This is a genomic window from Chromobacterium subtsugae (genome assembly GCF_001676875.1).
Lineage (GTDB): Bacteria > Pseudomonadota > Gammaproteobacteria > Burkholderiales > Chromobacteriaceae > Chromobacterium > Chromobacterium subtsugae.
This window is the reverse complement of record NZ_JYKA01000001.1, coordinates 166,928-223,514: the sequence shown is the minus strand read 5'-3', so window position 1 is coordinate 223,514 and position 56,587 is coordinate 166,928. Positions and strand designations below refer to the sequence as shown.

Annotated in this window: 49 protein-coding genes (2 of these 49 cut by a window edge); 29 read left to right on the top strand and 20 right to left on the bottom strand. The window is 65.3% G+C overall.

The window, feature by feature from the left end; all coding sequences use genetic code 11:
* Positions 1-1,043, bottom strand: the 5' portion of a protein-coding gene (aceB, locus tag MY55_RS01060; protein WP_043574533.1) for a malate synthase A. It extends 553 nt beyond the left edge of the window; the window shows 1,043 of its 1,596 coding nt (coding positions 1-1,043); its start codon is at positions 1,041-1,043; its stop codon lies beyond the left edge, outside the window.
* 125 nt (positions 1,044-1,168) lie between these two features.
* On the opposite strand from aceB, the gene MY55_RS01055 reads away from it, so the two are divergent.
* The 8 genes from MY55_RS01055 (at position 1,169) to bcaP (ending at position 10,801) form a co-directional block, all read left to right on the top strand.
* Positions 1,169-2,065 (top strand): LysR family transcriptional regulator, encoded by an 897-nt coding sequence (locus MY55_RS01055; protein ID WP_043574535.1) that lies wholly within the window; start codon positions 1,169-1,171, stop codon positions 2,063-2,065.
* Positions 2,066-2,121: 56 nt separating this feature from the next.
* The gene (treR, locus tag MY55_RS01050) at positions 2,122-2,826 is read left to right on the top strand and encodes a trehalose operon repressor (protein WP_065201853.1); all 705 of its coding nucleotides are present in this window, start codon (positions 2,122-2,124) and stop codon (positions 2,824-2,826) included.
* Positions 2,827-3,174: 348 nt separating this feature from the next.
* The gene (locus tag MY55_RS23225) at positions 3,175-3,594 is read left to right on the top strand and encodes a hypothetical protein (RefSeq protein WP_155419495.1); all 420 of its coding nucleotides are present in this window, start codon (positions 3,175-3,177) and stop codon (positions 3,592-3,594) included.
* Between the two features lie 509 nt (positions 3,595-4,103).
* A complete protein-coding gene (treP, locus tag MY55_RS01045) occupies positions 4,104-5,558 on the top strand; it encodes a PTS system trehalose-specific EIIBC component (protein WP_047243464.1) in 1,455 nt (484 codons plus the stop codon).
* Positions 5,551-7,200, top strand: a complete 1,650-nt coding sequence (gene treC / locus MY55_RS01040; protein ID WP_047243465.1) for an alpha,alpha-phosphotrehalase — start codon at positions 5,551-5,553, stop codon at positions 7,198-7,200. The genes treP and treC overlap by 8 nt, the downstream gene beginning before the upstream one ends.
* Positions 7,201-7,303: 103 nt before the next feature.
* Positions 7,304-8,572: a carbohydrate porin gene (locus tag MY55_RS01035; protein ID WP_052941633.1), complete on the top strand. Its 1,269-nt coding sequence runs from the start codon at positions 7,304-7,306 to the stop codon at positions 8,570-8,572.
* A gap of 111 nt (positions 8,573-8,683) precedes the next feature.
* Positions 8,684-9,133: a hypothetical protein gene (locus MY55_RS01030; protein ID WP_065201852.1), complete on the top strand. Its 450-nt coding sequence runs from the start codon at positions 8,684-8,686 to the stop codon at positions 9,131-9,133.
* Between the two features lie 270 nt (positions 9,134-9,403).
* Positions 9,404-10,801, top strand: a complete 1,398-nt coding sequence (gene bcaP, locus MY55_RS01025) for a branched-chain amino acid transporter BcaP (protein WP_043574553.1) — start codon at positions 9,404-9,406, stop codon at positions 10,799-10,801.
* An 85-nt stretch (positions 10,802-10,886) separates the two neighbouring features.
* On the opposite strand, the gene MY55_RS01020 is transcribed toward bcaP, so the two are convergent.
* The 6 genes from MY55_RS01020 to MY55_RS00995 form a co-directional block, all read right to left on the bottom strand.
* On the bottom strand, positions 10,887-11,399 hold the full coding sequence (locus tag MY55_RS01020; RefSeq protein ID WP_047238387.1) for a CcdC protein domain-containing protein: 513 nt from the start codon (positions 11,397-11,399) through the stop codon (positions 10,887-10,889).
* Between the two features lie 145 nt (positions 11,400-11,544).
* The gene (locus MY55_RS01015; protein WP_047238386.1) at positions 11,545-12,072 is read right to left on the bottom strand and encodes a hypothetical protein; all 528 of its coding nucleotides are present in this window, start codon (positions 12,070-12,072) and stop codon (positions 11,545-11,547) included.
* 153 nt (positions 12,073-12,225) lie between these two features.
* Positions 12,226-13,686 (bottom strand): DegQ family serine endoprotease, encoded by a 1,461-nt coding sequence (locus tag MY55_RS01010; RefSeq protein WP_080770209.1) that lies wholly within the window; start codon positions 13,684-13,686, stop codon positions 12,226-12,228.
* A gap of 128 nt (positions 13,687-13,814) precedes the next feature.
* Positions 13,815-14,447 (bottom strand): endonuclease III, encoded by a 633-nt coding sequence (gene nth / locus MY55_RS01005; RefSeq protein WP_043574559.1) that lies wholly within the window; start codon positions 14,445-14,447, stop codon positions 13,815-13,817.
* Complete coding sequence (gene rsxB, locus MY55_RS01000; RefSeq protein WP_065201851.1) at positions 14,444-15,217, bottom strand: electron transport complex subunit RsxB; 774 nt, start codon at positions 15,215-15,217, stop codon at positions 14,444-14,446. The genes nth and rsxB overlap by 4 nt, the downstream gene beginning before the upstream one ends.
* A 25-nt stretch (positions 15,218-15,242) precedes the next feature.
* Positions 15,243-16,139: a LysR substrate-binding domain-containing protein gene (locus tag MY55_RS00995; RefSeq protein ID WP_065201850.1), complete on the bottom strand. Its 897-nt coding sequence runs from the start codon at positions 16,137-16,139 to the stop codon at positions 15,243-15,245.
* A gap of 105 nt (positions 16,140-16,244) precedes the next feature.
* Here MY55_RS00995 and MY55_RS00990 point away from each other — a divergent pair, with 105 nt between their 5' ends.
* Genes MY55_RS00990 through MY55_RS00980 form a run of 3 tightly spaced genes read left to right on the top strand, consistent with a single transcriptional unit; the run spans position 16,245 to position 17,531 of the window.
* Positions 16,245-16,559: a carboxymuconolactone decarboxylase family protein gene (locus MY55_RS00990; protein WP_065201849.1), complete on the top strand. Its 315-nt coding sequence runs from the start codon at positions 16,245-16,247 to the stop codon at positions 16,557-16,559.
* A gap of 10 nt (positions 16,560-16,569) precedes the next feature.
* Complete coding sequence (locus MY55_RS00985; protein ID WP_065201848.1) at positions 16,570-16,974, top strand: tautomerase family protein; 405 nt, start codon at positions 16,570-16,572, stop codon at positions 16,972-16,974.
* Positions 16,971-17,531 carry a DUF4865 family protein gene (locus MY55_RS00980; RefSeq protein WP_065201847.1) on the top strand — a complete coding sequence of 187 codons (561 nt, stop codon included), beginning with the start codon at positions 16,971-16,973 and terminating at the stop codon, positions 17,529-17,531. Before MY55_RS00985 ends, MY55_RS00980 begins: the two co-directional genes overlap by 4 nt.
* Positions 17,532-17,559: 28 nt before the next feature.
* Here the strand turns inward: MY55_RS00980 and MY55_RS00975 are convergent, their stop codons facing one another.
* The 4 genes from MY55_RS00975 to MY55_RS00960 form a co-directional block, all read right to left on the bottom strand.
* Positions 17,560-18,537 carry a SphA family protein gene (locus MY55_RS00975; RefSeq protein WP_080509339.1) on the bottom strand — a complete coding sequence of 326 codons (978 nt, stop codon included), beginning with the start codon at positions 18,535-18,537 and terminating at the stop codon, positions 17,560-17,562.
* Between the two features lie 166 nt (positions 18,538-18,703).
* A complete protein-coding gene (gene acs, locus MY55_RS00970) occupies positions 18,704-20,668 on the bottom strand; it encodes an acetate--CoA ligase (RefSeq protein WP_043574578.1) in 1,965 nt (654 codons plus the stop codon).
* 73 nt (positions 20,669-20,741) lie between these two features.
* Positions 20,742-22,421: a cation acetate symporter gene (locus MY55_RS00965; RefSeq protein WP_047244522.1), complete on the bottom strand. Its 1,680-nt coding sequence runs from the start codon at positions 22,419-22,421 to the stop codon at positions 20,742-20,744.
* Positions 22,421-22,729 carry a DUF485 domain-containing protein gene (locus tag MY55_RS00960; protein WP_043574582.1) on the bottom strand — a complete coding sequence of 103 codons (309 nt, stop codon included), beginning with the start codon at positions 22,727-22,729 and terminating at the stop codon, positions 22,421-22,423. The genes MY55_RS00965 and MY55_RS00960 overlap by 1 nt, the downstream gene beginning before the upstream one ends.
* 273 nt (positions 22,730-23,002) lie before the next feature.
* Here MY55_RS00960 and MY55_RS00955 point away from each other — a divergent pair, with 273 nt between their 5' ends.
* A complete protein-coding gene (locus MY55_RS00955; protein ID WP_043574584.1) occupies positions 23,003-23,758 on the top strand; it encodes a class I SAM-dependent methyltransferase in 756 nt (251 codons plus the stop codon).
* On the opposite strand, the gene MY55_RS00950 is transcribed toward MY55_RS00955, so the two are convergent.
* On the bottom strand, positions 23,731-23,931 hold the full coding sequence (locus MY55_RS00950) for a hypothetical protein (protein WP_047244521.1): 201 nt from the start codon (positions 23,929-23,931) through the stop codon (positions 23,731-23,733). The genes MY55_RS00955 and MY55_RS00950 overlap by 28 nt on opposite strands.
* Positions 23,932-24,216: 285 nt before the next feature.
* Between MY55_RS00950 and MY55_RS00945 the strand changes: the two genes are divergently transcribed.
* From MY55_RS00945 to vioE, 9 genes are all read left to right on the top strand, one after another.
* Positions 24,217-24,759, top strand: a complete 543-nt coding sequence (locus tag MY55_RS00945) for a cytochrome b (RefSeq protein WP_043574798.1) — start codon at positions 24,217-24,219, stop codon at positions 24,757-24,759.
* 23 nt (positions 24,760-24,782) lie between these two features.
* The gene (locus tag MY55_RS00940; protein ID WP_043574589.1) at positions 24,783-25,346 is read left to right on the top strand and encodes a YceI family protein; all 564 of its coding nucleotides are present in this window, start codon (positions 24,783-24,785) and stop codon (positions 25,344-25,346) included.
* Between the two features lie 30 nt (positions 25,347-25,376).
* Positions 25,377-25,955: a YceI family protein gene (locus MY55_RS00935; RefSeq protein WP_047238808.1), complete on the top strand. Its 579-nt coding sequence runs from the start codon at positions 25,377-25,379 to the stop codon at positions 25,953-25,955.
* A 531-nt stretch (positions 25,956-26,486) separates the two neighbouring features.
* A complete protein-coding gene (sph, locus tag MY55_RS00930; protein WP_157889250.1) occupies positions 26,487-28,079 on the top strand; it encodes a sphingomyelin phosphodiesterase in 1,593 nt (530 codons plus the stop codon).
* A 269-nt stretch (positions 28,080-28,348) separates the two neighbouring features.
* Entirely contained in the window at positions 28,349-29,608 is a 1,260-nt protein-coding gene (vioA, locus tag MY55_RS00925; RefSeq protein WP_047258238.1) for a flavin-dependent violacein biosynthesis tryptophan-2 monooxygenase VioA, read from the top strand.
* Positions 29,609-29,657: 49 nt separating this feature from the next.
* Positions 29,658-32,654 (top strand): iminophenyl-pyruvate dimer synthase VioB, encoded by a 2,997-nt coding sequence (gene vioB, locus MY55_RS00920; protein ID WP_047237238.1) that lies wholly within the window; start codon positions 29,658-29,660, stop codon positions 32,652-32,654.
* A 1-nt stretch (position 32,655) separates the two neighbouring features.
* Positions 32,656-33,945, top strand: coding sequence for an NADP-dependent violacein biosynthesis oxygenase VioC (gene vioC, locus MY55_RS00915; RefSeq protein ID WP_043574606.1), 1,290 nt, complete (start codon positions 32,656-32,658; stop codon positions 33,943-33,945).
* Positions 33,945-35,069, top strand: a complete 1,125-nt coding sequence (vioD, locus tag MY55_RS00910) for a flavin-dependent violacein biosynthesis monooxygenase VioD (RefSeq protein WP_043574609.1) — start codon at positions 33,945-33,947, stop codon at positions 35,067-35,069. The genes vioC and vioD overlap by 1 nt, the downstream gene beginning before the upstream one ends.
* 10 nt (positions 35,070-35,079) lie before the next feature.
* Positions 35,080-35,670 (top strand): violacein biosynthesis enzyme VioE, encoded by a 591-nt coding sequence (vioE, locus tag MY55_RS00905; RefSeq protein WP_047237244.1) that lies wholly within the window; start codon positions 35,080-35,082, stop codon positions 35,668-35,670.
* 85 nt (positions 35,671-35,755) lie between these two features.
* Here the strand turns inward: vioE and MY55_RS00900 are convergent, their stop codons facing one another.
* A complete protein-coding gene (locus tag MY55_RS00900) occupies positions 35,756-36,595 on the bottom strand; it encodes a heme-binding protein (RefSeq protein ID WP_047237237.1) in 840 nt (279 codons plus the stop codon).
* Positions 36,596-37,152: 557 nt separating this feature from the next.
* Here MY55_RS00900 and MY55_RS00895 point away from each other — a divergent pair.
* The 6 genes from MY55_RS00895 to MY55_RS00870 are packed head-to-tail and all read left to right on the top strand — an operon-like array spanning position 37,153 to position 43,269.
* Positions 37,153-38,142 carry an iron-containing redox enzyme family protein gene (locus MY55_RS00895; RefSeq protein WP_197465955.1) on the top strand — a complete coding sequence of 330 codons (990 nt, stop codon included), beginning with the start codon at positions 37,153-37,155 and terminating at the stop codon, positions 38,140-38,142.
* A 15-nt stretch (positions 38,143-38,157) separates the two neighbouring features.
* Complete coding sequence (locus MY55_RS00890; RefSeq protein ID WP_047237236.1) at positions 38,158-39,159, top strand: heme oxygenase-like domain-containing protein; 1,002 nt, start codon at positions 38,158-38,160, stop codon at positions 39,157-39,159.
* 25 nt (positions 39,160-39,184) lie between these two features.
* Positions 39,185-40,681 carry an iron-containing redox enzyme family protein gene (locus MY55_RS00885; RefSeq protein ID WP_065201846.1) on the top strand — a complete coding sequence of 499 codons (1,497 nt, stop codon included), beginning with the start codon at positions 39,185-39,187 and terminating at the stop codon, positions 40,679-40,681.
* Positions 40,668-41,915: an aspartate aminotransferase family protein gene (locus MY55_RS00880; protein WP_157889249.1), complete on the top strand. Its 1,248-nt coding sequence runs from the start codon at positions 40,668-40,670 to the stop codon at positions 41,913-41,915. Before MY55_RS00885 ends, MY55_RS00880 begins: the two co-directional genes overlap by 14 nt.
* Positions 41,912-42,835, top strand: coding sequence for an EamA family transporter (locus MY55_RS00875; RefSeq protein ID WP_047237232.1), 924 nt, complete (start codon positions 41,912-41,914; stop codon positions 42,833-42,835). The genes MY55_RS00880 and MY55_RS00875 overlap by 4 nt, the downstream gene beginning before the upstream one ends.
* Positions 42,832-43,269 (top strand): GNAT family N-acetyltransferase, encoded by a 438-nt coding sequence (locus MY55_RS00870; RefSeq protein WP_043574618.1) that lies wholly within the window; start codon positions 42,832-42,834, stop codon positions 43,267-43,269. The genes MY55_RS00875 and MY55_RS00870 overlap by 4 nt, the downstream gene beginning before the upstream one ends.
* Positions 43,270-43,339: 70 nt before the next feature.
* Here the strand turns inward: MY55_RS00870 and MY55_RS00865 are convergent, their stop codons facing one another.
* The 5 genes from MY55_RS00865 to MY55_RS00845 form a co-directional block, all read right to left on the bottom strand.
* Positions 43,340-43,543: a cold-shock protein gene (locus MY55_RS00865; RefSeq protein ID WP_043574620.1), complete on the bottom strand. Its 204-nt coding sequence runs from the start codon at positions 43,541-43,543 to the stop codon at positions 43,340-43,342.
* 303 nt (positions 43,544-43,846) lie between these two features.
* Entirely contained in the window at positions 43,847-46,285 is a 2,439-nt protein-coding gene (locus MY55_RS00860; protein ID WP_065201845.1) for a two-component system response regulator, read from the bottom strand.
* Complete coding sequence (locus MY55_RS00855; protein WP_052258018.1) at positions 46,285-47,712, bottom strand: sensor histidine kinase; 1,428 nt, start codon at positions 47,710-47,712, stop codon at positions 46,285-46,287. Before MY55_RS00855 ends, MY55_RS00860 begins: the two co-directional genes overlap by 1 nt.
* Before the next feature lie 88 nt (positions 47,713-47,800).
* The gene (locus tag MY55_RS00850; RefSeq protein ID WP_230623352.1) at positions 47,801-48,619 is read right to left on the bottom strand and encodes an AraC family transcriptional regulator; all 819 of its coding nucleotides are present in this window, start codon (positions 48,617-48,619) and stop codon (positions 47,801-47,803) included.
* A 172-nt stretch (positions 48,620-48,791) separates the two neighbouring features.
* Positions 48,792-51,041: a M9 family metallopeptidase gene (locus MY55_RS00845; protein WP_065201905.1), complete on the bottom strand. Its 2,250-nt coding sequence runs from the start codon at positions 51,039-51,041 to the stop codon at positions 48,792-48,794.
* 421 nt (positions 51,042-51,462) lie between these two features.
* Between MY55_RS00845 and MY55_RS00840 the strand changes: the two genes are divergently transcribed.
* On the top strand, positions 51,463-52,458 hold the full coding sequence (locus tag MY55_RS00840; protein WP_047237229.1) for a hypothetical protein: 996 nt from the start codon (positions 51,463-51,465) through the stop codon (positions 52,456-52,458).
* A 19-nt stretch (positions 52,459-52,477) separates the two neighbouring features.
* On the opposite strand, the gene MY55_RS00835 is transcribed toward MY55_RS00840, so the two are convergent.
* Together MY55_RS00835 and MY55_RS00830 are read right to left on the bottom strand one after the other, a co-directional pair.
* Positions 52,478-54,199, bottom strand: coding sequence for a diguanylate cyclase (locus MY55_RS00835; RefSeq protein WP_043574629.1), 1,722 nt, complete (start codon positions 54,197-54,199; stop codon positions 52,478-52,480).
* Between the two features lie 111 nt (positions 54,200-54,310).
* Entirely contained in the window at positions 54,311-55,498 is a 1,188-nt protein-coding gene (locus MY55_RS00830) for a citrate synthase family protein (RefSeq protein ID WP_065201904.1), read from the bottom strand.
* 100 nt (positions 55,499-55,598) lie between these two features.
* On the opposite strand from MY55_RS00830, the gene MY55_RS00825 reads away from it, so the two are divergent.
* Positions 55,599-56,587, top strand: partial view of a CoA transferase gene (locus MY55_RS00825; protein WP_047237228.1) — the 5' portion only. It continues 418 nt past the right edge of the window; 989 of the gene's 1,407 nt are visible here — the first part of the coding sequence; it begins with the start codon at positions 55,599-55,601; its stop codon lies beyond the right edge, outside the window.

The window sequence follows — 56,587 nt, the reverse complement described above, 5'->3', positions numbered from 1 at the left end:
ACGCCGGCCAGCGCCTTTTCGTTGGCGGCGGCGTCGTTCTTGATCGGGATCAGCGCCGCCATGCCGCCGATGGCCGGCGCGTGGCGCTGGTGGCAGGTTTTCAGCAGCAGCAGCGCGTAGGCGCGCATGAAGGGCACCGTCATGGTGATTTGCGCGCGGTTGGCCAGGCAGAAGTCGCGGTTCTGCCTGAATTTCTTGATGCAGCTGAAAATGTAGTCCCAGCGGCCGGCGTTGAGGCCGGCGGAATGCTCGCGCAATTCGTACAGGATTTCATCCATTTCGAAGGCGGCGAGGATGGTCTCGATCAGCACCGTCGCCTTGATGGTGCCTTGCGGGATGTTCAATTCGTTCTGGGCGAACACGAACACCTCGTTCCACAGCCGCGCTTCCAGATGGCTCTCCATCTTCGGCAGGTAGTAATAAGTGGCGCTGCCGTGTTCGCGCAGGTGGCGGATGTTGTGGAAGAACGACAGACCGAAGTCGAACAGGCTGCCGGACACGATCTCGCCGTCTACCTTGACGTGCTTCTCCATCAAATGCCAGCCGCGCGGGCGCAGCAGCAGAGTGGCGATGGTGTCGTTCAATTTGTATTGCTTGCCCTCGGGGCTCGCGTAGGAAATGGTTTTGCGGTAGGCGTCGCGGACGTTGATCTGGCCGGCGATCTGGTTGTCCCAGCTCGGGCAGTTGGAGTCCTCGAAGTCGGCCATGAAGCTTTTGGCGCCGGAGTTCAGCGCGTTGATCATCATCTTGCGCTCCACCGGGCCGGTGATTTCCACGCGGCGGTCCAGCAGGTCCTGCGGCAGCGGCGCGATTTTCCAGTTGCTTGCGCGCACGGCGGCGGTTTCTGGCAGGAAGTCCGGCAGCTTGCCAGCGTCCAGCTCGGCCTGGCGCGCGGCGCGGGCGGCGATGCGCTCGCGGCGCGTCGGCTCGAAGCGGCGATGCAGCTTGGCGACGAAGGCCAGCGCCTCGGGAGTGAGGATTTCGGCGTAGGCCGGGGTGATGTCGGCGAAGATTTCCACGCCCTGCGGAAGGTTGACTGCCATGCGCGCGCTCCTGAGTAGAGAAGATGACATGATGATGCTGCAATGCAATGTTTGACAGTCTATTCGCCAGCCAAGTAAAAAGAAATGGCATGAATTGCACAACATTTTTTACTTTTAGGTAGCGAATGAGCGAGCTGAAACAGCTGGAGACCTTTGTCGCGGTGGTGGGGCTGGGCAGCCTGTCGGCCGCGGCGCGGCAGTTGGGCGTGGTGCCGGCGATGGTGGGGCGGCGTTTGGACGCGCTGGAAGAGCGGCTGGGCGTGCGCCTGCTGGCGCGCAGCACCCGCCGCGTGGCGCCGACGCAGGAGGGCGAAGCGTTTTATGAAGACTGCCAACGAATACTGGCCGATCTGACAGAGGCGGAGGCTGCAGCGGCATCCGGCAGCGGCAAGGCGCGCGGCCATCTGCGGCTATCGGCGCCGGCCGGTTTCGGCCGCCGCCACGTGGCGCCGCATGTCGCCGATTTCCAGCGCCTGCATCCGGAAGTGAAAGTGACGCTCGACCTGTCCGATCGGCTGGTGGATTTGCAGCGCGACCGCATCGACTGCGCGATCCGCATCTCCGACCTGGCCGATTCCGGCCTGGTGGCGATCCGGCTGGCGGAGAACCGCCGCGTGGTGGTGGCAGCGCCGGCCTACCTGGCCGAGCATGGCGTACCGCGCGCCCCGGCCGATCTGCAGCATCACCAGTGCCTGTCGCTGGGAGAGAGCCAGAGCCGCGGCTGGAGCTTCGCCGTGGATGGCCGGCCGGTGAACCTTAAGGTGGCCGGCGCGCTGGAGTGCAATGACGGCGCGGTGCTGCACGACTGGGCGCTGCAAGGCCTGGGCCTGGCCTGGCGCTCGTTGTGGGAGGTGAAGGAGGACCTGTCCGAGGGGCGGCTGCTGACGGTGCTGGACGATTTCGCCTCGCCCGATTACCCGGTGTGCGCGGTGGTGCAGCAACGGCGGCTGCTGCCGGCGCGGGTGCGCCGCTTCGTCGATCATCTGCGCGCCGCCTACGCGGCGCCCGGATATTGGGATTGAGCGCGCCGCCGCCTCTTGCTAAGGTACGGGCTGCCCCGGGCTGGCCAAAGACAACAATGAACAAATACCATCAAATTTATTCCGAAATCATCGCCGATATCGATAATCAGCGCTTCGCGCAAGGCGACAAGATTCCCTCCGAATCCGAGCTGATGCGCAGCTACGAGGCCAGCCGCGGCACCGTGCGCAAGGCGGTGGACCTGCTGCAGGAACGCGGCTACGTGCAGAAGATCCACGGCAAGGGCGTGTTCGTGCTCAAGCCGGGCAATATCGAGTTCCAGCTCAGCGGCATCGTCAGCTTCCAGGAAATGAACGAGCGCATGGGGCGCAAAGTGGTATCGCGCGTGGCGGAACTGGCGCGCGCGCCGGCGGACGCCGCGCTGGTCCAGGCCACTGGCCTGGCGGAGGGCGAGGAAATCGTCAGGATCAAGAGGGTGCGCAATATCGACGGCGAAAACGTGATCCTGGACGTCAACCATTTTGTCGCTGAGTTGATCCCCGGCCTGACCGAAGACATCGCCGCCGGCTCCATCTACCGCTACATCGAGCAGGATCTGGGGCTGACCATCAGCTACGCGCAGCGCACCATCGAAGCCCAGCCCTGCAACGACGACGACCGCCGCTACCTGGACCTGAACGGCATGGACCACGTGATCGTGGTCAAAAACTTGACCCACCTCTACGACGGCCGGCTGTTTGAATACACCGAATCGCGCCATCGCTTGGATAAGTTCTATTTCACGGATATTGCGAGGCGGTAGCATTTTCCCTCTGTGTGACGGTGTGCGGAAACTGGCCACACTCAAGTTCATTTGGCTGAAATGATGGAAATTGTGGTCTGTTTCCTTTTTTCGGCGGGCGAAGACTAGAGAGTCGGCAGGAGTGACGGGTTATGCGTTATGCGCTTGGTGCATGTCGTCTTGAGCCACGCCACTTAAAGGAATGCAATCCCCCCTCAAGAGTCTTCTGCAGGCGCTGCATTGACTCGGGAGACACATCAACTTCTCCATAATGCCCATCGGACATGGTGACTTTTTCATAAACCGCTCACTCACACGTCCAGCTTAAGGACTACCACATGTGTGGCTAGCCAATAAATGGAGAACATCATGGTGCAAATTTATTGCAATCACTTTGTCGGTAAAAAACTCACCCCAGGATTTTACGAAGCAATACTCCAGCCCGATGGTGATCAAGAGCATCACATAGTTGAAAGGATAAATGAAGAAAATGCCCGTGCCGCACTAAGCAAGACAAAACCACCTCGTAACTATACGACGATCGGAACTAAAGAGATGTGGAACAACGTAATTGAGAATTATATCGAAACAAACAAACTGAATTTTACCATCTGCAATCCAATATTCATAAAATGCAATGAAACCGGTGGTTTACAGACCGCAACTATTACTCCACTAGGAGGGTTAACGTTGAGCAATGCTGGGCCATTGAATCTTTGCCTAACTTTTTACCAATCCAACGCAAGTCAAAAAGCTCCAATACTCAAGTGGTCATTTGACCATCGATAATAATCAAGTGCAAAAAGCCCGAGGCACTAACCCCGGGCTTTTTCATACACCGCGTACCCCAGACGCTGCCATGATTTCGGCGACCCGGCGGAACTCCCGGCCTGGCCGGGATTCCGCCCTACAGGAGGCGGTTCTGTACCACGTACCCCGGATATTACCATTGATGGTTGCAACCCGGCGGAACGCCCGGCTTGGCCGGTTCCGCCCTACGACAGGCGGTTTTGTAGGGTGGATGCCCCGCAGGGGCGATCCACCGCCGATGGCAGAATAGATTGAATGAGTCAGGCCCGGCGCGGAGTCATCCGCCCGGGCCTTCGTCTTTTCGCTGTTGCGAAATGGCGGCAGTCGTTTTGACTTTTCGCAAACTCGTATGTACGAGTGTTGACCAACTTGTATGTACGAGTTAACTTGACCGCGATTGTCATGCGGACAATCGCCACGAACAGGCGGATTTCCGGCATTGTGCCGGGAGCGAATCCACCGCCGCGACAAGGGACAGGGGAGAGACGATGAGTCACGACTACCAAGCGATCGCCGCGCAGATACTGCAAAACATCGGCGGCGCGGGCAATATCCGCCAGGCGGCGCACTGCCTCACCCGGCTGCGCATCGCCTTGCACGACGAGTCCAAGGTGCAGGGCGAGGCGCTGCGCCAGGTGGCGCTGGTGAAGGGCCACTTCAGCAATGCCGGCGTGTTTCAGATCGTCATCGGGGCCGGCGACGTGGACCGCGTCTACGCCGAAATGGTGAAGCAGGGCGGCGTGGCCCGCGCCACCATCGCCGATGTGAAAGCCAGCGGCGACGAAAAACAGAACCGGCTGCAGCAACTGGTCAAGGTGTTCTCCGACGTGTTCATGCCGATATTGCCGGCCATCGTCATCGCCGGCCTGTTGATGGGCGCCAACAATCTCTTGGGCGCCAAGGGCATGTTCATCGCGGACCAGAGCCTGCTGGACGCTTACCCGGGCTTGTCGGGGCTGTGGGGGCTGATCAATATGATGGCCAACACCTCTTTTGTCTTCCTGCCGGCGCTGGTGGGCTGGTCGGCCGCCAAGCGCTTTGGCGGCAGCGAGATTCTCGGCATCGTGCTGGGCCTGTTGCTGGTGCATCCGGACCTGCTCAACGCCTGGAACTACGGCAAGGCGGCGGCCGGGCTGGATGGCGCGTCGGTGCCGTACTTCGACCTGTTCGGCCTGCGTATCGAAAAAGTGGGCTACCAGGGCCAGATCCTGCCGATCCTGGCCGCCGCCTGGGTGATGTGCCGCGTCGAGCTGTGGCTGCGGCCCAGGGTGCCCAACGCGGTGCAGTTGCTGGTGGTGCCCATCGTCACCATCGCGGTCAGCGGCTTCCTGGCGCTGGCGGTGATCGGCCCCTTGGCCCGCCATCTGGGCATCGCCGTCACCGACGCGCTGGTCTATGTGTTCAACCTGGCGCCGTGGCTGGGCGCGGCCTTGTTCGGCGCGCTGTACGCGCCGCTGGTGTTGACCGGCATGCACCATATGTTCATCGCGGTGGATCTGCAGTTGATTTCCAGCCAGGGCGGCACCTTCATCTGGCCGATGATCGCGCTGTCCAACATCGCCCAGGGCAGCGCCGCGCTGGCGATGTTCTGGCTGGCCAGGAACGCCAACGACAAGAACATGGCGTCCACTTCCGCGGTATCGGCCTTCTTCGGCATCACCGAACCGGCGATGTTCGGCGTCAATCTGCGCCACAAGCTGCCTTTTTACGCGGCGCTGGCCGGCTCCGCCTGCGCGGCGGTGCTGATCAGCCTGGGCCACGTCAAGGCGTCGGCCATCGGCGTCGGCGGCCTGCCGGCTTTCATCTCCATCATTCCGCAGTACATCCCGCTGTTCCTGGCGGGCACGCTGGTGGCGCTGATCGTGCCCTTCGGCCTGACCTGGCTGCTGGCGCGCCGCCAACTGGCCGCGGCCGCCCAAGAGGAGGCCGCGCAGCATGCCTAAGGACATGAAACAGGCGGTGGTGTACCAGATTTACCCCAAGAGCTTCAGCAGCCACCGCAACCAAGCCACCGGCGATCTGCTGGGCGTGGCGGACCGGCTGGACTACCTGGCCTGGCTGGGCGTGGACTATCTGTGGCTGACGCCGTTCTACTGCTCGCCGCAGCATGACAACGGCTACGACGTCAGCGATTACTACAGCATCGATCCGGCCTACGGCAGCATGGAAGACTTCGAGCTGCTGCTGGCGGAGGCCAGTCGGCGCGGCATCGGCGTGATGCTGGACATCGTGGTCAACCACACGTCCACCGAGCACGCCTGGTTCCAGGAGGCGCGCAAGGGCAGGGACAACCCCTACCGCGACTTCTACATCTGGCGCGACGCGCCCAACAACTGGCAGTCCAAGTTCGGCGGCAATGCCTGGGAGAAGGACGAAGCCAGCGGCCAGTATTACCTGCACCTGTTCGACAAGACCCAGGCCGATCTGAACTGGGACAACCTGGCGCTGCGCCAGGCGGTGTTCGAGATGATGCGTTTCTGGCGCGACAAGGGCGTGGCCGGCTTCCGGCTGGACGTGATCAATCTGATCTCCAAGGACCCGGCCTTCTCCGAGGATGACAGCGACGGCCGCCACTTCTACACCGATGGTCCGCGCGTGCATGAGTACTTGCAGCAGATGCACCGCGAAGTGTTCGCCGGCCATGAGCTGATGACGGTGGGCGAGATGTCGTCCACCTCGCTGGAGCATTGCATCGCCTACAGCCGCCCGGACCGGCGCGAGCTGAGCATGACCTTCAACTTCCACCATCTGAAGGTGGATTATCCGGACGGCGAGAAGTGGCGGCCGGGCGAGGTGGATTTCATCGCGCTCAAGCGCATCCTGTCCGACTGGCAAAGCGGCATGCACGCCGGCGGCGGCTGGAACGCCTTGTTCTGGTGCAACCACGACCAGCCGCGCGCGTTGTCCCGTTTCGGCGACGACCGCCGCTACCGGACCGAGTCCGCCAAGATGCTGGCCACCGCGCTGCACGGCCTGCAGGGCACGCCCTACATCTACCAGGGCGAGGAAATCGCGATGGCCGACCCCGGCTTCGCCGATATCGGCCAGCTGCGCGACGTGGAAAGCCTCAACGCCTATCGCCAGCTGTTGGCGGAGGGCTATGCCGACGCCGAGGCGATGGCGGTGATCCGCCAGCGCTCGCGCGACAACGCCCGCACGCCGATGCAATGGGATGATGGCCCGCATGCCGGCTTCAGCGCGGCTGAGCCGTGGCTGGGCGTGGCGGCGGATGCGGCCGAGATCAACGTCGCCGCCGCCATCGGCGACAAGGACTCCACGCTGCACCACTATCGCAGGCTGATCCAGCTGCGCAAGCAGTACCGGGTGTTCGCCGACGGCGACTACCGCTGCCTGACGCCGAACCACCCCAGCTTGTGGGCCTACACCCGCCGCTGCGCCGATGAAATGCTGCTGGTGATCAACCACTTCGGCGCCGACAACCTCCATTACCAGCCGCCGCCGGACGCGGTGCCGGAGGGCTGGGTGCTGGAACTGCTGCTGTCCAACTACCCGCCGCAGGCCACCGGCCAGCTAAGGCCCTGGCATTCGCTGCTGTACCGGGCGACGCCGCCAGCCGCGCCGTAACCCTTACGCATTCCGATTTCCCGTCATGCCGGCCGCAAAGCTGGCAGGGCGGAGCTTTGCCCGCGCCCGGCGCGCGACCCGCTAATAAGACAAGGAGACGAGAATGAGGACGAAAACGATAAGCTGGCTGTGCATTCTGCTGCCGCTGGGGCATGGCCTGCCGGCCTGGGCGGAGGATGCGCCCGCCGCCGCGCCGGCGCCGCAGATCAGCGCCGAGCAGCTGAGCGGCGCAGTGAAAAAAGCGCTGGATGATATGGGCTTCCAGTTCGATGGCTATCTGCGCAGCGGCTTTTACGGCAGCTCCGCCGACAATCTGCCCAAGGGCCAGTACCAGCTGGGCGGCGATCTGCAGCACTTCCGCCTGGGCAACGAGGGCGACACCTATATCGAGTTCGGCGTCGGCAAGAAATGGACGCTGGGCAATGGCGTCAGCTGGGGCGCTTACGTGATGCCCACCATCTACAACGGCAAGACCGGCGCCTCGCAGGTCTATGGCTACATCAGCGGGCTGGAATTCGCGCCCAATCTGACGCTGTGGGCCGGCCAGCGCTACCATCGCATCCAGGACATCCACATCCTTGACAACTGGCTGATGCAGGACGGCGACAACTACGGCGCCGGCGTGGACGGCATCGCCGTCGGCAAGGCCAAGCTGAACCTGTCGGTATCCTCGTCCGGCAGTTACGCCAACAACAACGCCACCCCCAACAACGCGCGCCGCGCCAATTTTCAGCTGACCGGCATCGAGATTAACCCGGGCGGCAAGCTGACGCTGACCGGCGCGGCGATAGGCGGCGATTTCGCCATCGGCAAGCCCGGCGCGGCGCTGGGCTTGTTGCATAACCAGAAGGACTTCCTGGCCCAGGGCGTCAACAATTCGCTGTTCCTGCAGGCTTCCAGCGGCCACGCGTCCTTGTCCGGCGAATTCTACAATCTGGACAGCAACGGCGCGGCGCAGGCCGGCGCGCGGCAGAGCCGCATCGCCGAAGTGGTGGACTGGCAGCGCGGACGCTTCGGCGGCCAGGCGGTGCTGGGCTGGCAGAGCGTGGCGCCGGACAACGCCGCCAAATACCGCGACGCCACCCTGGGCGGCCGGCTGTCCTACGGCGTGGCGGCCAACGTCAAGCTGCTGACCGAGATCGGCCTGACCAGCCGCGATACCGACAATCAGCCCTTGCAACGGTTGAACAAGGCGACGCTGGCGCTGGCCTTTGCGCCGAATACCGATTTCTGGACTCGGCCGGAATTGCGGGTGTACGCCAGCCATTACAACTGGAACAACGCGGCGGCGCAGGCCAATCTGACCAGTTTCGCGGTGGGCGGCCGCACCCAGGCCACCACTTTCGGCGTGCAGATAGAGGCGTGGTGGTAGCGCGGGGCGGCGTTTTTTTGTAAAGAAAGTTTACCGTGTCGCGGTCTTTGCCGCGGCACTTTGCCGTCCGGCGCCGGTCTGTCGCTATAGGCGCAGGTGAAGGAGAAGGCGATGAAAGGCGTATGGATGGGCGGCTTGGCGGCCTTGTCGTTGCTGTCGGGCTGGAGCAGGGCGGAGGATGGCGCCGCCGCGGCATCGGCGCCGCGCGTGCAGCTGGAATGTTTGCCGGCCGCCGATGCCGCCGGCGGCTGGCAGGACTGGCTGGCGACGCGTCTGTCCTTGCGCGGCCTGGAAATCGGCGCGCCGCCGCTCTGGCGGCTGTGCTTCACCGAGGAGGTGGAGCGGCAATGGGTGGAGCGGCCGGTGGACTGGCGCTACGACGGCTACTGGGGGCAGCCGCCGTATCGGCTGGAGAGTTGGCCGGCCTTGGCGCTGACGGTGAAGAACGCCGACGGCGCGGTGTTATGGCAGGGACGGGAGCGGCTGGGAGAGGGAGAAAACCGGCGGCAACAGTTGGAACAGGCGGCGCGCCGGCTGCTGGAGCGGATGCCGATGCCGTAAGAAGTTCTTGTTATGACTAATGAATTTTAGGTTGTAAGCCATTGCGGATTTCCCGTATTGTCGCCATGGCGTCCTGCTGTACTATCGGAAACCTTCGCTGACACGGCCTGCAAACGACAGGGCGGCGGCGCAGGGACAAATCAGATCACAACAGCCGAATCCGAGCATGAGGCGCCCGCCTGGACAGCGGGCGTCTCGTCGTTTCAGCCAGCCGCGGCCAAGCGCAGCGGCGGGCGGGCCGGTATCGGCGACATACGGGATATGTAGACAATGAGTTTGATGCGCAAGAAGAGCGTCCAGGGAATGCTGGAAACCGCTCAGACTTCGCGCGGGCTGCGAAAAGAGCTCTCCGCGTTCGACCTTACCATGCTGGGCATCGGCGCCATCATCGGCACCGGGATTTTCGTGCTCACCGGCACCGGCGCCACCATCGCCGGCCCCGGCCTGGTGCTTTCCTTCGTCATCAGCGCCTTCGCCTGCGGCTTCGCGGCGATGTGCTACGCCGAATTCGCCTCCATGCTGCCGATTTCCGGCTCCACCTACACCTACGCTTACGCCACCCTGGGCGAGCTGATCGCCTGGATCATAGGCTGGGACCTGTTGCTGGAATACCTGCTGGCCTCGTCGGCGGTGTCGGTCGGCTGGTCCGGCTACTTCCAGAGCCTGCTGTCCGGTTTCGGCGTCACGCTGCCGCAGGCGCTCACCGCCGCCGCCGGCTCGGTGCCGGGCAAGGAAACCCTGTTCAATCTGCCGGCCTTCTGCATCGCGATGATCATCACCGGGCTGTTGGCCTTCGGCATCAAGGAGTCCAAGCGCGTCAACAATATCGTGGTGCTGATCAAGGTGGCCGTGGTGCTGCTGTTCATCGCCATCGGCGTCTGGCACGTCAAGCCGGTCAACTGGCAGCCGGCGCTGCCGTTCGGCTTCTCCGGCGTGTTCCACGGCGCCGCCATCGTCTTCTTCAGCTTCATCGGCTTCGACGCGGTCACCTGCGCGGCGGAAGAAGTGAAGAACCCGGCCAAGGACATCCCGCGCGGCGTGATCTGGTCGCTGGCGGTGTGCTCCATCCTGTACGTGGTGGTGGCCGCCATCATGACCGGCATCGTGCCCTACATGCAGTTCGCCGGCGTCGACCATCCGGTGTCGCTGGCGCTGCAGGTGGCCAAGCTGGACTGGTTCGCCGGCTTTGTCGACCTGGGCGCGATCCTGGGCATGATGACTGTGATTCTGGTGATGACCTACGGCCAGACCCGCATCCTGTTCGCGATGAGCCGCGACGGCCTGCTGCCGAAGATCTTCTCCGATGTGAATCCGAAATACGGCACGCCGTACAAGGCCACCTGGCTGATCGGCACCATCATCGCGCTGCTGGCCGGCTTCGTGCCGCTGCACACGCTGGCCGAGCTGGTCAACATCGGCACGCTGGCGGCCTTCTCGCTGATCGCGCTGTCGGTGATCGTGCTGCGCAAGCGCGAACCGAACCTGCCGCGCAAGTTCGTCTGCCCGGCGGTGCCCACCATTCCGGCGCTGGCCATCCTGTGCTGCGGCTTCCTGATGACCCAGCTGTCGCTGCTGACCTGGACCTGCTTCGCCGCTTGGCTGGTGATCGGCTTGGTGGTGTACTTCGGCTACTCGCGGCGGAATTCGCTGCTGCACAATCCGGCGTGACGCGCATTCCGGTCCACGGCCGGATGACGAAAAAAGGCGAAACCGTCATCGGTTTCGCCTTTTTTGTTTCTTTGCGAGAGGCGGTTCAGGCGGTCGAGCGCGCCCAGCGCAGCAGGCCGATGGCGTAGGACACATAGTAGCCGGCCAGGATGGCGAAGATCAGCAAGGTGAGAGGATGGCCGATGAAGCCGGCCGGCGGCGCGGACAGCGAGCCGCCGGACAGGTAGAGCGAAACCAGGCGGTAGCCGATGCGGCCGATGAACAGCAGCGACAGCGCGATGCCCAAGTGCAGGCTGGGCGTGTAGAAGCGGCCCTGTTCGGTGGTTTCGAACTGGGTCAGCCGGATGCCGTAGCGGCCCAGCAGCGCGCCGATGACGGCGCCGGCCAGCAGCATCAGCAGCTTGTCGGGATGCGCATGTGACATTTGGGCGAGGCCGGCGAGGAGGAGCGGGAAGACGATCACGGTCAGCCAGGGGCGAATGGGTGACAGCCGTTGCCGGCCCACCATGCGGCGTATCCGCGAGTACAGGCGCCAGATCACCAGCGCGGCGATGCCCAGCGCGGGCAACAGGGAAGGGGGCAGGGCGATGGCGGTCATGTCAGCTAGCATTCCGGTGGGTTTTGTCGGGCGCTGCCTGGGCGGCAGCCGCGGCGCGCGGGCCGCCATGCGGCTTGCCTGCGCGTCCGGAAATTATATACATCCATGCTTTGTGATTGAGTATGGTTTTATGTAAATGTTTTTGTCATGTTGCTTGGTCGGTTGAAAACTGCGGGTAGCTGGCGCCCTCCAGCATGTCGGGCACGGAGTAGTCGGTGCCGGGCAACTGGTCCCAGCTGGGGTCGCCCGGGCGGGTTTGCCGCATATTGGCCCAATGCAGCGTCTGGCCGCCGCTAGCCGCGGCGGTCATCTGCATCTGGCATGCCCATTCGCCGTCCCATTGCAGCAGGCGGCCAAAGCCGGTGATCACCGAATCGCGCAGCGCGCCGTCGCGGACGAAGCTGATCTGGAGCGCGCCGTCGGCGGTGACGGTGCCGACCAGGCTGCGCAGCTGCGGCGTGCCGCCTTCTGCGCCGGGGTCGGTCAGCAGCGCCGAGCATACGCCCCAGAAATAGCCGTTCCGATAGCCGGAGATGTGCCAGACCGTCTGGTCCGACTGCCAGCTCAGCGCATTGTCGCCGGGATCGAAGCGCAAGGCCGGCAGGTCGGGCTGGGTCACGTACCAGTAAGTGTCGGCGAGGAAATTCCAGGTGGCGCGGTTGCTGTCGGACATGCGTGGCTCCTGTTCGCGGCTGGGGATGTCTCGCTGCAGTATGGCTCACTTTTTCCTGGCCGCATGCCATCGTGTTGGCTGAGGCGCGGCCGGCATGAAAAACGCCGCCCCTCCGGGTGGGAGGGGCGGCGTTTGGTTTGGCGCTATGCCGGCTCAGTCGGTGCGCAGCGCGATGAACAGCACCGATTCGCCGCGCTTGACCAGCAGCGCGGCATGGCCGCCGGCGCTGGACAGCGCTTTTTCGAAGGCGTTGATGCTGGTGATGTCGTTCTGGTTCAGGCCCATGATGATGTCGCCGGGCTGCAGGCCGGAACGCGCCGCCGGGCCCTGCGCCTTTTGGATCAAGAGGCCGCCGCGGATGCCGAGGTCGGCGCGCTGCTCCTGGGTCAGCTCGGACAACGTCAGGCCCAGTTTGCCGAACTGGTAGCCTTGCGGCACGGTGTCGTTGGCCGGCTTGGCCGGGCTGCCGGCGTCAGGCGCTTGTTCCACCAGTGTGGCTTCCAGCGTCTTTTCGAAGCCCTTGCGCCAGATCACCAGCTTGATCCGGGTGCCGGGGCCCAGCGCGCCCACCAGCATCGGCAGGTCTTTGGAGCTGTCTATCGCCTGGGTGTTGAGCTTGAGGATGATGTCGCCGGGCTGCAGGCCGGCCCTGGCCGCCGGGCCTTTCGGATCCACTCGCACCACCAGCGCGCCGGACGGCCGCTGCAGGCCGAACGATTGCGCCAGCTCCTGCGTCACTTCCTGGATGTTGATGCCCAGCTGGCCGCGGCTGACCTTGCCCTTGGTTTTCAGCTGGTCCACCACCTGCATCGCCAGGTCGATCGGAATGGCGAAGGAAATGCCCATGAAGCCGCCGGAGCGGCTGTAGATCTGCGAATTGATGCCGACCACTTCGCCGCGCAGGTTGAACAGTGGGCCGCCAGAGTTGCCCGGGTTGATCGCCACGTCGGTCTGGATGAAGGGCACCAGGGTTTCGTCCGGCAGGCTGCGGCCCTTGGCCGAGACGATGCCGGCGGTGACGGTGTTGTCGAAGCCGAACGGCGCGCCGATGGCGGCCACCCATTCGCCGACTTTCAAATCGGCCGGGTTGCCGATTTTGGCCACCGGCAGGTCGGCGGCCTCCACTTTCAACAGCGCCACGTCGCTGCGCTTGTCCAGGCCCACCAGTTTGGCGCGCAGCTCGCGCTTGTCGGTGAGCATCACGCGGATCTGGCCGCCGTCGGCCACCACGTGGGCGTTGGTCAGCACGTAGCCGTCGCTGCTGATGATGAAGCCCGAACCGTAGGAAATGCTTTCCTCCGGACTCTGGTCCGGCTGTTGCGGCTGATTGGGCATGAAGCGGCGGAAGAAGTCGTACAGCGGGTCGTCTTCCGGCACCGGGAACGGCATATTGCTGCTTTGTTGCGGCGCGGCGTTCTCGCGGGTGGTCTGGATATTGACCACCGCCGGGCCGTCGCGGCTGACCAGCTGGGTGAAGTCGGGCAGCAGCATGGCCACGCGGCCGTCCTGTTGCGCGGGAATGGCGACGGGGGCTGGCTGGCTGTTGCCTTTGACTAACTGCTCGATCCTGTCGCAGCCGGACAGTAACGACGCCGCGAGCAGGGCGCCGGCCATGATGCGAAGACTCGTTGTCACGGGCAATCCTTTTGGTAGCAAGCTGATTCTCAACGATAAATGGGGGCGGGGCGGCGCATTTTCAATGCGTTTGTTGTCATCGGCCTTGAGTTTCCGCTCCATTTTTATCATAACGGTTTTGCCGGATATTCGCAGAGGTCGGCGATGATGCAGCGTTCGCATTCCGGCTTGCGCGCCTTGCAGACATAGCGGCCGTGCAGGATCAGCCAATGGTGGGCGTCCACCTTGAATTCGGCGGGCACGAACTTTTCCAGCTTGTCCTCCACCTCGCGCACATCCTTGCCCGGCGCCAGCCGGGTGCGGTTGGCGACGCGGAAGATATGGGTGTCCACCGCGATGGTGGGATGGCCGAAGGCGGTGTTGAGCACCACGTTGGCGGTTTTGCGGCCGACGCCGGGCAGCGCCTCCAGCGCTTCGCGCGTTTGCGGCACCTCGCCGCCATGCTTTTCCAGCAACAGCCGGCAGGTGGCGATCACGTTCTTGGCCTTGGTCTTGTATAGGCCTATGGTCTTGATGAAGTCGGCCAGGCTTTCTTCGCCCAGCGCCAGTATCGCCGCCGGGGTGTTGGCTACCGGATACAGCCGGCGCGTCGCCTTGTTGACGCCGACATCGGTGGCCTGGGCAGACAGCAGCACCGAAATCAGCAGTTCGAACGGCGAGCTGTATTCCAGTTCGGTGGCCGGGTGCGGATTGGCGTCGCGCAGGCGCTGGAAAATCTCTTTGCGTTTGGCGGCGTTCACTTCTTGTCCTTATCGGCGGGGTCTTGCGCGGCGCGCATCGCGGCGGCGCGCTCCATGGCGGCGCGGATCAGCGCCATCTTGTCGTTGGCGGCGGTCGCCGGCGGCGCGCTGGCCGCCTGTTGCTGCGCCCGTTCCATCGCGCGGCGTATCAGCTCGTTCTTGTCGGCGGCTGCGCCGGCGGGCTGAGCGGCGGCCGGCGCGGGGGAGGGGCCGGCCGGGGCCGCCACGGCGGCGCGCTCGGCCAGGCGGCGGGCTTTGTCGGCCTGATCGCGCGCCTGGCGGGCCTGGCGCCGTTCGTAGCGCAGGCGCGCCTGGCCGGCGCGCGCCATCACTTGCGCGCGCTCGCCGTCGGCCGGGTCCGCCACCGGGATCATGTCGATGCAGTCCACCGGACAGGGCGCCAGGCACAGCTCGCAACCGGTGCATTCATCGGCGATCACCGTGTGCATCTGCTTGGCCGCGCCGACGATGGCATCCACCGGACAGGCCTGGATGCACAGCGTGCAGCCTATGCAGCTGTCTTCGCGGATCACCGCCAGCGCGCGCGGCTTCGGCTGCGGGCCAGCAGGGTCGAAAGGAATGGCCGGCTTGCCCAGCAATGCCGCCAGCGCCTGGATGCCGTCCTCGCCGCCCGGCGGGCAGCGGTTGAGCGGGTCTTGGCCCGTCGCCAGCGCCTCGGCGTACGGACGGCAGCCGGCATGGCCGCACTGACCGCACTGGGTCTGGGGCAGGAGGGCGTCGATCCGTTCGACGAGGCTGATCACGGGCATGCTTGGAATTCCGCTTCAAAAACCGTTAATTATCGATGTTAAGCGCTTCCGCTTCAACACCCGGAACGGTCAATTGCGCCAGCAGGATGTCGTGCAGCCGCTGCGCCGGCGCGGCGGGCCGGGCTTCGGCGCGGCACAGCAGCAGGTCGATGGCGGGCAGCGGCGGCAGGCGGTGCTGGGCCGGGTCCAGAATCCGCAGGCCGGGCGGCAGTTGAACGGCGGTGCGGGCGCTGATGCCCAGCCCGGCGCGCACCGCCGACCATAGCCCTGCCAGGCTGCTGCCGCTAGCGGCCATGCGCCAGGGGCGGCCGGCGCGGTCCAGCGCGCCGCAGGCCTGGGCGCGGATGACGCAGGGCGGGTCAAACAGCGCCAGCGGCAGCGGATCGGGAGGAAGCGGACCGCTGGCCGAGCCTATCCAGTGCACGGGGTAGCGGCCGATAGCCGCGCTGTGCGGCGCGCGCGGGCCGGAATCCCAGGCCAGCGCCAGATCCAGCTCCCCGGCCATCACCGATTGTTGCAATTCCTGGCTGCGGGCCACCCGCATTTCCACCCGCACCTCGGGGCAGGCGCGGGCGAAACGTCCCAGCGCCAGCGGCAGCACGCCTTCGCCGAAATCCTCGGCGAGGCCCAGGCGCACGCAGCCGGCCAATGAGGCGCCGCGCGTCGCCTCCACCGCCTCGTCGTTCAGCTCCAGCAGCCGGCGGGCGTAGGACAGCAGTACCTCGCCGGCTGGCGTCAGCTCCAGGCCGCGGCCGCTCTTGCGCAGAATGGCCACGCCGGCCTGCTCCTCCAGCTTTTTCATCTGGGCGCTGACGGCTGAGGTGGAACGGCCCAGCCTGTCGGCCGCGCGGGCGAAGCTGCCCAGCTCCACGCCGCTGGCCAGGCTGGCCAGCACGTCCAGATCCAATAAAGTTCGTCTCATGATAACCATCCTGAAATTTGGAACTATCTGTAAAAATATATCTGATTTTAAGGATGATGTGACGGGTTTACAGTGCAATGGCCATCCCAACCCAAGGAGTCAGAAATGTTTACCCACGCAGATGCCATGCCCAGGCTGGCCCCAAAGCTGGCGGAGTTGACCAGCCAAGTGTTGTTCGACGATGTCTGGCGGCGGCCGAGCTTGAGCCCGCGCGAACGCAGCCTGGCCACCATTGCCGCCCTGATCGGCCAGGCCCGGCCGCATGCGCTGGACTTTCACTTGCGCCGCGGTTTGGAGAACGGCCTGAGCGGCGAGTCGATGGGCGAATTGCTGACCCATCTGGCCTTTTACGCAGGCTGGCCATCCGCCACCGCCGCGCTTGAGCAACTGGACGCGGTTTTGACCTCGCAAACCAAATAAGGAGAACACCATGCCCTATGCCCGCATTTCCCTGCGCAAAGGCAAGCCGCCGCAGTATCTGCGCGCGCTGGCCGACGGCATCCATCAAGCGATGGTGGAATGCATCGCCGTGCCGCCCAAGGACCGTTTCCAGCTGATCCATCAGCACGAGGCCGAAGAGACGATCATCGATCCGGATTACGGCGGCGGCCCGCGCTCCGACGATTTCGTGCTGGTGACGCTGCATCTGGGGCGACCGCGGACCAAAGAAGCCAAGGCGGCGCTCTACGCCAGCATGGCTGAGCGCTTGAGCGTGTCGCCTGGCCTGGCGCCCGCCGACCTGATGGTGGTGCTGATCGACGGCGAGATGGATAACTGGTCGTTCAGCCATGGCCGCCAGGCCTCGACGCTGAGCGCCGAGGAGTTGCGGCCATGATGGCGATGCGCTACCGGATCGCGCTGCCGGCCGATTATCCGATGGAGATCATCGAGCGCCGCATCGCCGAGCGCGGCCACTTGACCGACGGCCTGCCGGGGCTGGGCCTCAAGGCTTATCTGTATTGCCGCGCGGGAGAGGACGGGGCAGCGGCGAACGCCTATGCGCCGTTCTATCTGTGGCGAACGACGGAAGGCATGCGCGACTTCCTGTCCGGCCCGGGCTTCGCCGCGCTGTGCGCATCGTTCGGCCGGCCGGTGGTGCAAAGCGCGGTGGCATGGTTCGGCGGGTGGCAGGACAATGCGGCGGCGGCGCGCCACGCGGTGATAGAGCGGCTGGCTTTGGCCGAGGGCGAGGATTTGGCCGCCCGGCGCGCGGCGGAGGATGGCTGGGGACGGACGCAGTTGCTGGATGGCGGCGCGCTGGCGGCGGCCAGCGCTTTCGATCCCGCGGCGTGGACGCTCACCCGCATCGCGCTGCTGCGCGAAGCGCCCGCCGCACAGGCGCCGGGGCGCGAACATTACCGCGTGGGACGCGTGTCGCCGGGCGCGGCGTGATGGCGCGGGCGTCCGATCCGGGGGCGGGTCAGATCGGCACGAACAGCGTCAGCCAGGCGTTCCAGCCGGCGGTGCGGTTCTTGGCGTCGAACTCGTCGTAGGCCTTCAGATTGGCGTACCACTTTTTCTTGCCCACCGGGAAGAAGTAGCCCAGCTGCGGGCCCAGGCCGGCGACGCGGGATTTCAGGTCTTTCCTGCCTATGCCGGGGGCGGTGTCGTTGCTTAGCTGGTGGTAGGCGTAGCCGACCAGCCCGATATGGAAGTCTTCGTTCAGGAACTGCGACAGCGAGACGTCGAGGTGGGCGTCGTTGCCGTTGCGGTACTGGGTGTCGGGATTGGTCTGGTTGAGGGTCAGTCCCAGCACGGCGGAAAACTCGGTGCCGGTTTGGGTGTTCAGATAGGTGTAGCCGCCGCCGGCGTCGTACGACCAGTGGTTGCTGCCCAGGTTGGCATCCCGGTCGACGTTGTAGGTGCCGACGGGCACGCCCAGCGCGGCATAAGCCAGGTAGTTGTGGTTGCCGCGATTCCACTTCAGCGTCGCCATCGGGTAGAGGTCGCCGAAGCCGTCGCGGGCGTCGTCGCTGCTTTGGCTGCGGGGCTTGCCGCGGGCGGTGGTGGTGTCGGCCTCGGTGTACACCTCGGTGCGGCCGTAGAGCCCGGTCAGCGATACCGCCGCCTGCGCGCCGGCGACCGGGGTGGCGAAGGTGTAGGTGGGGGAGACGAACAGCAGGTCGCTCGGGGTGCTCAGCAGCGTGCTGGTGGTGCGGCCGCGCAGGCTTTTGCGGGTTTTCGAGGTGTCGGCCTCGGCGTGGTAGGCGCTGAACGACCATGACAGTCCGGGGTCGTTCTGCACGGCGGCGAAGGTGCCGATCTGCCCGGGTTGCCAGTAGCTCATGCCGCCTTCGTCGGCGCGGGCGTGCGCGGCGGCCAGCAGGCAGGCGGCGGCGAGGCAGGCGTTCATCAGGGGAAGTTTCGCCAGCGGCGGGGTGGCCGGTGTTGTTTTCATTATGGTAACTCTCGGGTGGTCATATTCGCCATGCGGGCCGCGCGGGCGCCGCAAATTGATGCCGTTCGAGTTTCGCACAGTCTGGTTGCGGATAATAGCGACAAGCGGCGGCATGCCGCGGGCAAAAGAAAACCGGGGCCTGGCGGCCCCGGCTGGCGGCGGGAAATCACAGGGCTTGCTGCAACTGGCCCAGGATTTGCGGGTTTTCCAGCGTCGACACGTCCTGGGTAATTTCCTCTCCCTTGGCGATGGAACGCAGCAGGCGGCGCATGATCTTGCCGGAGCGGGTCTTGGGCAGGTTTTCGCCGAAGCGGATGTCGTCCGGCTGGGCGATCTTGCCGATCTCATGCGCTACCCAGTTCTTCAGTTCGGCGGCCACCGCTTTGGCGGCATCGCCCTCCGGCCGCGCGCCCTTCAGCACCACGAAGGCCACCACCGCTTCGCCCTTGACGTCATGCGGCTTGCCGACCACCGCGGCTTCGGCCACCAGCGGGTTGGACACCAGCGCCGATTCGATCTCCATGGTGCCCAGGCGGTGGCCGGACACGTTCAGCACGTCGTCGATGCGGCCCATGATCCAGAAATAGCCGTTTTCATCGCGATTGGCGGAGTCTCCGGCCAGGTAGTACTGGCCGTTGAACTCGTCCGGGAAATAGGTTTTCTTGAAGCGGGCGGGGTCGTTCCAGATGGTGCGCACCAGGCTGGGGAAGGGGCGCTTGATCACCAGGAAGCCGCCGCGGCCGGGCTCCACCTGCGCGCCGGACTCATCGACGATGTCGGCGATCACGCCGGGCAGCGGCAGCGTGCATGAGCCGGGCTTGGTCGGCACCGCGCCCGGCAGCGGCGCGATCATCGCTGAGCCGGTTTCGGTCTGCCACCAAGTGTCGACGATGGGGCAGCGGCTGCCGCCGACGGTTTCGTAATACCAGATCCAGGCTTCCGGATTGATAGGCTCGCCGACGGTACCCAGCACCCGCAACGACGACAGGTCGAACTGCTTGGGCAGGTCGGCGCCCAGCTTGATCAGCGAGCGGATCGCGGTCGGCGCGGTGTAGAAAATGGAAACCTTGTGCTTTTCTATCATCCGCCAGAAGCGGCCGGCGTCCGGGTAGGTGGGTACGCCCTCGAAGATCACCTGGGTCGCGCCGTTGCCCAGCGGGCCGTAGCAGACATAGCTGTGGCCGGTGATCCAGCCGACGTCGGCGGTGCACCAGAAGACGTCGTTGGGCTTGTAGTCGAATACCCAGCGGAAGCTGTTGATCGCGCCCAAGAGATAGCCGGCGCTGCTGTGCTGGATGCCCTTGGGCTTGCCGGTGGAGCCGGAGGTATACAGGATGAACAGCGGGTCTTCGGCGTTCATCCATTCCGGCTCGCAGGCCTCGCTCTGGCCTTCGGTCAGTTTGTGCCACCACACGTCGCGGCCGTCGGTCCAGTCGGCGCCGCCATTGGTGCGCTGGTACACCACCACGTGTTTCACCGACTCGGCGCCTTCCAGCTTCAGCGCCTCGTCGACGGTGGCCTTCAGCGCCACGCTCTTGCCGCCGCGCAGGCCTTCGTTGGCGGTGACCACCACGCTGGCGCCGGCATCCTGGATGCGGTCGCGCACCGCGCCGGCGGAGAAGCCGCCGAACACCACCGAGTGGATGGCGCCGATGCGGGCGCAGGCCTGCATGGTCACCACCGCTTCTATGCCCATCGGCATGTACACCACCACGCGGTCGCCCTTCTTCACGCCCAGGCTCTTCAGGCCATTGGCGAACTGGCAGACGCGGCGGTGCAATTCGGCGTAGGTGACGCGGGTGACTTCGCCGTCGTCGGCTTCGAAGATGATGGCGATCTTGTTGGCGTCGGTGGCCAGGTGGCGGTCCAGGCAGTTGTAGGACACGTTGAGCACGCCGTCGTCGAACCACTTGAAGAACGGGGCCGCGCTGTCGTCCAGCACTCGGGAGAACGGTTTTTTCCAGGTGATCAGTTCGCGCGCCAGATCCCCCCAGAACGAAAGGTAGTGATCATCCGCCTGTTCGCACAGCGCGTTGTAGGCCTCCATGCCGCTGATCTGGGCCTTGCGGCGGAAGTCTTCCGACGGGGCGAAGCTGCGGGTTTCCTTGAGAATGGAATCTAGCGTGGACATGCGTTTCTCCAGAGTCTTTGTGTTATCGCCGCGCGTCGTCATCGGACGCGCGGCATGTCAATGATGATGACATTTAATGCTTGCTGGCGCCACTGGCTCCGATGCCGGTCATCGCCCGCACGTACTGGGCGTCGAACTTGGCTTTTTCTTCGGCGGCTTGCTGCGAGCTGTCCAGCAGCGACACCAGCCAGGTGACGACGAAGGCCAGCGTCATCGAGAAGATGGCGGGGTTCTTATACGGGAACACGGCATGCTCGTGCTTCAGCACTTCCACCCATACCGCGGGCCCCAGCACGATCAATGCGATGGCGGTGACCAGGCCCACCAGGCCGCCGATGACCGCGCCGCGGGTGGTCAGCCCTTTCCAGAACATCGACAGGAACAGCACCGGGAAGTTGGCGGAGGCGGCGATGGAGAAGGCGAGGCCCACCATGAAGGCGATGTTCTGCTTCTCGAATACCAGGCCCAGCACGATGGCCACCACGCCCAGCACCACGGTGGTGATTTTGGAGACGCGGATCTCGTCGGCCTCGTTGGCCTTGCCGTGCTTGAACACGCTGGCGTACAGGTCGTGCGACACCGCGCTGGCGCCGGAAAGGGCCAGGCCGGACACCACCGCCAGGATGGTGGCGAAGGCCACCGCCGAGATGAAGCCGAGGAAGATGTTGCCGCCCACCGCGTCGGCCAGGTGGATGGCGGCCATATTGCTGCCGCCCACCAGCTGGTGCACTTCCTTGCCGTCCTTCATCACCGTTTCCATCATCCCCGGCTGGTTCAGCACCAGCATGATGGCGCCGAAGCCGATGATGAAGGTGAGGATGTAGAAGTAGCCGATGAAGCCGGTGGCGTAGAACACCGACTTGCGGGCTTCCTTGGCGTCGGCGACGGTGAAGAAGCGCATCAGGATGTGGGGCAGGCCGGCGGTGCCGAACATCAGCGCCAGGCCCAGCGAGATGGAGTCGATCGGGTCGGCCTTGCCCGGCGACATGATGGCGATGCCCTTGCCATGGGCGGCCACGGCTTTCTCGAACAGCACTTCGGGATTGAAGCCGACGGTGGCCAGCACCATCAGCGCCATGAAGGTGGCGCCCGCCAGCAGCAGCACCGCCTTGATGATTTGCACCCAGGTGGTGGCCAGCATGCCGCCGAACAGCACGTAACAGACCATCAGCACGCCCACCAGCAGCACCGCCGAGCCGTAGCTCATGCCGAACAACAGCTGGATCAGCTTGCCGGCGCCCACCATCTGTGCGATCAGGTACATCGCCACCACCACCAGCGTGGATAGCGCGGCGAAGCTGCGCACCGGCCCTTGCCGCAGCCGGTACGACGCCACGTCGGCGAAGGTGTACTTGCCGAGGTTGCGCAGCCGCTCGGCCACCAGGAACAGGATGATGGGCCAGCCCACCAGGAAGCCCATCGAGTAGATCAGGCCGTCGTAGCCCTTGTCGAACACCAGCGCCGAAATGCCCAGGAAGGACGCGGCGGACATGTAGTCGCCGGCGATCGCCAGGCCGTTCTGGAAGCCGGTGATGCCGCCGCCGGCGGCGTAGAAGTCGCTGGCGGACTTGGTGCGGCGCGCCGCCCAGTAGGTGACGCCCAGCGTGAAGGCGACGAACACGAAAAACATGATGATGGCGTGCCAGTTGGTGGCTTGCTGCTTGACGTCGCCTTCTATCGCGCCGGCCGCCCAGCTCAGGGCCGGCGCCAGCATGGCCGCGCCGGCTGCCAGGGTTAGTTTGCGTGGCTGCATTATCTGGACTCCTCGACGATCTGCCGGGTCAGCGGGTCGAACTCGCGGTTGGCGCGGCGCACGTAGACGCCGGTCAGGACGAAGGCGGACAGGATGATGCAAACGCCCACCGGGATGCCCACCGTCATGGTGGCGCCTGCGTACAGCGGCCTGCCCAGCAAAGCGGGGTCGAAGGCCAGGATCAGAATGTAGCCGTAATAGATGGCCAGCATGACGATGGCCAGGGTCCAGCCCAGGCTGGTCTTCTTGTGGACCAGTTCCAGGTATTTGGGATTGGACTGAATCTTCTTCAGTGTCTCCTCATTCATGACATCCTCCTTTTGTAGGTGTGGCGCCTGGCGGGGCGCTGCAGAAAACATACGAGACAACAGACGGGGGAATCTAATCGTATTTTCTGATGTGGCGAATTTGTCATGCCGATGATTGAACTTGAAACTGTATTGAAATCAACATGATGCATTGGAATTTTTACTCGAAATCTGAGGCCGGGCATGGCGGCGTGCTCGGCCGGGATTCCGCCGGCATGACAGCCGCGCGGCGTGACGCCATCATAGGCGGCTGGCGAGGAAGGCGGGACGGCAATGACAAACGGCTTGTACGAAGAGCAGGCGTTGGCGGAGGTGTACGACCTGCTCAACGGCTGGGGCGAGGACAACGATTACTACCTGGGTCTGACGCCGCGCGGCGGCCGGGTGCTGGATCTGGGGTGCGGCACCGGTTTGCTGGCGGCGGCGATGGCGCGCCACGCCGAGGTGACGGCGCTGGACCCGGCCGCGGCGATGCTGGCGGTGGCGCGGACGCGTCCCGGTGCGCGCAAAGTGCGCTGGCTGCAGGCCGATGCGCGGCGTTTCCAGCTGGCGGAGCGCTTCGAGTTCATCTGCTGCGCCGGCCACGCCGTTCAGGTTTTTCTGAGCGTCGACGATCGGCGCGCGCTATGGCGCAACGTCAAGCGCCATCTGGCGCCGGACGGCGTGTTCGCGTTCGAGACCCGCAATCCGCACGCCCTCGCCTGGCTGCAGTGGGAAGGGCAGGCGCCGCGCCGGGCGGTGCATCTGCGTCATGGCGCGGTGGAATTGAGCCATCGCCTGCTGTCCGAGCGCGATGGCTTGGTGGCTTATCGCAGCCATTATCGTTTTCTGGATCAGGGGCGGGAGCGGAGCGTGGATGCCGAATTGCGGTTTTGTGATGCCCCGACCCTGACGGCCGAACTCGAGGCGGCCGGCTTGCGCGTCATCGGGGTGGCAGGCGACTGGCAAGGCGGCGAGTGGCGCGCGGACAGCCGCGAGATCATCATGCGGCTTGGCCATGCTCAGCCAGGCTTGCCGGCCTTGGGCTGAAAGCGGATGCAGGGCTGGCCGGACGCTTCCTGCACGTCCACGCAGGGCGCGCGCTTGCTGGCGAAGCCCATCGCCCGGCAACCGTAGGGGAAGCCCGGCCGGTAAGTGATGAAGTAGTGCTGGCAACCCAGGCACAGCGGCGCGTTGCGCGGCTTGCTGGCGTCTTGAGGCATGGCGGGGCGAGGCGAAAGTCACTGTTGCGCCCAGCTTAGCAGCGGATGGAACCGGCGTGGCGGTTATATGGTCAATTTGTTTTATGCTTCGCTGGTGATATTTATTTGGCATTGTTTTGGCCATGTTTTATTGGCCAGGCAGAAATTTTTTCCGGCCATTGTTTATCAATCGGAAATAATCAATTCGTTCAAGCGGACTATTTCACGCAATGAAAACCGCTTACAGTGGCTGTCATCCGGTGGCCGTTGCGCCGGGCATTCGCAGAATTCGTCACGAGGCCGTTCATGTCACAAGCGCGTTACACCTCTCCCGCCATCTTCCTGCACTGGCTGATGGCCATCGGCCTGGTCTGTCTGTTCAGCGTCGGCTTCTACATGCATGGACTGCCGTTTTCGCCGTTCAAGCTGAAAATCTATTCCTGGCATAAATGGTCCGGCGTCACGCTGTTCCTGCTGGTGTGGCTGCGGCTGGCCTGGCGCTTCGCCCATCGCCCGCCGGCATTGCCGGCCGCCATGGGCGGCGCGGTGCGGGCGATGGCCCACGCCGGCCACGCGATGCTGTACCTGCTGATGATCGCCATTCCGCTGTCCGGCTGGCTGATGAGCTCGGCCAAGGGCGTGCAGACCGTCTACTTCGGCGTGCTGCCGCTGCCGGACCTGATCGCGCCGGACAAGGCGCTGGGCGATTCGCTGGCTGGACTGCATACCGTGCTGAACTACCTGTTGGCCGCGGTGGTGGCCGGCCATGTCGCCGCCGCGCTCAAACATCATCTGATCGATAGGGACGACGTGCTGACGCGCATGCTGCCCTGGCGCGTCAAACCCTGAATCCTTACCCGGAGAAAGCAAACATGCAGATCAACCGTACCGCGCTGCTGCTGGCCGCCGCCTTGTCGGCGCCGCTGGCGGCCCATGCCGTGGAATTCACCTCCATCCAGCAGGACAAGAGCAATATCGCCTTCGGCTACAAGCAGATGGGCGTCGGCATGCAGGGGCATTTCAAGAAATTTTCCGCGCAGCTGAATTTCGACCCGGCCAAGCCGGCCGCGGCCAAGGCGGCGTTCAATGTCGACATCGCCAGCATCGACACCGGCTCCGCCGAGGCCAACGACCAGGTGGCCGACAAGGACTGGTTCAACACCAAGCAATTCCCGACTGCCCGTTTCGTTTCCAGCGCCATCAAGCCCTTGGGCGGCAACCGCTTCCAGGTGGACGGCAAGCTGACGATCAAGGGCAAGACCCAGGCTGTCAGCACCACCGCCGTCATGACGCCGCAAGGCAATGCCGCCGCCTTCGACGGCGCCTTCGCCATCAAGCGCGCCGATTTCGCCATTGGCGAGGGCGACTGGAAGGATTTCGGCACCGTCGCCAATGAAATCCAGATCAAGTTCCATCTGCTGGCCCGCGCCAAGTAAACGCCGTTCCACCCCACAAGGAAACCTGCAATGAACAAACTGACCCGCCTCACCCTGGCCGCCGTCGCCGTCGCCGGCTTCAGCAGCGCCGCCCTGGCCGCTCCGGAAACCTATGTCATCGACGGCACCCACACCTTCCCGCGCTTCTCCTACAGCCACCTGGGCTTTTCCACCCAGTTGAGCCGGTTCGACAAGACCAGCGGCAAGATCGTGCTGGACAAGGAAGCCAAGACCGGTTCGGTTGACGTCACCATCGACATGAAGTCGGTGGACACCGGCTACCCGGTGTTCAACGGCCACATCCAGGGCGCCGATTTCTTCGATACCGCCAAATTCCCGACCGCCACCTTCAAGTCGACCAAGGTGCTGTTCGACGGCGACAAGCCGAGCGCGGTGGAAGGCAACCTGACCATCAAGGGCGTGACCAAGCCGGTGACGCTGGCGCTGTCCAGCTTCACCAACAAAGAGCATCCGATGCTGAAGAAGGACGCCATCGGCGCCAACGCCAGCGTCAAGATCAAGCGCACCGAATTCAATGCCGGCAAGTACGCGCCCTATGTCGGCGACGATGTCACCATCGACATCGCGGTGGAAGCCATCCACGAATAAGCCTGGCTCCGGCCCGCGCGGCCCGTTGGCGCAAGCAGCCCCTGTCCGTCATGGCCAGGGGCTGTTTTGGTTTCCGGCCGTCAACGGAGTTTCCGCGACAGCGCGGCGGCGACGGCCGCCGGCACGCCGAACGCCGGCAGGAAGATCGGCAGCTCCTCGCGCGCCGAGTCGCCGGCGCGGCTGGCGCCCAGCCACATATCGATCCCGGAGGCGATCAGCCATAGCGGGATGAAGCCCAGCGCGCCGGCCGCCAGACAGGCGGCCTATAGCGCCATGCCGCCCTGCAGAACCATCGCGGCATGCATGGTTTGCTCCTTTCCCACGCGCAAGCGGCCGAAACGACAGGGTGGATGGCTCAGCGTATGGCGCGCCGCCGGCCGGATTCGCATGGCCAGGCGGGATGGCCTGGCCGGATTTCCAGGCCAATTCCGCAAATATGCTTTTGACGTATTAATTTTTAAAAAATTAACCGTATTGAAAACCGCGCTATCCAGACTGATCCGCTTTTCCCACCACTTGCGAGGATGTCAAATGAAAGCCTGGCGTTTCCTGTCATGCGGGGCTCTGGCCCTGTCCGCGGCTGCTCATGCCGCCTATCCCGACGATCTCAAACTCACCACTTGGAACGCGATGCTGCTGCCGCAGGCCTTGTATCCCAATTACGGCCAGCTGCGGCGCGTCGAGCTGATGGCGGCCGCGCCCATCCTGCAAGGCCAGGATGTGCTGGTGTTCCAGGAGCTGCAGGACAATGCCGCCTCGGAGAAGCTGCTGGCGCTGCTACGGCCGCGGTTTCCCTATCAGACGCCGGTGATAGGCCGCGCGCAACTGGGCTGGGACGGCACCGAGGGCTGGAACGCGCTGAAACCGGAGGACGGCGGCGTGGCCATCGCCAGCCGCTGGCCCATCGTCGAGAAGCGGCAGTATCTGTTCCAGACGCCGGGCTGCAGCTGGGACGGGCAGGCATTGAAAGGCTTCGCCTACGCCAAGATCAATGTCGGCGGCCGGTTCTACCACGTGCTGGGCACTCATCTGCAGTCGGAAGACAGCGGCTGCGCCCATCATGCCGACATCGCGGTGCGCCAGGGCCAGCTGCGCGAAATGGCGGCCTGGGTCCAGGCGCGCCGCCTGCCGGCCGACGAGCCGGTGATCATCGCCGGCGACATGAACACCGATCGCCATAAAAGCGCCGAATACCAGGCGATGCTCGACATTCTGCAAGCCAGCGAGCCGCGCTACGCCGGCATGCCGGATAGTTTCGACACCCGCGGCAACGGCATCGCGCTGGAGCGCTACGGCGCGCGCAGCGGCGACGCGCCGGAATACATCGACTACATCCTGCTGCTCAAAGGCCACCGCCAGCCGGGGATGTGGCACAACCTGGCGCTGGACGCGCCGTCGCCGCAGTGGACGGCGCAGTCGGCGGTGGCGAAGCAAACCTACGCCTACGCCGATTACAGCGACCACTACCCGGTGCAGGCCTTCGCCTGGGCCGACGCGTCGACGCCGACCCGCTCGCTGACCGCGCCGGCCGGCGGCTATCGCCAGGTCAGCCTGCAAAACCTGGCCAGCGGCCGTTATGTGCAAAGCGCCGGCAGCAACGACGGCTGGCTGAAAGCCGGCGCGGCCGAGGCGGGGCCGCAGGCACAGTTCAACCTGTCCAATAATTTCTCGATGCGCGACAACGGCTGCGTGCGCTCCGGCGAATACGTGCGGCTGGAGCGCGCCGATCAGCCCGGCTGGTTCTGGACCTGGTGGGGCGGAGCGGGCGGCAACCAGTACGCCTATTACACCGCCCAGGGTCCGCTCAGCCGGTCCGCTGAGTTGCGCCTGGTCAATCAGAGCCGGGCCGACGGCTGCTTGCAGGATGGCGACGTGGTGTCGTTCAAGGACTGGGCGCGCGCGGCCGACTACTACCTGACCGCCTGGAGCGGCGGCAGCCATGCCGACCAGCTGTATCTATGGCAGCCGTCCGTCGGCGACGGCGAGCGCTTCCGAGTGCGGATCGGCGCGACGCGACAATATCTGGACTGGCGCGCGCAACTGGTTTACGCCGGCCAGGGGTTGGCCGCTCGGCCGGAGGTGTTGCATTTCTCAAATGGAAAGCCTGTCACTAGGAACAGGTAGTGCTGAACTGTCCGACAATATTCTTGTGAATTGGATGCAACTTGACTAGTGTTGTTTAAATTCCAAAAGCATTTTTAATTAGTATTAAAAATTCAAAATGACTGATGGCGGGCGGCTTGCCGCCCGCCGGGAAACGGCAGCCACAGCGGCGCGCGGTTCCCGATTCTGCAAGACAAAGAGCAAGAGCTGAGCCATTCCCCTTCAGATTTGGACCCGTCGGCGGCCGCGCCGCCGGCGGGTGTCGATTGAATGAACCAAGGAATTTCGTGATGAAGCACTCTTCGGATATTTGCATCGTCGGCGCCGGAATCAGCGGCTTGAGCTGCGCGACGTATTTGCTGGAATCGCCCGCCTGCCGCGGCCTGTCGCTGCGGATTTTCGACATGCAGACGGAGGCGGGGGGACGCATCCGCTCGAAAAACCTGGACGGCAAGGCCGCGATAGAGCTGGGGGCCGGCCGCTACTCGCCGCAACTGCACCCGCAGTTCCAGAGCGTGATGCAAAGCTACAGCCAGCGCAGCGAACGCTATCCCTTCACCCAGCTGAAATTCAAGAACCGCGTCCAGCAAACGCTGAAAAGCGCGATGCGCGAGCTGTCGCCGCGGCTGAAGGAGCATGGCAAGGAATCCTTCCTCAATTTCGTCAGCCGCTACCAGGGCACGGACAGCGCGATCGGCATGATCAAGTCCATGGGCTACGACGCGCTGTTCCTGCCCAATATCTCCGCCGAGATGGCCTATGACATCGTCGGCAAGCATCCGGAAATCCAGAGCTTCACCGAGAACGACGCCAACCAGTGGTTTTCCGCCGTGGATGGCTTCGACGGCCTGATCGCGCGGATGAAGGACAAGGTCAAGGCGGGCGGCGCCAAGTTCAGCCTGGGCTTTCGCCTGGCGTCGGTGGAGCGCGACCAGGATGGCTATCGACTGGCGCTGGTGGGGGATGACGGCTGGCAGCTGACGCATCACGCCCGGCACCTGATCCTGGCCATTCCGCCGTCGGCGATGGCCGGGCTCAACCTGGACTTCCCGGCGGCCTGGGGCCATTCCCGTTATGGCTCGCTGCCGCTGTTCAAGGGTTTTCTGTCTTATGACGAGCCGTGGTGGCGCGACTACAAGCTGGAAGATCAGGTGCTGATCGTCGACAACCCGCTGCGCAAGGTCTACTTCAAGGGCGACAAGTACGTGTTCTTCTATACCGACAGCGAAATGGCGGCTTACTGGCGCGCCTGCGTCGCCGACGGCGAGGACGGCTATCTGGAACAGGTGCGCGTCCATCTGGCCGCGGCGCTGGGCATCGGGGCGGCCAGCATTCCGCAGCCAAGCCAGCATGTCCACAAGTACTGGGCGCACGGCGTCGAGTTTTGCCAGGACGCGGCGGCGGCGGACCGCCCGCCGGCCTTGCTGAACCGCGACAGCGGCATCATCGCCTGTTCCGACGCCTACACCGAGCATTGCGGCTGGATGGAGGGCGGACTGCTCAGCGCCAGGGCGGCCAGCGCGCTGCTGCTGCAGCGCATGGCCGGATGAGCCCGCGGCTTCGCGCCGCGCCGTCGCAGTCCATTCCTTCTGGAGCCCTATGAGCATTCTCGACTTTCCGCGTTTTCATTTCCGAGGTTGCGCCCGCGTCAACGCGCCCACCGCCAACCGCGATCCGCACGGCCATATCGACATGGCCAGCAATACGGTGTCGGCCGGCGGCCAGCCGGTGGACCTGGCGCGCCCGCCGGCCGAGTTCCACCAGTATCTGCGGCAACTGGGTCCGCATTTCGACAGCGAGGGCAAGCCTGCCGACGACGGCGTCTTCAGCTTGGCGCTGGGCCACAACGCCAACGGCAACAACCATTTCTCCTGGGAAGGCGCGGTGGTGACCGCGGTGGAGCCGAGGGCCGGCGCGGCCGAGGCCGACGACAGCCTGATCGGTGCGAAGCTGGCCTTGTGGGGACATTACAACGAATACCTGCGCACCTCGTTCAACCGCGCGCGCTGGGTGGACAATGATCCCACCCGGCCGGATGCGGTGCAGATCTACGCCGGGCAGTTCGTCATTTCCCCGCCCGGCGCCGCCGCCCACGCGCCCAGCCTGTTCACCGCCGACATCGACCAGGCCCACGGCGCGCGCTGGGTGGGCGGCGGGCATGTCTGCGAGCGTTCAGGCCACTTTCTGGACGACGATTTCGGCCGGGTGCGGGTGTTCCAGTTTTCCTTGCCCAAGAGCGATCCGTATTTCCTGTTCAATCTGGGCGATGACGGCTCGGCGACGCTGCAGGCGCTGCAGCGGGCGCTGGAAGACGACGACGCGCTGGGACTGACTGTCCAGTACACCTTGTTCAACATGTCCACGCCGCGGCAGCCGGACACGCCGGTGTTCTACGACATGGTCGGCACGGTGGGCGTATGGCGGCGCGACGAGCTGGCCAGCTATCCGGCCGGCCGGCTGCTGCAGCCCGCAGGCGCGGGCCTGGGGCCGCTGACGCTGCAGATCCGCGATGACCGGGTGTCGCTGAATTTGTGCGCGGCGCTGCCGTTCACTACACGCGCGCCGCGCATCGACGAGCCGGGCCGGCTGACGCACGCGCTCGGCCCCAAGCTGGCGCTGGGCGACCTGCTGCTGAAGGATCGCGGCGGCGCCCTGGTCGCGCGGATTCCGCAGCAGGCCTGCCTGGATTATTGGCGTAATCACGGCATCGTCGACGTGCCGCTGCTCAATCCGCCGCAGGGCTCGCTGTCGCTGTCGAGCGAATTGGCGCGCTGGGACGAGGTGGACTGGGTGTCGCAGACCGACGCCAACAACCTGTACCTGGAGGCGCCCGACGCGGCGCGCGGCCTGAGCTTTCCCGAACGCGTCACGGTGAGAAGCTATTACCGCGGCGAGCGCCGGCCGCGCCCGGCCATCCCGTTCAAGGTGGTCGGCGACGGCCAGGCGGCGGTGGAGGTGCGGCAACGCGACGGCGACGCGGAATGGCTGATTACCGGCCTGAAGCCGGGCGTCGCGCGCATCGAGCTGGACGGCGGCGTCCAGCGCGTCAACCTGCGCATCCTGCCGGACGACTGGCAGCTGGCCGAGGTGCCGGCGGAGCAGGTCGATTACGCCTTCCTGTACCGGCACGTGATGAGTTATTACGAGCTGGTCTATCCCTTCATGTCGGACAAGGTGTTCAGCCTGGCCGACCGCTGCAAGTGCGAGACCTACGCCCGGCTGATGTGGCAGATGTGCGATCCGCAAAACCGCGACAAAAGCTACTACATGCCCAGCACCCGCGAGCTGTCGCGGCCCAAGGCCGGACTGTTTCTGAAATACCTGGCCAATGTCGAGCGCGCGGCGCCGTCCGCCGCGCCCGATGGCGGCGCGCCGGCGCGGATCGAGAACCGCGCCCAGCTGGTGGAAGCGCTGAAGACGGCGGTGGATCTCGAGCTGTCCATCATGCTGCAGTACGTCTACGCCGCCTATTCCATTCCGAATTACGCGCAGGGCGAGCAATTGGCGCAATCAGGCGCGTGGAGCCAGGAGCAACTGGAGCTGGCCTGCGGCGGCGGCGACAGGCGGCGCGACGGCGGCCTGCGCGGCGCGATCCTGGAGATAGCCCACGAGGAGATGATCCACTACCTGGTGGTCAACAACCTGCTGATGGCGCTGGGCGAGCCCTTCCACCCCGGCGCGGCGCGGGTGGGGGACGAGGCGCGGCGCGCGTTCGGCCTCGACACCGAGTTTTCCTTCGAGCCGTTTTCCGAATACGTGCTGGCCCGCTTCATCAAGCTGGAATGGCCCGCGTTCATTCCTTCGCCGGCCAAGTCCATCGCCGCCTTCTACGCGTCCATCCGCCAGGCTTTCGAGGAATTGCCCGACCTGTTCGACGGCGCGGCGGGCAAGCGCGGCGGCGAGCACCATCTGTTCCTCAATGAGCTGACCAACCGCGCGTTTCCCGGCTACCAGCTGGAAGTCTTCGACCGCGACAGCGCGCTGTTCGGCATCCGCTTCGTCACCGAACAGGGCGAGGGCGGCGCGCTGGATTCGCCGCACTTCGAACATTCGCATTTCCAGCGCCTGCGCAGCCTGGCCGGCAGGCTGATGGCGCAGCCGGCGCCGTTCGAGCCGGCGCTGCCGGCGTTGAAGAACGCGGTGCTGGCGCCGCGCGAGGGCTGCAATCTGGTGACCGAGCCGCAGGCCCGCGCGCTGATGCGCCTGTACCAGGGCGGCTATGAATTGATGTTCGCGATGATGGCGCAGCATTTCGCGGCGCAGCCGGCGGGCAGCCTCAGGCGCTCGCGGCTGATGAACGCGGCGATAGACCTGATGACCGGCCTGCTGCGGCCGCTGTCCACCGCGCTGATGAACCTGCCGTCCGGCGTGCCGGGGCGGAACGCCGCGCCGCCGGTGCCGGCGGCGGCCGACTGCAAGGTATTCGACGATTACAGCTTGGGATGCCAGATGCTGGCCAAGCGCTGCCAAGCGCTGGCGGATGAGGCGGCCGGCCTGGAGCCGGGCTGGGTGGCGGACGCGCCGAAGGAGTTGCTGGCGTTCTACTGCCGGCAACTGATGGATTTGGCTTGTGGAAAGCTTACAAGAGAGGCCTGAAATGCAGAAAGCGATTATTGTCGGAGGGGGGCTCGCGGGCGGCCTGACTGCCATTTACCTGGCAAGACGGGGCTACGAGGTCCATGTGGTCGAGAAGCGGGGCGATCCGCTGCAGGATCTGTCGTCCTACGTCGACGCGGTCAGCTCGCGCGCCATCGGCGTCAGCATGACGGTGCGCGGCATCAAGGCGGTGCTGGCGGCAGGCATTCCGCGCGCGGAACTGGACCAGTGCGGCGAACCCATCGTCGGCATGGCGTTTTCGGTGGGTGGCAAGTTCCGCATCCGCGAGCTGCAGCCGCTGGAAGGCTTGTCGCCGCTATCCCTGAACAGGGCCGCTTTTCAGCGCCTGCTGAACCGCCACGCCAACCGGAACGGCGTCCGCTACCACTTCGAGCACAAATGCCTGGATGTCGATCTGGAAGGCAAGTCGGTGCTGATCCAGAGCAAGGACGGCCAGCTGCAGCGCCTGCAAGGCGATATGGTCATCGGCGCCGACGGCGCGCATTCGGCGGTGCGCCAGGCGATGCAAAGCGGCATGCGCCGTTTCGAATTCCAGCAAACCTTCTTCCGCCACGGCTACAAGACGCTGGTGCTGCCCGACGCCGAGGCGCTGGGCTACCGCAAGGACCTGCTGTACTTCTTCGGCATGGATTCCGGCGGCCTGTTCGCCGGCCGCGCGGCCACCATCCCCGACGGCAGCGTCAGCATCGCCGTCTGCCTGCCGTATGAGGGCACGCCCAGCCTGGCCACCCAGGACCGCCAGGCGATGAAGGCGTTTTTCCAGCGCTATTTCGGCAGCCTGTCCGACGCGGTGCGGGAGGAGATGCTGGAACAATTCCTGGTAAAGCCCAGCAACGACTTGATCAATGTCCGCTCCAGCACCTTCCACTACAAGGGCAATGTGCTGCTGCTGGGCGACGCCGCGCACGCCACCGCGCCGTTCCTGGGCCAGGGCATGAACATGGCGCTGGAGGACGCGCACAGCTTCGTCACGCTGCTGGACCAGCACTGCCATGATCAGGAGCTGGCCTTCGCCGAATTCACCGCGCAGCGCAAGGTGCAGGCCGACGCGATGCAGGACATGGCGCGCGCCAACTACGACGTGCTCAGCTGCTCCAACCCCATCTTTTTCCTGCGCGCCCGCTACACCCGCTACATGCACGGCAAGTTTCCCGAGCTGTATCCGCCGGACATGGCGCAGAAGCTGTATTTCACTTCCGAGCCGTACGACAAATTGCAAACCATCCAGAAGAAGCAGAACGTCTGGTACAAATTGGGGAGGGTCAACTGATGAAAAAAATCCTGGTTATCGGCGCGGGTCCGGCAGGCCTGGTGTTCGCCAGCCAAATGAAGCTGGCGAAGCCCGATTGGCAGATCAGCATCGCGGAAAAGAACGACCCCGAGGAAGTGGCGGGCTGGGGCGTGGTGCTGCCTGGCCGGCCCGGCCAGCATCCGGCTAATCCGCTGTCCTATCTGGAACATCCGGAGCGGCTGGACCCGCAGTTCCTGGAGGATTTCAAGCTGATCCACCATAACGAGCCCAATCTGATGAGCACCGGCGTGCTGCTGTGCGGCGTGGAGCGGCGCGGCCTGGTGCAGGCGCTGCGCGAGCGCTGCCAGTCGCTGGGCATCGCCATCCATTACGAGTCGCCGCTGCTGGCGCGCGAGCAACTGCCGCTGGACGACTACGACCTGATCGTGGCGGCCAACGGCGTCAACCACAAGACTTCGCACTTCACCGAGGCGCTGGCGCCCAAGCTGGAGTACGGCGGCAACAAATACATCTGGTTCGGCACCAGCCAGTTGTTCGACCAGATGAACCTGGTGTTCCGCACCCACGGCAAGGATATTTTCATCGCCCACGCCTACAAGTACTCCAGCCGGATGAGCACTTTCGTGGTGGAGTGCAGCGAGGAAACCTTCGAGCGCGCGCGCCTGGGGGAGATGTCGGACGAGGCGTCGGCGGAGTATGTGGCGGGCGTGTTCCGCGCCGAGCTGGGCGGCCACGGCCTGGTGGCGCAGCCTGGCCTAGGCTGGCGCAACTTCATGACGCTGAGCCACGACAAGTCCTACGACGGCAAGCTGGTGTTGATCGGCGACGCGCTGCAGTCCGGCCACTTCTCCATCGGCCACGGCACCACCATGGCGGTGGTGGCGGCGCAGCTGCTGGTGAAGGCGCTGTGCGCCGAGGCCAGCGTGCCGGCGGCGCTGGCCAGCTTCGACGCGCGCGCGATGCCGTTGGTCAAGCTGTTCAGCGAGCATGCCAACAGCAGCCGCGACTGGTTCGAGACGGTGGACGACCGCATGCATCTGAGCAATGCCGAGTTCATGCAGAGCTTCGATGCCCGCCGCAAGGCGCTGCCGCCGCTGCCGGAGGCCCTGGCGCGCAATCTGGGCTATGCGCTCGATCGCTGAGGACTCCGTCATGAACCAGCCCATCCCGCAGTCCGCGCCGCCGCTGCTGCCGCAGCAGTGGAGCAGCGCCTACGTTTCCTATTGGTCGCCGATGCTGCAGGACGACCAGCTCAGCTCGGGCTATTGCTGGTTCGACTACGGCCGCAACATCTGCCGCATCGATGGCCTGTTCAACCCGTGGTCGGAGGAGGATACCGGCTATCGGCTGTGGATGTCGGAAACCGGCAATGCCGCCAGCGGACGCACCCGCAAGCAGAAAGTGGCCTACGGCCGCGAGGCGATGGCGTACGGCACCGCGCTGTGCGACATCCCGCTGGACGACGAAACCGGCCCGTTCCGGCAGCTGTTCCTGCCGCGCGACGTGCTGGCTGCGCATGACGCGCGCTATGCCGGACGGCACACCGTGCTGGGACAGGAGGCCGATGCCTGGACGTATCAAAGAGCGGGCAAGGGACCGTCCACGCTGTATTTCCAGGCCGGCACCAATCTGCTGCTGCGCATGGTCACCGGCGACGACAGGCAGCATGCGTCGGTGCGGGACTTTCCCAATCTGAGCACCGCGATGATACCTGGCGAGATTTTTTCGGCCAGCGATGCATGAGGACTGAGCGCCTTTTGGCGCAAGGGATGGCGCCAAAGGGCGCCATCCCTTTTTTATGCCGCGCCGTATGGCGAGACGGGGAGGCCTAGCGCTTGAGCAGCGTGGCGACCGAGACGTGCGGCCAGACGATTTCCTCGAATACCAGCAGCACGGTCTGCGTGTACTGCAACTGCATGAACTGCGAGCCGTCGGGGCGCTGGACGGTTTCAATCCAGAAAATGGCGTCCATGTGGGTGGCGTTGGCATTCTTGACGATGAAGGGAATGTTGGTGATGCCGCCGGCATCGTTGGTGCTGACCTTCAGGTTGATGGTTTCGACCACCTTCAACTCCAGCTGCTGCTGCTGGTATTGCAGCACGTCCACCAGCGCCTGGTTGGGGTTTTTCATGTCGAAGCCGGGAGGAAACTTGCCGTTCTGGTAGGGATCGGTATAGCCGAATGGCAACGGCTTGCCATCCACCCGATGGGGTTCGGTGCTGGCCGGCGCGATGTGGGGAGCGCGCTTTTCACAGGAGCTTTCTCCCCCTGCCAGTAGCGAATCGCCATGCGGGATGGTGGATTGGCGCACGATGGTGGCGGGTTTTTTCGGGTCGCTGGTGGCGGGCACATGCAGCCAGATGCCGGGTTCGATGTGAATGCCTTCGTCGGTGGCGGCGTCGTTGACCTGTTGCAGATAGGTGAGGCCGAAGATGTCGATGTCGTTTTGCAGCGAGCCGCGATTCGGCACCGGGCCGCCTATCGGGGTGAAGGCCAGCGTTTCCTTGGTGGCGTTGACGATCAGGCGAAAAGGCTTGTGGTTTTGGTGGTCGGGCACCGCGATCATGTTGTAGCCGTGGCCTACCCAGTTGCCGGCCAGTTCGGCCAAGGGGCCGAGGTTGTTGCGGCTGATGGCTAGCGGCGCGGCTGCGCGTTGGAACAGGTTCATGTCGAATCTCCCTGGTGGATTGCCGAGGCGGGGTGGTCTCCCTTGATATGCAAGCCGGCGGGCCGGAAGTTGGGCCGGGTAATGCTATATAGGTGTTATTACTTAGAATTGATACTTGTTTGGAATATATTCATGTGGTGGTTATAGCCGGGGAGGCATCGATGTCAAGTCGATGCGGATGAGCGGCGCGCTGGCAGGCAGGGGGGAGAGACGCGCGCGGCCTGCTGCCGGCAGGTTTTGGCTGGCGCGGTAGGTTAAATCTGTTTAAAAACAGTTATTTATGACAGGTATTTGATATTTCTGAGGCGGACTGTCAGGCATAAGATAAGAAAGCGCCTGAGCCAGGCGCTGTTTCTTTTCCGCAAGCAAAGGAGAGCCAAATGCAAACCAGCATGCAAGAGGCGGTGGTGGTGGTCAAACCCCGCAATCCGCGTCCGGTCCTGGTGCCGGTTCACCTGTAAGCCGGCCGGCCGGGGTGTCGCGATGCGGCCCTCGGTCTGCCGGACTGCCGCGCCGCCGGATTGGCCGGCGGCCGGCTGTCCTGGGAGGGAAGCGACGTGATCCACCAACCGGAAGCGCGTTATTGCCTGAACGGCGAAGTGATTTCGCAGTCGCCGCTGGTGGTGAAGACTGCCGGCGACGAAGAATTGGAGCTGTCCGCCGGCCAGGCCAGCGCGGCGGAAGTGGCGGAACTGGTGGCGCGGCTGGGGCGGGGCTGCAGCCAGGCGGAAGTGCAGGGCGCGCTGCCGCGCCAGTCGGCGGACAGCATCCGCCAGTTGCTGGCCAGCCTGGAGGATTACGGCGTGATCCGCTCGATCGCGCCGGCCGCCGGCAAGACCGGCATGGAAATCCTGCTGGAAATCGAGGACCTGTCCAATCAGCTGCTGTACCGGACGCTGTACCGCAACGAATTCTGGGTGAACTGCCAGAACGCCAGCCGGCCCGGCGACATACCGGAGAAGGTATTCCATGGCATGGTGATCGAGAACTACCATTTCCTGTTCCGCGAAAGCTATTTCGACGCGCCGGTGCTGTCCTACGTGCCCAATACCCGGGCGCGGCTGGCGATGAACGCCTTCTTCGCCGAGGAGTACGGCCATGACGAGCTGTTGCTGCAGGCGTTGAACCGCATCGGCATCAGCCGCGAAGACCTGGCGCGCACGGTGCCGCTGCCGCAGACCATGGCATTGTGCAACGCGCTGGCTTACTGGTCGCACAACGATCCGCTGTTCTTCTTCACCACGCTGGGCGTGCTCGAAGGCAAGGACATCCGCCAGGACTCCTTTCTTGACGCCGGCTACCGGCTGGGGCTGGATCCCGCCTTCCTGCGCCCGGTCAAGGCCCACTCCGACATCAACCTCAAGGGCGAGCACGGCAGCCTCACCCGGCAGATCTTCTCGCAGATCGATGTGGTCGACCTGGAGACGGCGCGTCGCATGCACGCGCAGACCCACCTGTTCGTCGAACTGTACGACGCCTTTTACAGCGCGGTATGGCGGCACTATTCCGGCGACGGCCCGCTGCTGCGCCGCATCGAAGACTACTGAGAGAGGAGGCGGGCGATGCGCGCACCCGGTGTCCACGATCTATTCCACCGGCCGGCCTTGCGGGCCGGCGTGGAAATCCAGGAGCAAGAAGACGGCGTCGCGCTGTTGTACCGCGACCAATCCTGCGATTTGTCCGTCGCCGACGAAGGCCGGCGCGAACTGCTGGCCTTGCTCGACGATCTGCAGCGCGCGCCGGCCAGCATGCCGGAACTGCGCGCCTCCCATCCCCGCATGGCGGCCAGCCTGCCTGGCCTGCTGGAGGAGCTGGACCGGCTGGGACTGGTGACCGAGGCCCGTTTCGAGCTGCCGGCCGACGCCATTTCCGGGCTGGAATTCAATTCGCGGCTGCGCAATCTGGCTCAGCGCGCCATGCGCAAGCGCGGCCGCTCGCGGCTGTACGGCATGCTGGCCGACGGCAGCGCGCCGCGCAATGTGCTGATCGGCTACGCGCTGGAATATTACTGCCTGGTGCGTGCCGCGCCGGGATTGATCGCCTCGGCGCTGTCGCACGCCGATAGCCGGCAGAACCAGCGCTCGCTGCAGCGTTTTCTGATGTCTGAGCTGGACCACGACCAGATGCTGGCGGACAGCCTGGCCAGCGTGGACATGGAGGTGACCGGACTGGAGCATCTGCAGCCGCTGCCGTCCACGTTCGCCTTGTGCTCGGCGCTGGGCGTGTTCGCCCGCCAGCATCTGCTGTCGTTCAAGAGCGTGTTGTTCCTTTTCGAAATGCCGGGCGAACAATTCAATCAGGCGCTGGTGCGCTGCTGCGAGCGCCAGGGCCTGGCGAGGACATTCTGGGAGCCGCTGCTGCGCCACGCCCACATCAACGACACGCTGGGGCACGATGACATCACCGGCGAGCTGCTGGAGGACATCTCGGCCATCGGCCGCGAAGAACAGCTGGTGGTGGAGAAGAATCTGGTGCTGACCGTGGAAACCATGGCGCTGCAGGACGAGGAAATCGTCGACTACTACAGCCGCGCCGACGCGGCGATGCCGCGCCTCTACCTGTAACAACGCCGACAACGAGGAGCGGGACATGGAAGCCTGGCGCATCAGTCATTACCGCATGCCGCGCCTGGTGCCGTTCAGCGCCCATCTGGCCGAAGACGGCCAGACCGTGGTGCTGGCCGCCGACGCCAGCGAGTACGAAATCAATTTCACCGGAGTGGATGGCGGACGCGTGCTGGACAGCGTGCTGGCAATGGCCAATCCCGGCTCCGAAATCTGGTTCGACATTCATGAAGGATCGGCCCCGTCGTGGCAGCTGTCGCTGGCGCGGCAGCTGGACGAGCTGTCGCTGATCCGCGACGCGCCGGCGGACCATTCCGCGCTGGAGGCGCGGCGGCAGGAGCTGGAGTCGCTGACGCAGCGCTGCGTGGCTCGGCTGTTGGAGGCCACTGCGGCTAACCGCGGCCTTTACGCGCCGGCGGCGCTGGTCATGCTGAATCTGCTGGATGAGCCGGCGCCGCAGGCGGATGCCTTCACGGTGGACGGCATAGGCGCGCCGGAGTGGAGCGACAATTTCGCGTTGCAAACCTTCTATCTGCAAAAGCTGTATCTGGCCGACAACATGCCGCAGCTGATCGGCCTGTGGCGGAGGGTACTGAACGGCTTCGCCGACGCCTGCGGGCTGGCCGGGCGCGCCGCCTCCCGGCCCCCGCCGGTTGAGCGGCCGGACAGCCTGGGTTTTTACTGCCCGGCCCATGTCGAAGCCTATTTGCTGTGCCTGATGGATTTGCTGCTGCAGGCGCCGCTGCCCGACGCGCGGCGCCGGCTGCCGAGCCGGCCGGCGGCGACCGAGCCGGATAGCGGCGTCAACTTCATGCGCCGCGCCGAGCAGTACGCGCTGGACAGCCTCGCGCAGCTTGGCGAGTCCCGCTATGTGCGGCGGCTGAACGCCGATGGCGCGGGATTCAGCCCGCTGGTGCAGGGCCTGTTCATCGAGCAGTACCACGTCACCCAGCGCTTCGTCGAAATCATCGCGCCGCTGATGACCAAGCGCCTGCGCACGCCGCTCAAGCAGCGGGTGTACCGCTATTTTCAGGAGGAGCTGGGCCACGAGGCGTTCGAACGCGCGACCTGCGAGGCATTGGGCGTGCCGCCGGCCTGGCTGGACCAGGCGCTGCCGCTGCCGCTGTTCCAGGCCTATGTCGACGCCTTCACCGTGCTGGGCCGCTACGATCCGATAGGCTATCTCGGCTCCATCATGGTGACCGAGGGCATGCCGGGCGTGGACAATCCGGTCCACCATCGGCTGGAGGAGCTGGTGGAGGGCCGCGCCGACTATCAGCGCGTGGCCAAGCGCCACGATGATCTCAATCTGGAGCTGAACCACGCGGCATTGTCGCGTCTGTTTTTCCGCGAGATATCGGTGCTGGCGCCGCTGGCCCAGCAGCGGGCGCTGGGAAATCTGGGCTATTTGCTGGAACTGAATCTGCGGGCGATGGACCAGGTGGCTGATTTCTATGGCGCGCAAAGCCGCTTGGCCATCTGCTCGCTGGACAGCTATGCGGCGCGACATGGCCAGCGGTGACGCCTACGAGGCCTGCGTCAATCCGGCCTGGCGCGAGATTTTGCGCCAATGCGGGCTGGACGCGCAGCCCGCCGCCGCCGACGGCAGCTGGCTGCTGCTGGACGATGGCCGCCGCCTGCTGGACTTCGTCGCCGGCTACGGCGCGGCGGCGCTGGGCCATAATCCGCCGGCCTTGTCGGCTCTGCTGGCGCAAGACTTGATGGATCCCACCCCCAATTTGCACCCGCTGGGCTGGTCGGCGTCAGCTGGCGAGTTGGCGGCGGGCTTGCTGGATTTGGCGGGCCTGGCTGGCGGCAAGGCCTTGTTCGCCAGCAGCGGAGCGGAGGCGGTGGAAGGCGCGCTGAAGCTGGCGCGCATGGCCTGCGGCAGGGCGCGCGCGATAGTTTTCGAAGGCGGTTTCCATGGTTTGACGCTTGCCGCCACCCAGCTGGCCGGCAGCGATTTCTGGCGGCAGGGTTTGCCGGAGGATGAGGCGGTGCTGAGGCTGCCGTGGGGGGACCTTGCCGCGGCGGAAGCCGCGCTGGCGGCGAACGACGTGGCCGCGGTCATGCTGGAGCCAGTGCAGGGCAGCGCCGGCGCGCGGGCGTGGCGCGCGGACGCGCTGCATGGCTTGGCGGCGCTGTGCCGCCGCCACGGCGCCTGGCTGATCTACGACGAAGCGCAGTCAGGCCTGGGACGTTGCGGCGCCTGGTTCGCCTACCAGGCGCTGGGCGGGCCGCCGCCGGACATGCTGCTGCTGGCCAAGGGGCTGACCGGCGGCATCGTGCCGGTGTCGGCGATACTGTTTCGCGACGCGATCTATCAAGCGGTGTTCGCCCGGCCCGGCTGCGCCAAGATCCACGGCTCCACCTTCGGCGGCAACCGGCTCGCCATGCGCTGCGGGCTGCATATGCTGGCGGCGCTGCGCGGCATAGACGCGCCGGCCAGGGCCGCCGCGCGCTCGGCCTATCTGCGCCGCGCCTGGCCGGATGGCCTGTTTGCGCTGGAGGGCGCTGGGCTGATGCTGGCCTTGCGCGCCACGCCGCGGGCGAAGCGGCGTTTCGGCGAGCAGGCCGCCGGCGCCTTGTGGCTGCAATTATTGTCCGAGGGTGTGCTCACCGCGCCCGCCGCCCATGATGCCGACGCGCTGCGGCTGCTGCCGCCGCTGACGGTGGGCGAGGACGAGCTGGACTATTTCCTGGACGCGTACCGGCGCGCGCTGGCCGCGCTGGAAGAAGAGGAGGAAATGCCATGAAGACGGCGCACGTATTGTTGGCGGTGCTGGTGGCCGCGATCTGGGGCCTGAGCTTCATCGTGGTGAAGATAGGGCTGACCCAGTGCCCGCCGCTGCTGCTGGCGGCGCTGCGCTTCATGGTGGTGTTCGTGGCCGGGGTCTGGCTGTTTCCGCGGCCGACGCTGCCGCGGCGGCTGTATCTGCGCGCTGGCTTGTGCCTGGGCGTGATCCAGTTCGCCGGCTTGTTCTCCGCCATCAAGCTGGGCATGCCGGCCGGCATCGTGGCGGTGCTGGCCCAGGTGCAGGTGTTCATCACCCTGCTGCTGGCCGCCGCGCTGTTGCAGGAAAACCGCTCGGCGACGCAGAAGGCGGTGATGGCGCTGGCCTTGCTGGGCGTGCTGCTTCTTGGCTATGCCCGCTACCATGACGCCTTGCCGCTGTTGCCGCTGCTGCTGGCCTTGATGGGCGCCGCGGGCTTCGCCTGGGGCAATATCGAGCTGAAGCGCTCCGGCAAGGTGGACATGTTCGGCTTCACCGTATGGATGAGCGCGGTGCCGCCGCTGCCGCTGCTGGTGCTGTCGCTCGCGCTGGAGGGCGGACCCGCCGCGGCATGGAGCGCGCTGGCCCATTTTTCCTGGATCGGGCTGCTGGCGCTGCTGTTCCTGGCATTGATCGGCACGCTGTTCGCGCTGGGGAGCTGGGGCAAGCTGCTCAGCCTGTACCCGGCATCGCTGGTGGCGCCGTTTTCCTTGCTCAGCCCGGTGTTCGGCCTGCTGGGCGGCTACCTCATTCTGGGAGAACGCTACGACAGCCTGAGCATCCTGGCCTCGGCGCTGATCGTGGCGGCGCTGGCGCTGAACATTTATTCGGGCCGGCTGGCCGCTTGCAAGAGTTGGCTGCAGCGCGCCCACCTGGCCATCAAGGAGCTTCCACACCGATGAAAGACGATAGGCTGCAAATCTCCACCGACAAGCACCGGCTGGATGTCGGTTTGATCCATGCCTTCCTGCGCGACCACGCCCCCTGGGCCAAAGGCATTGCCCGCGCCACCGTCGAGCAGGCGATAGCCGGCTCGCTGTGCTACGGCGCCTATCTGGGGGAGCGCCAGGTGGGTTTCGCCCGCGTGGTCACCGACCTGGCGACTTTCGGCTATTTGTGCGATGTGTTCGTGGTGCCGGAGTGCCGCGGCCGCGGCTATGCCAGGCAGCTGATGCAAAGGATGGCGGACGAGCCGGCGTTGCGTCGGCTGCGCCGCATGGTGCTGGTCACGTCCAATGCCCATGCGGTTTACCTGCCGTTCGGTTTCACCGCGTTGGAGCATCCGGAGCGGTATATGGAGCTGCACCGGCCGGACATCTACTTGAAGGGGGCCTAGCCGCGCGGTTGCTGGGCGCAATGAAAAAACCGGCTGCCGCCGGTTTTTTTTCATGCCTATCGCAGCGCGTTTACTGCGGCAGGATGTTCGAGGCTTGCTTGCCTTTCGGGCCGGAGATGACGTCGAAGCTGACTCTCTGGCCTTCCTTCAGCGACTTGAAGCCGCCGGTGTTGATCGCGGAGAAGTGAGCGAACAGATCGTCGCCGCCTTCGTCCGGAGTGATGAAGCCGAAACCTTTTGCGTCGTTGAACCACTTTACGGTGCCAGTTGCCATTGCGTGTCTATCCTATTCGTGTAGCGGGCAGATGCCCTGTCAGCATCATATTCAGGGGCAGGGCGGAGTTCAAACCCTTAAGCGCCGGCATAGACTGATATTAAGGTCAGTAACTACGTTTTAGCAGCGGATCCCAGACGGATGAGCGCCGAATTCCGGCGGCATGGCAGCCTGGCGCGCGTCCGGGCCGCGCGTGTGCCGCCGGCCGCGGCCACAGGCGGAGCTTTCCGTTTTGACCCGCCATCAGCGTGATTGGGAGGCGTGGCTGCGGTGGCAGGTTTCCGCCGCGATGGCGCGGCGGCGCTATGGAACGGCGATGCCGTCGCTTCTTTGCAGCCAGGCGGAGAATTCGTCCGCCGGCAGCGCTTGGGAATACAGGAAGCCTTGCGCGTACTGGCAGCGGTTGGCGCGCAGGATGGCAGCCTGCGCTTCGGTTTCCACGCCTTCGGCGATCACCTCCAGCCCCAGCTTGCGCGCCATCATGATGATGGCTTCGCACAGCGCCAAATCGCGCGCGTCCTCGGCGATCTGGCGGACGAAGGACTGGTCTATCTTCAGGTAGTCCAGCCGGTAACGTTTCAGATAAGACAGCGCCGAATAGCCGGTGCCGAAGTCGTCCAGCGCGATGCGGATGCCGGCAGCGTGATAGCGCTCCAGCGCCTCCTGCACCGCGTAATCGGCGCCCAGCAGCACGCCTTCGGTGATTTCCAGCACCAACGCGTCGCCGGGCACGCCGCTGTCCGCCAGTTTGCGCAACCAGCGCTGGTGGTTTTGTTTTTCGCGGAAATGCAGGGCCGACACATTGATCGATATCCGGAAGTCGGGCCGCAGGGTTTCGCGCCAGATTCGGGCGGCGCGCAGCGCTTCGTCCAGCACCCACTCGGAGAGCTCGCCTATCATGCCGCACTCTTCCGCGATGGGAATGAAAGCCGCTGGCGCGATATTGCCTTGCTGCGGGTGGCGCCAGCGCAGCAGCGCCTCCGCCTTGTGCACGCGTCCGGTGCCCAGTTCGACGATGGGTTGATACGCGAGCAGCAGCTGCTTGCGCTCAAGCGCCTCGTGCAGGCCGCTGGATATCCGCAGCCGGACTTCGGCGGCTTTCTGCATGGCCGGCGCGTAAAAGCAGCAGCGGTTGCGGCCGGCGTGCTTGGCGCCGTACATCGCCTGGTCGGCGTTGCGCAGCAACTCGTCCACGCTGGCGCCGTCGGCGGGCGACAAAGCGATGCCTATGCTGCCGGTTACGTAGCAGGTCATGTGCTCCAGCTCGATCGGCTCGGCCAGCCGCGCCAACGCTTTCTGCGCCACCTGATCGACATCGCCCAGCGTTCCGATGCCGCCGAACACGATGCAGAATTCGTCGCCGCCCAGCCTGGCCACGGTGTCGCTGGCGCGCATGCAGCTTTGCAGCCGCCTGGCCACCAGCGCCAGCACCTGGTCGCCGACGCCGTGGCCCAGCGAATCGTTGATGGTCTTGAAGTGGTCGAGGTCCAGCAGCAGCACCGCCACCATGCTGCCGTGGCGCGCGGCCTGCGCCAGTTCGTATTCCAGCCTGTCGTGCAGCATGCGGCGGTTGCACAGGCTGGTCAGCGGGTCGTGCTTGGCCAGAAAGTCCAACTGCTCCTGCACCGCCAGCACCGAGCTGATGTCGGAAAACACCAGCACGTAGTTGCCGATGGTGCCGTCCGGACCGGGTACGATGCTGATGCTTTCCCAGATGCAGAGCGCGGCGCCGTTCCGGTGCAGATAGCTGGCGTTGCCTTGCCACATCTGCCGCTCGCCATGGCGCAGCTGCTCCAGGAAGGGCGAGCTGTGCGGGACTTGGTACAACGCGTCGATGCTGGGCCAGGCTTTGGCCTCGTCCTCGGCGTAGCCGGTGAGCTGGCTGAAGGCGGGATTCGCCGATATCACCTTGCGGCCGGCGTCGAGGATGGCGATGCCTTCGGCGGTGGATTCGAACACCGTCACCGCCTGGCGCAGCCTCTCCTCGGCGCGGCGGCGCTCGGTGACATCCTGCATCACGCCTATGATGCGGCCGCCGCGTTCGCCGTCGTCGAAGCGCTTGCCGTGGGCCTCCATCCAGCGGACATCGGCCTGGTCGTCGGCGCGCAGGCGGAAGCTGACGTTGAAGCTGTCGCCGCCTTGGCGGGTGCGGTTGATCGCGCTGGCCACTTCGGATTCGTCGCGCGGGTCGATATGCTGCAGGAAGCTGCGGATCGACTCGCACAGCACCGAACTGAGCGAACGCATGTCATTGTCGTTCAGGCTGAATACATTCATCTGGTCGATTTCGACATGCCATTCCCACACTTCCAGCTGCGCGGCCTCCATCGCCTTGCAAAAGCGCTCCACCTGTTCGTCGCTGCCGCGCTGGATGCCGAAACGCACCATCGCCATCTGCAGCGTGGCGTGCAGTTCGCGCGGCGATACCGGTTTGACCAGATAGCCGTAGGGCAGCGCGCTTTCCGCCCGCTGCAAGGTGGCGTCTTCGGCATAGGCGCTGAGGAAAATGATGGGGATCCTCAGGCGCTGGTGGATTTCGCGCGCGGCTTCCACCCCGTCCATCGCGCCTTCCAGGTGGATGTCCATCAGCACCAGGTCCGGGCGCAGCTCCAGCGCCTTGTCTATCGCCTGAGGGCCGCTGGCCACCACGGCGCACACCGCGTAGCCCAGCGCCTGCAACTGCAGCTGCAGATCCATCGCGATGATGCGTTCGTCTTCGACGATCAAAATGCGGAAGTTCATCAGGCAGGCTCCATTGTGCCGAATACCGGGAAGCGAGCCTCGAAGCGCACGCCCGGCTGATTGTCGTGCAGGCTCAGCTCCGCTCCCATCTGTTCCGCCAGCATAGGCACCAACTGCAACCCCAGAGATTTGGATGGTCCGGGGCCGGATGGTGTCGGCATGCCGATGCCGTGGTCGCCGACCACCAGCAGCGCGTGCTTGTCGTCCAGCAGCGACAGGCGGATGTCGATAGATCCCTTGCCCGCCGGATAGGCGTGCTTGAGGGCGTTGGTCAGCAGTTCGTTGATCAACAGGCCGCACGGCGTGGCGCGCTGCAGTTCGATATACACCAGCCCTTCCGGCGCGTCCTGCTCCACCTGCAACTGGCTGGTCAGCAAGCCGTAGCTGCTCAGCAGCAGCTGGTTGATGCGCTGCAGGTATTCGCCCAAATCCACTTTGGAGAAATCCCGGCGCTCGTATAGCAGCTGGTGGATCAGCGACATCGAGCGCACGCGCGCCTGGCTGTCCTGCAGCACGTGCCGCGTGCTTTCCTCCTCGACGTAATGGGTCTGCATGTTCAGCAGGCTGATGATGACCTGCAGATTGTTCTTCACCCGGTGGTGCACCTCGTTGAGCAGCGTGGTTTTTTCCTGCAGCGCCATCTCCAGCTGGCGCTGAACCTGCTTGCGCGAGGTGATGTCGACGATGCCGGCCAGCACCATCGGGCCGTCTTCGGTTTCTATCGGATTGAGTCCGATCTCGATGGGAAACTCGACGCCGTCCTTGCGCAGGCCGAACAGGTCGCGGCCTACGCCCATCGGCCGCGCTTCGGGCCGTTGCAGGTAGTTTTGCCGCAGTTGCCCGTGCTGGCTGCGGAAGCGTTCCGGCACCAGGTTTTCCATTCGCATGCCATGCAGTTCGTGCGATTCGTAGCCGAACAACGATTCGGCCAGCCGGTTGAACAGGGTGATGGTGCCGGCGGCGTTTACCATGATCATGGCGTTGGGCGCTTCCTGCACCACTTGGTGGAAGCGCTCTTCCAGACGGCGGCGCGGGCCGATGTCGCGGGTGATCTTGGCGTAGCCGCGCAGCACGCCCTGTTGATCATGCAGCGGCTTGAGCAGGATGTCGGCGAGAAAGCGGCTGCCGTCCTTGCGCATGCGCCAGCCTTCGCCGGCATAGCGCCCATCCTGGCGGGCGATGGCGAGTTCGCTCATCGCCCGCGCCTCGGCGTCGGTTCCTGGCGGATAGAATAGGCTGAAGTGCTCGCCGATGATTTCTTCGGCGCGGTAGCCTTCCATGCGCTCGGCGCCGGCGTTCCAGCTGCGGACACGGCCCTCGGTGTCCAGCAGGAAGATCGCGTAGTCGTCCACGCAGCTGGCCAGCAGGCGGAAACAGGCATCGCTTTCGCTGATGCCTGGCAGGATGGCGTTATCGATAATCGACATCGTGGTTCCCCATGGCGCGTTTGGCATCGGGTGAGGGGAGGCGCCGAACAGCGCGCGGCGGCGCGGCATGCTCCGGCGAAGCATCCACTTATAAGGGTATGTTCTTGTGCCGCGGGATGTGCCTAGTAGTTTTACTAGGTGCAAATACCAGCGCCGTAGCGTGGCCGGGTGGCATGCGCAGCCTGAGCTGGCGCGGGCTGAGCCCCAGCATCTGCCGGCACAAGCGGGTGAGCGCGCTCTGGTCGGAAAAGCCGCAATTGGCGGCGATGTCGGCCAGCGGCTGCCGGCTGTGCTGAATGGCATGGCAGGCGGCTTCCATCCGGGTGCGGCGGATGAACTCGCCGGCGCAGACCTGGAACACCCGCTTCATGCGCCTGTCCAGCTGGCCTATGCTCAGTCCGGACAGCCCGCATAGCTCTTCCAGCCGCAACGGCCGGTGGTAATGCGTCTGGATATGGTCGACGCAGGCGGCGAAGCGCTCGTCCAGCAGTTTTTCGCGGGTCAGTTCGGCCAGGTCCCGGGAAATGCAGACCAGGCCCAGCAACTGGCCATCGGGATGATAAAGCGGCTGCTTGCTGGTGAGGCACCAGCCGGGCGCGCCGTCGGCGTAGACGGTGAGGTCCAGCCGGTTGCGCAGCGGCCTGCGCTCGGCGAATACGGCCAGGTCCTGCAAGCGGTAGCGGTTGGCCATGGCGCTGGGAAACAGCTCGTGGGCGGTGCGGCCTTCCGCCTGGCCGCGGTGGCGCAGCGCGCAGCGCACCACGCAGCCTTCGCTCATCGCCAGATAGCGTCCTTCGGTGTCCTTGATCGAGAAAACCACGTCCAGCAGGTGGTCGAACAGCGCCGCCATGGCGCGCGCGGCCGGCAGGTCGCTGATGATGCTGGGTTGCGGAAGCTGCATGAGCATGTGGGCCATCCTCGGATTGCGTGATTAATTCCATCAAATGGGTCAATTATTACAATGGCATTTGTTGAAAATAACATGGCCTACATTCATGAGGTTTGCAAGTTTCCTCGCGCACGCGCTACGAGAACAGGCCGCGCGTGCGGCGCGGCCTGTTCTCGTTTGGCGCAAGCGCTTACTCGTAGCTGGCGCTGACGGTGACGTTGGCAAAGGGCTGCTTGGCCTGCAGCGTCAGGTAATACCAGTGTCCGCCCTGCGGCGCGGCGATGGCCACGGACTCCTCGTTGCCGGCGGAGGCGGACGAAAAATCATAGCTGCCGGTGGTCGGGTAACGGTCCTTGGCCACGTAGAGGTCGACGTCGCCGCTGCCGCCGCTGGTCCACAGCTTCAGGTTGCGCACGCCGGCCGGCACCAGAATGGCGAGGTAAGCCGCGCTGGACGAGGCCTGGCCGCTGATCGAGCAATTCTTGCCCAGCCGATTCGGGTAGCCCTCGTCGCATGCCGGCAGGCCGGAGGCGGGCGGCAGCGGCGGCTGGCCGGCAGTGGAGGCGTTTTGCGTCCAGTTGGCGAACTCCGCGTCGTAGCGGTTGCCTATCTGCCGCATCTGGCCCATGTAGCCATCGTAATCGCCCTTGCGCCACAGCGGCAGCATGGCGTCGATGTCGGCGCGATGGCGCTCGAACATGAAGCGGGTGGCCATATAGCCCCAGCGGTAGGCGCGGGGGACGTAGTCGGCCATGTCGTAGGTGTTGCCGTAGATCTGGCTCAGCTTGTAAGTGCCGGTCTTGGCGATGTCGATGGCGGTCTGATTGTCGTTGCGCAGCGACAGGTACTCGGCCAGGCCTTCAATCCACCACACGGTGGGCTGGCGGGTGGCGGCGGCGAAGTCGCCGTACATGTCGAAGCGGCCGTCCAGGTAGTGGATGTATTCGTGCTCCAGATTCCATACCTTGAACGTCGGCCGCAGCCACGACGCTTCGTGGGCGATGAAGCGCGCCTGGTTGCCCGGATCGGCCGGATTGCCTTCCAGATACATGCCGCCGTTGTCGGTGCCGATGCCGTAGATCACGCCGGCGTACTTGGAATAATTGTCGTAGTCGTCGAACACCACCACCTCCAGCGAGGTGTTGTTGTCATTGGCCACCGGTTGGTTATGCGTCTGCAGCATCTGGTGGAAGTACGATTCCTCTTTCTGCAGCAGCGCGCACGACGACTGCATCTGCTCGGTGGTCATTTCCTGCGCGCGGATATGGATGGTGGGGCTGCAGGTGTAGCGGTTGGCCAGGACGGCGTCGGCAAGCCGGGTCTCGAAATTGCAGGTGCCGTACTCGGAGCAATTGGCATTGTCGTAGTACTTCACCGCCTCGGCTGCCGCCAGCCACAGCTCGTTGTCGGCGCCGGTCATGCTGCTGCCGGCCAGGATGGCCTTGGCTTGCGGCTTGATGGCGGGCTTGAGCGCCGGGTATTGCATGAAGCGCAGGCCCTCGCGGGTGGCGTCACCTAATTGGTAGGCGCTTTCGGTGCCGATCAGGCTGGCCTTGTCTGCCTGGACGAATTGCGTCAGCGCGGCGGAGTAGCTGCCGTCGTTCTGCAGCAGCGGCGCGGCGTTGGCGCGGCCGTGGGCGTAGAAGAACACGGTCAGCGCGCCGGTGAAGCCCTGCGCCGCGGTGGTTTCGCGCAAGGCTTGCGCGGCGGCGGGATTGGCCGCGCCGTTGGTGTAGCGCTGGACGATGGCGCGGATGGACGGCAGGTAATAGGCCTCGTCCGCCATATTGGTGATCAGCGTCATCACCTCGTTAGCGGTGGTGGGGGCCTGGGCGTTGGCGGCGAACAGCGCCGCGCCGTCGGCCAGTTGCTTGATGCCGGGGCGCAGCACGGTCTGCAGGTTGGCGTCCAGCGCCGGCAGGACGCCGGTGCTGGCCAGGTAGTAGCCGGCGCGCAGGTAGAGCGTCAGATTGACCAGCGCCATCGACGAGGCATTGTAGCCGGCAGCCTCCTGGGCGAAGCGGCCGGCGACGGCGTTCAGATTGCCGGCGCTGTAAATGGTGGCGGCCAGTTTTTTGTCCAGCGAGAACAGGCCGTAGCCGCAGGTGTAATCGGGCAGCGTGGCCAGGTAGTTGGCCAGATCGGCGCCGCTGTGGCTGGCCAGCGCGTTCATGTCCTGGCATTGCGGCGTGGCGGCGTGGCGCGCCAGTTTTCTCTGCGGTTTGCCGATCACGGTGCGGTTGTCAGGCAGGCGGTAGCGGGCCTGGGCGTCGGTCGGCGGGCGCTGGCGCCACAGGCGCGGCGCGGCGGCCTGCTGCGGCCGGGCCTGCGCCAGGTGCGGGGTTTTCTGCAGTTTTTGTTTTGGCGCGGCCTGCGCGGGCAAGGCCAGCAGCGCGGCGGCCATGGCGGCGCAAAGCGCGGCGAGAGGGATTTTATGCATATTCGTCTCCGGAAACCGGGGCGGCGCCCCGATGTCCGCCATCATGCCCAGCGCACGCGCCGATTTCTTGGCGCGCCTCCGCGCCGGCGCGCGCAGATTTGCCAAATCCCTCCGGGCGCGGCCGCGTCGTTGTTCGCCAGCCGATCCCGCGCCAGTCCGCTGCGGGCTGACGCGTGTTTTGTCCTGTAGGCGGGGGCCGCGGCTTAAGTGTTCGTACTAGCTTGAATTAACAGTTTGGCTTGGCAATAAGTAATGACAGGCGCGGCGTAGGACACCCGCCGGCCCCGTGCGAGGACTCGACAAAAGTTTTGGCAAGCTTGGATGGAAGTCGGCGCGGCCAGGGGCGCGCGCGGCGAGAGCCTTTTTCCCGTTCTCTGTTGACCATGCCGGATCGGCATCCGGCTATCTGGGAGTTCCCGCCATGTCCGTTTCCGATTTGAAGAATGGTTTGCCGTTGGCGGAGCACTGGCTGCCGCTTGCCGGCGTGCGCCTTGCCGCCGCGGAGAATGAGGTGGAGCGGAGCGCGTTCGGTTATGTCCTGAAAGTGCAAACCACCATGAAGGCGATCTTGCTGAACGAGCCTGAAAACGGCGAGAAGCTTGTCCGGGCCAAGCAGTTGCTGTCGCAGAGCCGCTATACGTGGGGAGATTTGTTCGAGATGGAGGAGCTGTGCGTGGAACTGGCCCGCGACGACATGCTGGCCATGATCCGCCCGGCCGATATCGATTTGTCGCTCGACATGAGCGAAGGCGATGGCGTCGCTTCGGCGCAGGAGGCGGCGAAGCAGCCGGCGGGCGCCCCCGCTGTTTCGCGGGCGGCGTTGAGAGCCGCGGTGTTGCTTGGCCAGCAGCGTTTTTTCCGGGCGCTGAGACGCGAACGCGCATTGGACAGGCTGCGTTTTCGTTTGGGCAGGTTCACCCTGGCGCTGCTGTTGCTGGGGGCGTGCTATTACTGGTTGTCTGTCGGCCGGACGGATAGCTCCTTGGCAGTGGCCGCCATTTTCGGCATTTTGGGCGCTTATGCGAGCATATTGCAGCGCATTCAGGATGTGGGCAATAAAACCAGCGGCAATGGGCAGTCCGGCGCGAGCGTCGCCATGCTGATGGATGGCTCCTGGAGCCTCTATCTGGCGCTGGCCAGCGGGGTGCTGTTCGGCATTCTGGGATTCTGGCTATTCGCCGCGGGCTTGGGCGCCGCTTTTTTGAGCAGCGGTTTGGCGCCGCAGTTTGGCCCGCATGAGCCATCCTCCGACGTTTTGCCTTATCTGCTGCGCGGCGTCGATTACGGCAAGATGGCGGTCTGGGCGTTCTTCTTCGGTTTCGCCGAACGTTTCATTCCCGATTTGCTGACCCAGCTGGCCAAAAGCGGCAGCGCCAACGACGATGCGGGATCCGGTTCGGCGAAAGCCGGCAGATAGGGGCCGGGCGCCCGGCCGGTCATGGTTCCGCCACGACCACCTGGTTGCGGCCCCGCCGCTTGGCGGCGTAAAGCGCGTGGTCGGCGGCGGCCAATAGCGTTTCCAGCGAATGGCGCTCTTCATTCAGCGCGGCGACGCCGAAGCTAGCGGTGACAGTCAGGGCCTGGCCGTGGGGCAGGGCCAGCGGCGACGCCTGCAGATTGGCGCGCAGCCGCTCGGCCAGGCTGACGCCGCCGGCTCCGCCGCTGTGGCTGGTCAGCACCACGAACTCCTCGCCGCCGTAGCGGCCGAGCAGGTCGCCTTCGCGGCAGGTTTGCTCGGCGATGGCGGCGACGTGCTTCAGCACGGCGTCGCCGGCGTCATGGCCGTGGCTGTCGTTCACCTGCTTGAAGTAGTCGATGTCGAACAGGATCAGCGCCGCCGGCGCGGCGTTGCGGCCGGCGCGGGCGATTTCCGCCTGTGCCGCCTGGGTGAAGGCGCGCCGGTTGGCGATGCCGGTGAGGAAGTCGACGCTGGACACCTCGGTCAGTTCTTCTATCAACCGCTGTTTTTCTTTTTCCAGCCGGCTTTTTTCCACGCTGTTGCGCCGCAGCGCCTCGATGGCCGCCAGCACTTCGCCGATTTCGTCCTTGCGGCGGCCGGCGGGAATGTCGGCGTCCAGTTTGCCGTTGGCGATGGCGGTCAGCAGCGTGGAGGCTTGCAGCAAAGGCTTGGCCACTTGCCAGCGCATGTAGGCGAACAGCCCGGCCTGGCTGATCAGCGCCAGCAGGCCCAGCGCGGCGGCGAGCGCCAGATGCACCAACGCTCGCCGGTGGCGGGCCTGGGCGGAGGCGACTGCCTCGGCGATCATGGTGTCGCGCAAGCTCACGATGGTGGCCATGGTGGGCACGTAGCCGGCGGCGAAGCCGGCCGGGCCGACCTGGTAGACCCGGCCCTGCCGGCTGGCGAGGAGGATGGCCTCCACCATGGGCAGGCCGGCGCGGAAATAATGGTCTTCCATCGCCTGGGCGGCCTGCAGCGTGGCGGCCGATGCTTCCGGCACGTTGATGCGCAGGCGCAGGGTGCTGTGCAGCTGTTCGATGCGGCCGCGCAGGATGTCCACCGCCTGGATTTCCTCTTCGGTCAACGGGCGGTTTTCCGTCAGCGCGGCGGTCAGCTGCGAACCCAGGCGGCCGGCGTATTCCCTCAGCTCGGTGGCTTGGCGGGCACCGGCCAGCGGATTGGCCAGTTGCGGATAGATGCTTTCCGCCCGGAACGACAACGCGGTTACCGCCTGCAGCACCGGCGGGATCGCGTCGTACATCCGGCGCACCGCGTCCATGATCTGGGTAGACGCGCGCATCGGCAGGCCGGCCACGCGGTCCACCCGGACGCGGGCATCGGCCAGTATCGCCTCTCCCTGGCGCACCGAGCCCATGGCGCGGCGATGGTCGTCGGACGCGGACGACGATAGCTCGCGCCGCAGGGCAAGCAGGGCGTGGTCGCTGGCCTGGCGGGCATGCTGCAGCCGCTTGCGCCGGCCGTCATCGGGTGGCGAGCCCAGCAGCGAATTGGTCGGGCCGCGCTCCAGCGCGATCTTCTCCACCGTCACCATGGCCAGATGCGCCACCTGTATGGCGTCCAGGCCATCGTCGGTGGCATGGAAGACCGCCCATTCGCTGCTGATGATCCATGCCAGCGGCAGGCTGATCAATACGAACAGGGAGACGGTGGCGATGATGAAAATATGGGACAGGCGCATGTATCGTCGATTCGGAATCCGGCGTCCGGCTGCGTGCGCGGCCGGCGCTCGCTTGAGTATATGCGCAGCGGCGCGGCGGCAGGCAAATTTCCCGCCGCGCCGGGAGCCGGTTCAGGCGATGCCGGGTGGCTTGCCGATGTAGGCCGCGCGCGGGCGGATCAGGTTTTCGCCATCGCGTTGCTCCAGTCCATGGGCGATCCAGCCGGCGGCGCGGCCCAGCGCGAACAGGCCGAAGGCCGAACCGGGCGGCAGCCCCAGGTGCCGGCGCACGGCGACCAGCGCGAAGTCGACGGAGGGCGGCTGCCCGGTCAGGGCCAGACCCTGCTCGACCATGGTTTTCAAGCGCGGGCGATGGGGCAATATCCGCGCCAGCAGGGCGATGGCGCGGACGTCGCCATTGGGATAGAGATGGTGGCCAAATCCCGGCAAATCCTCTCCTCTTGCCAGCCGTTCACGCATTTTTTGCCCGCTGTCGTCATCGCCTATCTCGTCCAGCAGCGCCTCGCCCCTGGCGGTGGTGGCGCCATGGCGGCCGCCGGTCAGCGCGGCCAGGCCGCCGACTACCGCGGCGCGCAGGCTGGCGCCGGTGGAGGCGATGCAGCGCGCGGTGAAGCTGGAGGCGTTCAGTTCGTGGTCGGCGCACAGCACCAGCGCCATCCGGATCAGTTCCGCGCCTTCGGCGTCCACGCCCCAGGCGCGCGCGCATTGCAGGTGGATGGGAGCGGCGTCGGGCCGGGTGCCGAGCAGGCAGGCCGTCATCAGCCGCAGGATGGCGCCGCAGCCTTCGGCCTGGCGCGGCGCCGATTTCTGCCACAGCGCGGTGGGGGCGTCGTCGCTGGCGGCGGTGAACAGCGGCAGCAGCGTCTCTTCGGCGCGGCGGCCCCGGTAATGCGCCATCAGCGCCGGCAGCGTGTCCGGCCAGGGCGGCGCGTCCACGCCGAAGGCGGCCGCGGCGTCGCATTGCCACAGGTGGGCGGCCACTTCTTCCAGGCTCTGCGAGGCGGCCAGTTCCAGCGCGTTCTCGCCGCGGTAGTACAGCTGGCCGTCCTCGATCAGGGTGATGGCCGACTCCAGCACCGGCAGACCCCAGCTGAGGGTGGCCTTGGCCACTTCCTTGGGCTTGCGGCCGCGGGTGCGTTGGGCGGCCAGTTGCTCCACCTCGGTTTCCAGATAGCGGCTTTCGCGCTGGCCGCCGCTGTTGTCGGCATGCAGCAGCCCGCGGCTGACGTAGGCGTACAGCGTTTGGCGGGAGACGCCCAGGCGGGCGGCGGCGGCGGCGGAGCTCAGGTAGCGGGGCATGATGGTCGATTCCAAGGGTTATGTTGATTACATTAATCAATGTTGACAATTATTTCAATGAGCATATTCTTCGAGTGGGTTCACGCAAAGGAGAAGCGTCATGTTCGATACGGAATGCATCGCGACAGCCGGCCGAATAGCGCCGGCGCAGCATTATCTGAAGGCTTTCTGGCAGGCGGCGGGCGGCGATGCCGCCTTGTTGGCCCACGTCGCGATGACGGGCGACGGCGCGTTGCCGTCGGCGTTCGCCGTCACCGATTTCGCCGCGGCGGCGATAAGCGCGGCGGGTTTGGCGATGGCGGAGCTGCTGGCGCTGGCCGGCGGGGCGATGCCGCAGGTGGTGGTGGACAAGCGTCTGGCGTCGTTCTGGTTCACCGCGTCGCTGCGGCCGCAAGGCTGGGCCCTGCCGCCAATCTGGGATGCCGTCGCCGGCGACTACCGGGCGGCCGACGGCTGGATACGGCTGCACACCAATGCGCCGCATCACCGCGACGCCGCGCTGGCGGTGCTGGGCGCCGCGGCCGACCGGGAGGCGGTGGCGCGGGCGGTGGCCGGCTGGCGCGCGGATGAGCTGGAGGCGGCGGTGGTGGAACGCCATGGCTGCGCCGCCGCCATGCGCACGTTGGCCGAATGGGCCGAGCATCCGCAGGGCCGGGCGGTGGCGGACGAGCCGCTGCTGCGTTGGCGAGCCGGCATCCGCGCCGCCGCGCCGGCATGGACGCCGACGCGCGAGCGCCCCTTGCGCGGCGTGCGCGTGCTGGATCTGACGCGGGTATTGGCCGGGCCGGTGGCCACGCGTTTCCTGGCCGGCTTCGGCGCCGAGGTGCTGCGGATAGACCCGCATGGCTGGGAGGAGCCGGGCACGGTGCCGGAGGTGACGCTGGGAAAGCGCTGCGCGCGGCTGGATCTGAAAAACCCGGCCGGCCGCGCCCGGCTGGAGCGGCTGTTGATCGGGGCGGATGTGCTGGTGCATGGTTATCGGCCGGATGCGCTGGAGCGGCTGGGCCTGGGCGCGGCGCGGCGGCGCGAGCTCAATCCGGGGCTGGTGGACGTGTCTTTGGACGCCTACGGCTGGACCGGACCTTGGCG

What these genes read in the sequence shown, in the direction of transcription:
- MY55_RS00980 (WP_065201847.1), top strand. Translation starts at nt 16,971, where the DNA reads ATGATGGCGATGCGCTACCGGATCGCGCTGCCGGCCGATTATCCGATG.
- MY55_RS01035 (WP_052941633.1), top strand. Translation starts at nt 7,304, where the DNA reads ATGAGGACGAAAACGATAAGCTGGCTGTGCATTCTGCTGCCGCTGGGG.
- MY55_RS00985 (WP_065201848.1), top strand. Translation starts at nt 16,570, where the DNA reads ATGCCCTATGCCCGCATTTCCCTGCGCAAAGGCAAGCCGCCGCAGTAT.
- MY55_RS00935 (WP_047238808.1), top strand. Translation starts at nt 25,377, where the DNA reads ATGAACAAACTGACCCGCCTCACCCTGGCCGCCGTCGCCGTCGCCGGC.
- MY55_RS00995 (WP_065201850.1), bottom strand. Translation starts at nt 16,139, where the DNA reads ATGAGACGAACTTTATTGGATCTGGACGTGCTGGCCAGCCTGGCCAGC.
- MY55_RS01055 (WP_043574535.1), top strand. Translation starts at nt 1,169, where the DNA reads ATGAGCGAGCTGAAACAGCTGGAGACCTTTGTCGCGGTGGTGGGGCTG.
- MY55_RS00870 (WP_043574618.1), top strand. Translation starts at nt 42,832, where the DNA reads ATGAAAGACGATAGGCTGCAAATCTCCACCGACAAGCACCGGCTGGAT.
- MY55_RS00960 (WP_043574582.1), bottom strand. Translation starts at nt 22,729, where the DNA reads ATGAATGAGGAGACACTGAAGAAGATTCAGTCCAATCCCAAATACCTG.
- vioE (WP_047237244.1), top strand. Translation starts at nt 35,080, where the DNA reads ATGAACCAGCCCATCCCGCAGTCCGCGCCGCCGCTGCTGCCGCAGCAG.
- vioA (WP_047258238.1), top strand. Translation starts at nt 28,349, where the DNA reads ATGAAGCACTCTTCGGATATTTGCATCGTCGGCGCCGGAATCAGCGGC.
- vioB (WP_047237238.1), top strand. Translation starts at nt 29,658, where the DNA reads ATGAGCATTCTCGACTTTCCGCGTTTTCATTTCCGAGGTTGCGCCCGC.
- MY55_RS00955 (WP_043574584.1), top strand. Translation starts at nt 23,003, where the DNA reads ATGACAAACGGCTTGTACGAAGAGCAGGCGTTGGCGGAGGTGTACGAC.
- MY55_RS00880 (WP_157889249.1), top strand. Translation starts at nt 40,668, where the DNA reads ATGGCCAGCGGTGACGCCTACGAGGCCTGCGTCAATCCGGCCTGGCGC.
- MY55_RS00850 (WP_230623352.1), bottom strand. Translation starts at nt 48,619, where the DNA reads ATGCTCATGCAGCTTCCGCAACCCAGCATCATCAGCGACCTGCCGGCC.
- MY55_RS00990 (WP_065201849.1), top strand. Translation starts at nt 16,245, where the DNA reads ATGTTTACCCACGCAGATGCCATGCCCAGGCTGGCCCCAAAGCTGGCG.
- MY55_RS00845 (WP_065201905.1), bottom strand. Translation starts at nt 51,041, where the DNA reads ATGCATAAAATCCCTCTCGCCGCGCTTTGCGCCGCCATGGCCGCCGCG.
- MY55_RS01030 (WP_065201852.1), top strand. Translation starts at nt 8,684, where the DNA reads ATGAAAGGCGTATGGATGGGCGGCTTGGCGGCCTTGTCGTTGCTGTCG.
- MY55_RS00860 (WP_065201845.1), bottom strand. Translation starts at nt 46,285, where the DNA reads ATGAACTTCCGCATTTTGATCGTCGAAGACGAACGCATCATCGCGATG.
- MY55_RS01010 (WP_080770209.1), bottom strand. Translation starts at nt 13,686, where the DNA reads ATGGCCGGCGCCCTGCTCGCGGCGTCGTTACTGTCCGGCTGCGACAGG.
- MY55_RS00900 (WP_047237237.1), bottom strand. Translation starts at nt 36,595, where the DNA reads ATGAACCTGTTCCAACGCGCAGCCGCGCCGCTAGCCATCAGCCGCAAC.
- MY55_RS00940 (WP_043574589.1), top strand. Translation starts at nt 24,783, where the DNA reads ATGCAGATCAACCGTACCGCGCTGCTGCTGGCCGCCGCCTTGTCGGCG.
- treR (WP_065201853.1), top strand. Translation starts at nt 2,122, where the DNA reads ATGAACAAATACCATCAAATTTATTCCGAAATCATCGCCGATATCGAT.
- acs (WP_043574578.1), bottom strand. Translation starts at nt 20,668, where the DNA reads ATGTCCACGCTAGATTCCATTCTCAAGGAAACCCGCAGCTTCGCCCCG.
- MY55_RS00835 (WP_043574629.1), bottom strand. Translation starts at nt 54,199, where the DNA reads ATGCGCCTGTCCCATATTTTCATCATCGCCACCGTCTCCCTGTTCGTA.
- sph (WP_157889250.1), top strand. Translation starts at nt 26,487, where the DNA reads ATGAAAGCCTGGCGTTTCCTGTCATGCGGGGCTCTGGCCCTGTCCGCG.
- MY55_RS00965 (WP_047244522.1), bottom strand. Translation starts at nt 22,421, where the DNA reads ATGCAGCCACGCAAACTAACCCTGGCAGCCGGCGCGGCCATGCTGGCG.
- rsxB (WP_065201851.1), bottom strand. Translation starts at nt 15,217, where the DNA reads ATGCCCGTGATCAGCCTCGTCGAACGGATCGACGCCCTCCTGCCCCAG.
- MY55_RS00830 (WP_065201904.1), bottom strand. Translation starts at nt 55,498, where the DNA reads ATGCCCCGCTACCTGAGCTCCGCCGCCGCCGCCGCCCGCCTGGGCGTC.
- MY55_RS00840 (WP_047237229.1), top strand. Translation starts at nt 51,463, where the DNA reads ATGTCCGTTTCCGATTTGAAGAATGGTTTGCCGTTGGCGGAGCACTGG.
- MY55_RS00865 (WP_043574620.1), bottom strand. Translation starts at nt 43,543, where the DNA reads ATGGCAACTGGCACCGTAAAGTGGTTCAACGACGCAAAAGGTTTCGGC.
- MY55_RS00975 (WP_080509339.1), bottom strand. Translation starts at nt 18,537, where the DNA reads ATGAAAACAACACCGGCCACCCCGCCGCTGGCGAAACTTCCCCTGATG.
- MY55_RS01020 (WP_047238387.1), bottom strand. Translation starts at nt 11,399, where the DNA reads ATGACCGCCATCGCCCTGCCCCCTTCCCTGTTGCCCGCGCTGGGCATC.
- MY55_RS23225 (WP_155419495.1), top strand. Translation starts at nt 3,175, where the DNA reads ATGGTGCAAATTTATTGCAATCACTTTGTCGGTAAAAAACTCACCCCA.
- MY55_RS00875 (WP_047237232.1), top strand. Translation starts at nt 41,912, where the DNA reads ATGAAGACGGCGCACGTATTGTTGGCGGTGCTGGTGGCCGCGATCTGG.
- treC (WP_047243465.1), top strand. Translation starts at nt 5,551, where the DNA reads ATGCCTAAGGACATGAAACAGGCGGTGGTGTACCAGATTTACCCCAAG.
- MY55_RS00885 (WP_065201846.1), top strand. Translation starts at nt 39,185, where the DNA reads ATGGAAGCCTGGCGCATCAGTCATTACCGCATGCCGCGCCTGGTGCCG.
- MY55_RS00945 (WP_043574798.1), top strand. Translation starts at nt 24,217, where the DNA reads ATGTCACAAGCGCGTTACACCTCTCCCGCCATCTTCCTGCACTGGCTG.
- vioD (WP_043574609.1), top strand. Translation starts at nt 33,945, where the DNA reads ATGAAAAAAATCCTGGTTATCGGCGCGGGTCCGGCAGGCCTGGTGTTC.
- MY55_RS00890 (WP_047237236.1), top strand. Translation starts at nt 38,158, where the DNA reads ATGCGCGCACCCGGTGTCCACGATCTATTCCACCGGCCGGCCTTGCGG.
- treP (WP_047243464.1), top strand. Translation starts at nt 4,104, where the DNA reads ATGAGTCACGACTACCAAGCGATCGCCGCGCAGATACTGCAAAACATC.
- MY55_RS01015 (WP_047238386.1), bottom strand. Translation starts at nt 12,072, where the DNA reads ATGTCCGACAGCAACCGCGCCACCTGGAATTTCCTCGCCGACACTTAC.
- bcaP (WP_043574553.1), top strand. Translation starts at nt 9,404, where the DNA reads ATGAGTTTGATGCGCAAGAAGAGCGTCCAGGGAATGCTGGAAACCGCT.
- MY55_RS00950 (WP_047244521.1), bottom strand. Translation starts at nt 23,931, where the DNA reads ATGCCTCAAGACGCCAGCAAGCCGCGCAACGCGCCGCTGTGCCTGGGT.
- vioC (WP_043574606.1), top strand. Translation starts at nt 32,656, where the DNA reads ATGCAGAAAGCGATTATTGTCGGAGGGGGGCTCGCGGGCGGCCTGACT.
- MY55_RS00855 (WP_052258018.1), bottom strand. Translation starts at nt 47,712, where the DNA reads ATGTCGATTATCGATAACGCCATCCTGCCAGGCATCAGCGAAAGCGAT.